47 protein-coding genes and 2 tRNA genes are annotated in these 57,671 nt (G+C 71.7%); 40 read left to right on the top strand and 9 right to left on the bottom strand.

Translation table 11 applies throughout. The features are described from left to right. Positions 1-90 precede the first annotated feature (90 nt). The 19 genes from ACIPSE_RS01645 (at position 91) to ACIPSE_RS01555 (ending at position 26,910) form a co-directional block, all read left to right on the top strand. Positions 91-549 (top strand): MarR family winged helix-turn-helix transcriptional regulator, encoded by a 459-nt coding sequence (locus ACIPSE_RS01645; RefSeq protein ID WP_401656232.1) that lies wholly within the window; start codon positions 91-93, stop codon positions 547-549. Continuing rightward, on the top strand, positions 546-2,570 hold the full coding sequence (locus ACIPSE_RS01640) for an MFS transporter (RefSeq protein WP_401656230.1): 2,025 nt from the start codon (positions 546-548) through the stop codon (positions 2,568-2,570). The genes ACIPSE_RS01645 and ACIPSE_RS01640 overlap by 4 nt, the downstream gene beginning before the upstream one ends. Before the next feature lie 53 nt (positions 2,571-2,623). Next, positions 2,624-3,649, top strand: a complete 1,026-nt coding sequence (locus ACIPSE_RS01635) for a hypothetical protein (RefSeq protein ID WP_401656228.1) — start codon at positions 2,624-2,626, stop codon at positions 3,647-3,649. A gap of 48 nt (positions 3,650-3,697) precedes the next feature. Beyond that, positions 3,698-4,465 (top strand): TIGR03936 family radical SAM-associated protein, encoded by a 768-nt coding sequence (locus tag ACIPSE_RS01630; protein WP_401656226.1) that lies wholly within the window; start codon positions 3,698-3,700, stop codon positions 4,463-4,465. Positions 4,466-4,723: 258 nt separating this feature from the next. Further along, the gene (locus tag ACIPSE_RS01625; protein ID WP_401656225.1) at positions 4,724-8,500 is read left to right on the top strand and encodes an Rne/Rng family ribonuclease; all 3,777 of its coding nucleotides are present in this window, start codon (positions 4,724-4,726) and stop codon (positions 8,498-8,500) included. Positions 8,501-8,724: 224 nt separating this feature from the next. Next, complete coding sequence (locus ACIPSE_RS01620; RefSeq protein WP_401656224.1) at positions 8,725-9,792, top strand: glucose-1-phosphate thymidylyltransferase; 1,068 nt, start codon at positions 8,725-8,727, stop codon at positions 9,790-9,792. Continuing rightward, positions 9,789-10,775 carry a dTDP-glucose 4,6-dehydratase gene (rfbB, locus tag ACIPSE_RS01615; protein WP_401656222.1) on the top strand — a complete coding sequence of 329 codons (987 nt, stop codon included), beginning with the start codon at positions 9,789-9,791 and terminating at the stop codon, positions 10,773-10,775. The genes ACIPSE_RS01620 and rfbB overlap by 4 nt, the downstream gene beginning before the upstream one ends. Positions 10,776-10,846: 71 nt before the next feature. Beyond that, positions 10,847-11,788, top strand: coding sequence for a dTDP-4-dehydrorhamnose reductase (gene rfbD, locus ACIPSE_RS01610; RefSeq protein WP_401656220.1), 942 nt, complete (start codon positions 10,847-10,849; stop codon positions 11,786-11,788). Then, entirely contained in the window at positions 11,785-13,818 is a 2,034-nt protein-coding gene (locus tag ACIPSE_RS01605; RefSeq protein ID WP_401656218.1) for a glycosyltransferase family 2 protein, read from the top strand. The genes rfbD and ACIPSE_RS01605 overlap by 4 nt, the downstream gene beginning before the upstream one ends. A gap of 10 nt (positions 13,819-13,828) precedes the next feature. Continuing rightward, entirely contained in the window at positions 13,829-14,422 is a 594-nt protein-coding gene (gene rfbC / locus ACIPSE_RS01600) for a dTDP-4-dehydrorhamnose 3,5-epimerase (protein WP_401656216.1), read from the top strand. A 211-nt stretch (positions 14,423-14,633) separates the two neighbouring features. Next, positions 14,634-14,954, top strand: a complete 321-nt coding sequence (gene rplU / locus ACIPSE_RS01595; protein ID WP_401656214.1) for a 50S ribosomal protein L21 — start codon at positions 14,634-14,636, stop codon at positions 14,952-14,954. Between the two features lie 14 nt (positions 14,955-14,968). Further along, entirely contained in the window at positions 14,969-15,223 is a 255-nt protein-coding gene (gene rpmA, locus ACIPSE_RS01590) for a 50S ribosomal protein L27 (RefSeq protein WP_004950923.1), read from the top strand. A gap of 130 nt (positions 15,224-15,353) precedes the next feature. Next, positions 15,354-16,793, top strand: a complete 1,440-nt coding sequence (gene obgE / locus ACIPSE_RS01585; RefSeq protein ID WP_401656211.1) for a GTPase ObgE — start codon at positions 15,354-15,356, stop codon at positions 16,791-16,793. A gap of 346 nt (positions 16,794-17,139) precedes the next feature. Continuing rightward, a complete protein-coding gene (locus ACIPSE_RS01580) occupies positions 17,140-18,576 on the top strand; it encodes an FG-GAP and VCBS repeat-containing protein (protein ID WP_401656209.1) in 1,437 nt (478 codons plus the stop codon). A gap of 182 nt (positions 18,577-18,758) precedes the next feature. Next, positions 18,759-20,309, top strand: coding sequence for an alkaline phosphatase D family protein (locus ACIPSE_RS01575; RefSeq protein WP_401656207.1), 1,551 nt, complete (start codon positions 18,759-18,761; stop codon positions 20,307-20,309). An 85-nt stretch (positions 20,310-20,394) separates the two neighbouring features. Further along, entirely contained in the window at positions 20,395-21,585 is a 1,191-nt protein-coding gene (locus ACIPSE_RS01570) for a hypothetical protein (protein WP_401656205.1), read from the top strand. 187 nt (positions 21,586-21,772) lie between these two features. Then, complete coding sequence (locus tag ACIPSE_RS01565) at positions 21,773-23,272, top strand: SDR family NAD(P)-dependent oxidoreductase (protein WP_401656203.1); 1,500 nt, start codon at positions 21,773-21,775, stop codon at positions 23,270-23,272. Between the two features lie 155 nt (positions 23,273-23,427). Beyond that, on the top strand, positions 23,428-25,467 hold the full coding sequence (locus ACIPSE_RS01560; RefSeq protein ID WP_401656201.1) for a hypothetical protein: 2,040 nt from the start codon (positions 23,428-23,430) through the stop codon (positions 25,465-25,467). Positions 25,468-25,698: 231 nt separating this feature from the next. Then, positions 25,699-26,910, top strand: coding sequence for a glycosyltransferase family 2 protein (locus ACIPSE_RS01555; protein WP_401656198.1), 1,212 nt, complete (start codon positions 25,699-25,701; stop codon positions 26,908-26,910). On the opposite strand, the gene ACIPSE_RS01550 is transcribed toward ACIPSE_RS01555, so the two are convergent. Both ACIPSE_RS01550 and ACIPSE_RS01545 read right to left on the bottom strand, forming a co-directional pair. Then, positions 26,891-28,954, bottom strand: a complete 2,064-nt coding sequence (locus ACIPSE_RS01550; protein WP_401656196.1) for a hypothetical protein — start codon at positions 28,952-28,954, stop codon at positions 26,891-26,893. The genes ACIPSE_RS01555 and ACIPSE_RS01550 overlap by 20 nt on opposite strands. Positions 28,955-29,080: 126 nt before the next feature. Next, positions 29,081-30,481, bottom strand: coding sequence for a polysaccharide pyruvyl transferase family protein (locus tag ACIPSE_RS01545; protein ID WP_401656194.1), 1,401 nt, complete (start codon positions 30,479-30,481; stop codon positions 29,081-29,083). A gap of 244 nt (positions 30,482-30,725) precedes the next feature. On the opposite strand from ACIPSE_RS01545, the gene proB reads away from it, so the two are divergent. The 5 genes from proB (at position 30,726) to ACIPSE_RS01520 (ending at position 35,796) form a co-directional block, all read left to right on the top strand. Further along, a complete protein-coding gene (gene proB / locus ACIPSE_RS01540) occupies positions 30,726-31,832 on the top strand; it encodes a glutamate 5-kinase (RefSeq protein ID WP_401657626.1) in 1,107 nt (368 codons plus the stop codon). A gap of 320 nt (positions 31,833-32,152) precedes the next feature. Beyond that, on the top strand, positions 32,153-32,608 hold the full coding sequence (locus tag ACIPSE_RS01535) for a hypothetical protein (protein ID WP_401657624.1): 456 nt from the start codon (positions 32,153-32,155) through the stop codon (positions 32,606-32,608). Positions 32,609-32,670: 62 nt separating this feature from the next. Further along, on the top strand, positions 32,671-33,957 hold the full coding sequence (locus tag ACIPSE_RS01530; protein ID WP_401656192.1) for a glutamate-5-semialdehyde dehydrogenase: 1,287 nt from the start codon (positions 32,671-32,673) through the stop codon (positions 33,955-33,957). Between the two features lie 54 nt (positions 33,958-34,011). After that, entirely contained in the window at positions 34,012-34,587 is a 576-nt protein-coding gene (locus tag ACIPSE_RS01525; protein ID WP_401656190.1) for a hypothetical protein, read from the top strand. Positions 34,588-34,719: 132 nt separating this feature from the next. Continuing rightward, on the top strand, positions 34,720-35,796 hold the full coding sequence (locus ACIPSE_RS01520) for a hypothetical protein (protein ID WP_401656187.1): 1,077 nt from the start codon (positions 34,720-34,722) through the stop codon (positions 35,794-35,796). A 181-nt stretch (positions 35,797-35,977) separates the two neighbouring features. On the opposite strand, the gene ACIPSE_RS01515 is transcribed toward ACIPSE_RS01520, so the two are convergent. Beyond that, the gene (locus ACIPSE_RS01515; protein ID WP_401657622.1) at positions 35,978-37,045 is read right to left on the bottom strand and encodes a M48 family metallopeptidase; all 1,068 of its coding nucleotides are present in this window, start codon (positions 37,043-37,045) and stop codon (positions 35,978-35,980) included. 124 nt (positions 37,046-37,169) lie between these two features. Between ACIPSE_RS01515 and ACIPSE_RS01510 the strand changes: the two genes are divergently transcribed. The 7 genes from ACIPSE_RS01510 to ACIPSE_RS01480 all read left to right on the top strand — a co-directional run bounded on the left by ACIPSE_RS01510 (position 37,170) and on the right by ACIPSE_RS01480 (position 41,366). Continuing rightward, on the top strand, positions 37,170-37,331 hold the full coding sequence (locus ACIPSE_RS01510; RefSeq protein WP_401656185.1) for a hypothetical protein: 162 nt from the start codon (positions 37,170-37,172) through the stop codon (positions 37,329-37,331). Positions 37,332-37,460: 129 nt separating this feature from the next. Beyond that, the gene (locus ACIPSE_RS01505) at positions 37,461-37,625 is read left to right on the top strand and encodes a hypothetical protein (RefSeq protein ID WP_329339321.1); all 165 of its coding nucleotides are present in this window, start codon (positions 37,461-37,463) and stop codon (positions 37,623-37,625) included. A gap of 57 nt (positions 37,626-37,682) precedes the next feature. Beyond that, a complete protein-coding gene (nadD, locus tag ACIPSE_RS01500; protein ID WP_401656182.1) occupies positions 37,683-38,321 on the top strand; it encodes a nicotinate-nucleotide adenylyltransferase in 639 nt (212 codons plus the stop codon). Between the two features lie 17 nt (positions 38,322-38,338). After that, the gene (locus tag ACIPSE_RS01495) at positions 38,339-40,003 is read left to right on the top strand and encodes an LCP family protein (RefSeq protein ID WP_401656180.1); all 1,665 of its coding nucleotides are present in this window, start codon (positions 38,339-38,341) and stop codon (positions 40,001-40,003) included. Between the two features lie 81 nt (positions 40,004-40,084). Continuing rightward, positions 40,085-40,528: a ribosome silencing factor gene (rsfS, locus tag ACIPSE_RS01490; RefSeq protein ID WP_401656178.1), complete on the top strand. Its 444-nt coding sequence runs from the start codon at positions 40,085-40,087 to the stop codon at positions 40,526-40,528. Beyond that, the gene (locus ACIPSE_RS01485; protein WP_401657620.1) at positions 40,525-41,196 is read left to right on the top strand and encodes a histidine phosphatase family protein; all 672 of its coding nucleotides are present in this window, start codon (positions 40,525-40,527) and stop codon (positions 41,194-41,196) included. Before rsfS ends, ACIPSE_RS01485 begins: the two co-directional genes overlap by 4 nt. Positions 41,197-41,293: 97 nt before the next feature. After that, positions 41,294-41,366 (top strand) — tRNA-Ala (locus tag ACIPSE_RS01480). Positions 41,367-41,443: 77 nt separating this feature from the next. Here ACIPSE_RS01480 and ACIPSE_RS01475 read toward each other — a convergent pair. Further along, on the bottom strand, positions 41,444-42,817 hold the full coding sequence (locus ACIPSE_RS01475; protein ID WP_401656176.1) for a cytochrome P450: 1,374 nt from the start codon (positions 42,815-42,817) through the stop codon (positions 41,444-41,446). Positions 42,818-43,305: 488 nt separating this feature from the next. On the opposite strand from ACIPSE_RS01475, the gene ACIPSE_RS01470 reads away from it, so the two are divergent. Together ACIPSE_RS01470 and ACIPSE_RS01465 are read left to right on the top strand one after the other, a co-directional pair. Beyond that, positions 43,306-43,539, top strand: a complete 234-nt coding sequence (locus tag ACIPSE_RS01470) for a hypothetical protein (protein ID WP_003976229.1) — start codon at positions 43,306-43,308, stop codon at positions 43,537-43,539. 90 nt (positions 43,540-43,629) lie between these two features. Beyond that, positions 43,630-43,702: transfer RNA gene (locus ACIPSE_RS01465), tRNA-Ala, on the top strand. Between the two features lie 123 nt (positions 43,703-43,825). On the opposite strand, the gene ACIPSE_RS01460 is transcribed toward ACIPSE_RS01465, so the two are convergent. Next, on the bottom strand, positions 43,826-45,442 hold the full coding sequence (locus ACIPSE_RS01460) for an NADH-ubiquinone oxidoreductase-F iron-sulfur binding region domain-containing protein (protein ID WP_401656174.1): 1,617 nt from the start codon (positions 45,440-45,442) through the stop codon (positions 43,826-43,828). Next, positions 45,439-46,704: a cytochrome b/b6 domain-containing protein gene (locus ACIPSE_RS01455; protein WP_401656172.1), complete on the bottom strand. Its 1,266-nt coding sequence runs from the start codon at positions 46,702-46,704 to the stop codon at positions 45,439-45,441. The genes ACIPSE_RS01460 and ACIPSE_RS01455 overlap by 4 nt, the downstream gene beginning before the upstream one ends. Before the next feature lie 511 nt (positions 46,705-47,215). Here ACIPSE_RS01455 and leuS point away from each other — a divergent pair. The 7 genes from leuS (at position 47,216) to ACIPSE_RS01420 (ending at position 56,649) form a co-directional block, all read left to right on the top strand. After that, the gene (leuS, locus tag ACIPSE_RS01450; protein WP_401656170.1) at positions 47,216-50,095 is read left to right on the top strand and encodes a leucine--tRNA ligase; all 2,880 of its coding nucleotides are present in this window, start codon (positions 47,216-47,218) and stop codon (positions 50,093-50,095) included. 148 nt (positions 50,096-50,243) lie between these two features. Further along, positions 50,244-50,990 carry a hypothetical protein gene (locus ACIPSE_RS01445; RefSeq protein ID WP_401656167.1) on the top strand — a complete coding sequence of 249 codons (747 nt, stop codon included), beginning with the start codon at positions 50,244-50,246 and terminating at the stop codon, positions 50,988-50,990. Between the two features lie 72 nt (positions 50,991-51,062). Beyond that, on the top strand, positions 51,063-51,908 hold the full coding sequence (locus ACIPSE_RS01440) for a DegV family protein (protein ID WP_401656165.1): 846 nt from the start codon (positions 51,063-51,065) through the stop codon (positions 51,906-51,908). 191 nt (positions 51,909-52,099) lie between these two features. After that, positions 52,100-53,083 (top strand): helix-hairpin-helix domain-containing protein, encoded by a 984-nt coding sequence (locus ACIPSE_RS01435; RefSeq protein ID WP_401656163.1) that lies wholly within the window; start codon positions 52,100-52,102, stop codon positions 53,081-53,083. A gap of 5 nt (positions 53,084-53,088) precedes the next feature. Next, entirely contained in the window at positions 53,089-55,494 is a 2,406-nt protein-coding gene (locus ACIPSE_RS01430; RefSeq protein ID WP_401657618.1) for a ComEC/Rec2 family competence protein, read from the top strand. Beyond that, positions 55,391-56,014 (top strand): hypothetical protein, encoded by a 624-nt coding sequence (locus ACIPSE_RS01425; RefSeq protein WP_401656161.1) that lies wholly within the window; start codon positions 55,391-55,393, stop codon positions 56,012-56,014. The genes ACIPSE_RS01430 and ACIPSE_RS01425 overlap by 104 nt, the downstream gene beginning before the upstream one ends. A 182-nt stretch (positions 56,015-56,196) precedes the next feature. After that, positions 56,197-56,649, top strand: coding sequence for a hypothetical protein (locus ACIPSE_RS01420; protein ID WP_401656159.1), 453 nt, complete (start codon positions 56,197-56,199; stop codon positions 56,647-56,649). 66 nt (positions 56,650-56,715) lie between these two features. Here the strand turns inward: ACIPSE_RS01420 and ACIPSE_RS01415 are convergent, their stop codons facing one another. The 3 genes from ACIPSE_RS01415 to ACIPSE_RS01405 are packed head-to-tail and all read right to left on the bottom strand — an operon-like array spanning position 56,716 to position 57,613. Then, entirely contained in the window at positions 56,716-56,982 is a 267-nt protein-coding gene (locus tag ACIPSE_RS01415) for a hypothetical protein (RefSeq protein ID WP_401656157.1), read from the bottom strand. Continuing rightward, complete coding sequence (locus ACIPSE_RS01410) at positions 56,979-57,194, bottom strand: hypothetical protein (RefSeq protein WP_401656155.1); 216 nt, start codon at positions 57,192-57,194, stop codon at positions 56,979-56,981. The genes ACIPSE_RS01415 and ACIPSE_RS01410 overlap by 4 nt, the downstream gene beginning before the upstream one ends. Beyond that, positions 57,191-57,613, bottom strand: a complete 423-nt coding sequence (locus ACIPSE_RS01405) for an ATP-binding protein (protein WP_401656153.1) — start codon at positions 57,611-57,613, stop codon at positions 57,191-57,193. The genes ACIPSE_RS01410 and ACIPSE_RS01405 overlap by 4 nt, the downstream gene beginning before the upstream one ends. Between the last annotated feature and the right edge of the window lie 58 nt (positions 57,614-57,671).

Genomic DNA, 57,671 nt, shown 5'->3' with positions numbered 1-57,671 from the left:
CCGGAGTCGGGAAGGGGGCTCGGTGCTGTCCCCGGTCAAAATTCGACAAGTAACTTGGTTAAGTTGCTTGTCGGGTTTTAGCGTGGGGGCATGACCTCGGACGAGTCCATCGAGAGTGCTCAGCGGCTCAATGACGCGATGAAGCGGCTGCGGGCGCGTTTGCGGGTGGAGTCGGGGCAGCATGCGACCGGGCTGACCGTCACACAGATCACCGTGCTGGCGAGCGTGGTGCGGGAGGGGCCCGTGACCGCCGCGCGGCTCGCCTCGCTGGAGCACGTCAGCCCGCAGTCCATCGCGCAGAGCCTGGCCGTGCTGAAGGCGGCCGGGCTGGTGCACAGCGAGCCCGACCCGCGGGACGGGCGGCGGAAGCTGGTGAGCGCCGATCCCGCCGCGACCGCGATGGTCGAGAAGCTCCTCGCCGGGCGGGCCGCGTTCCTCGCGCGGGCCATCGACAAGGCCGTCGCCCCGGGGGAGCGGGAGGACGTGGACCGGGCCGTCGAGCTGCTGGAGCGGCTCGCCGCCGTCGATCTGGGTGACGGCGGCATATGAGCCGTTCCACCACCACCGGGTCCGTGCCCCCGCCCTTTTCGCCGGCCTTCACCGCGCCCCTCTATCTCGCGGCCGGGCTCAACCCCGTCAACAGTGCCGTCATCGCCACCGCGCTCGTGCCCATCGCCGCCGGTCTGGGCGTCTCCGTGGGCGACACCGCCGTGCTGGTGTCGTCGCTCTATCTGGCCAGCGCCGTCGCGCAGCCCACCGCGGGCAAGCTGGCCGAGGTCCTCGGCGCGCGCCGGGTCCTCGTCGGCGGCATCGTGCTGGTGCTGATCGGCGGGCTGGTCGGCGGGCTCGGGCAGGACCTCGCCACCCTGACCGTCGCCCGGGTGCTCATCGGGATCGGCACCTCCGCCGGGTTCCCGTGCGCGATGGTGCTGATCCGGCGCCGGGCCGAGGAGGCCGGGCTCGACGCCCCGCCCGGCGGAGTGCTCGGCGGCATCGCGCTCGCCGGGATGGCCACCGCCGCCGTGGGACCGCCGCTCGGCGGGCTGCTCGTGGGCGCCGCGGGCTGGCGGGCGGCCTTCCTCGTCAACCTCCCCGTCACCGCCGTCGCCCTGTTCCTCGCGCTGAGCCGGCTCCCCGCCGATCCGCCGCGCGAGCGGAGCGGGTTCCGGCGGCTCGCCGACCGGATCGACCTGCCCGGCATCCTCGGCTTCGCCGTCTTTCTGACCGCGCTCGTCGTCTTCCTGACGGGCCTTCCGGGACTCCGGTGGACCGCGCTCGCCGTGTTCGCCGTCGCCGTCGTCCCGACCGTGCGGTGGGAACTGAGCCGGGCCGCGCCCTTCTTCGACTTCCGAGAACTCGCCGCCAACGGCGCCCTCGCCCGCACCTATCTGCGCCAGTCGCTCACCCTGCTCGGCGTCTACTCCGTGATGTACGGCATGACCCAGTGGGCGGAGGCCGCCCACGGTCTGTCCACCGTCGAGGCCGGACTGCTCCTGCTGCCCATGGGCGCCGTCTCCGCGCTGCTCTCCCGGCCGCTCGCCGTGCGCAACCTCGTGCGCGGACCGCTGATCGCCGCGGCGCTGAGCATGCTGCTCGGCTCGGCCGGGATCATGCTGCTCACCTCGCACAGCCCCGTGACCCTGATCGTGCTCGTGTCGCTGGTCTTCGGCGTCACCTCCGCCACCACCACCGTCGGCAACCAGACCGCCCTGTACCTCGCGGCCCCGCCCGACCGGATCGGCACCGCCGCCGGACTGTTCCGGACCTTCGGCTACCTCGGCACCATCACCTCCGCCGTGATCGGCGGCCTCGTCTTCCGCGACGGGGCGAGCGACCACGGCCTGCACACCCTCGGCCTCGTCCTGGTCGGCGCGGGCCTCGCGGTCCTGCTGCTGACCGTCCTCGACCGGCATCTGACCAGCGGTCGGACCACCCCCCACCAAGGAGAACCACCCGTGAGCACCCCCGCCACCACCCCCGCGAACCCCACCCCCACCCTCACCCCCTCCCGCACCGCCCTGCTGGCCATGGACTTCCAGAACGGGATCGTCCCCCTCGCCCCCGACGCCGACGCGCTCGTCGAGCGGGTCAAGGGCGCCATCGCCGACGTCCGCGCCGCCGGCGGCACCATCGGATACGTCCGTGTCGCCTTCACCGAGGACGACTGGGCGGCGGTCCCCGCGACCAACAAGAACTTCAGCGCCGTCGCCGCGGCGAGGAGGCTCCACCACGAGGACCCGGCCACCACCATCGACGCGCGCATAGCGCCCGAGGACGACGACATCGTCGTACGCAAGATCCGGTACGGCTCGGTGTCCACCACCGATCTGCACGAGCGGCTCAGCGAGCGCGGCATCGACACGCTCGTGCTCGCCGGGATCAGCACCAGCGGGGTCGTCCTGTCCACCCTCATGGACGCCGCCGACCGCGACTACCGGGTCTTCGTCCTCACCGACGGCGTCGCCGACCCCGACCCGGAGACCCAGCGGGTGCTGGTGGAGAAGGTCTTCCCGTCCCGGGCGCACCTCATCGACACCGACGGGCTGCGCGCGCTGCTCAAGGCGGCCTGAGCGACACCGCGTCCGTCCGGAACGGCAACCGCCCGCACGGCGTCTACGTCGGTATGGACCTGGAGAAAAGGCCACCTCAGCAGCAGAACCCCGAGGGGTGTCTGGTCGTCGCGATCCGTATCCCGGTGCGGATCTTCGTGCTCGTCCTGGTCGTGCCCGTGCGGGTGGCCTGGGACGCGCTCGTCGTCGCCGGGAAGTTCCTCGGCGACACCGTCCTGCGCCCCCTCGGACGGGCGCTGGCCTGGCTCGGACGGGCTCTGTTCGTCTGGCCCCTCGTGGGCCTGTGGCGTTACGTCCTGGTCCCGCTCGGCAAGGGGCTGGCCTGGCTCGGCCACGTCCTGCTCGTGCTGCCCGCGGTCTGGCTGTACACCTACGTCCTCGCCCCCTTCGGCCGGGGCGTCGCCTGGCTCGGGCGCGGCATCGGTGCGGGCCTCGCGTGGCTGTACGCGCGCGTGCTCACCCCGTTCGGCCACGGCGCCACCTGGCTGCTGCGCTGCCTGTTCGTGCTGCCGGCCGTGTGGGTGTACCAGTGGATCCTCACGCCGGTCGGGCACGCCGTGGTGTGGCTGCTGCGCGGGATCGGCTTCTGCCTGTACTGGATCGCGCGCGTGCTGCTCGTGCTGCCCGCGGTCGCCCTGTGGCGCTGGGTGCTCACCCCCGTCGGACGGTTCCTCGCCGTCGTCGGACGGGAGGTCGGGGACGCCCTCGGACACGCCTGGCGGATCGCCGGGCACATCTCGCTCGCCGTGGGGCGCCTCCTCGGCACCTTCCTGCGCTGGACCCTGGTCGAACCGGCCCGCTGGACCTACCGCACGGTCCTCACCCCGGTCGGCCACGCGGTCCGCGACACCGTCCTCAGGCCCGCCGCCGAGGCCGCCCGCGGCGTGGGACGCGTCACCCGTCAGGCCTTGGCCGCCGCGCGCGACACCGCACGCCAGGCCCGTGCCGACATGCGGCGGATGCTGTTCGGGGACCTGCCGGGGGAGCGGAAGGAGAGGGTCGCGGTGGCCCGAAGGGAACCGTCGGGCCGCGAGACACGTACTCTTGGTAGCAGTACGACCGCACTCACGAAGGACTGAGCGACACTGGGCAAGCGACAGCCCGAAGGCCCGCCGCCCGCACCCGCGGTGCAGCGCATCCGACTGCGCTACACCAAGCGCGGCCGCCTCCGGTTCACCAGCCACCGTGACTTCCAGCGCGCCTTCGAGCGTGCGCTGCGCCGTGCCGAGGTGCCGATGGCGTACTCGGCGGGGTTCACGCCGCATCCGAAGGTGTCGTACGCCAATGCCGCACCCACCGGCACGGGCAGTGAGGCGGAGTATCTGGAGATCGCGCTCACCGCGGCGCGTGACCCGGAGCAGCTGAGGATCCTCCTCGACGAGTCGCTGCCCGACGGGCTCGACATCGTCGACGCGGTCGAGGCCCGTACCTCGGGGCTCGCCGACCGGCTGACCGCCTCCGTGTGGGAGCTGCGGCTGGACGGCGTGGAGCAGGCGGAGGCCGACCGGGCCGTCGCCGCCTTCACCGCCGCCGAGTCCGTGGAGGTCCAGCGGATGACCAAGAACGGCGTCCGTACCTTCGACGCCCGCCCGGCCGTGGTGGATCTTGCGACGCACAGTTCCGCCGCTGATAGGCCGACCGGCCGGCCCTGTGCGATACTGCGGCTGGTTGTTCGGCACGTGACGCCTGCCGTTCGACCCGACGACGTCCTGTCCGGTCTCCGCGCCGTGGCCGACCTGGCGCCGCCGGTCCCCGCTGCGGTGACCAGGCTGGCGCAGGGGCTGTTCGATGAAGAGACCGGCTCGGTGACCGACCCGCTCGCGCCCGACCGCGAGGCAGCAGCAGAGGCCCTCTCGAAGGCCCGGCAGCCTGCCGCCGCGACGGCGTCGGCGTAAGGAAGTCCCGCGAAGGACGGTCGTCGTAGCGCCGCCCTCGTACTCGGGAGCCACCTGGGTCGGGCAGCGCACCCACCAGAAGACTTTCGCCAGGCCGTATCCAACAGGGAGTACGGAACCGGCGAGACAAGACACAGAGAGCTCCCGTGCGGCGCCCGCGCCCCGGACGGCGGCACCGCGCATCGCGCGAGCCGCGGACGTCACCGGCATCGCCGGACCAGGCGCGGCGCCCGGGAGCCTGACGGGAGAAACGCCCGCATGCTCGAACCGACCGAGCCCACCGAGGGTTCCGAACAGACCACCCCCAGCGACACCCTGCCGCCGCGCCGTCGGCGCCGTGCCGCGTCCCGTCCGGCGGGTCCGCCGGTCGCCGCCGCGCAGGCCCCGGACGAGGCTGCTTCGGCCATACCGGCCGAGGAGACGGAAGAGACCGAAGAGGTCACCGGGACCACGGCGGCGGTCGAGACCGCCGAGGTCGTCGAGGAGGCCGCGCCGGCGCCGCGCACGCGCCGTCGGGCCACCCGCCGAGCCTCCGCGCCCGCCGGCGCACCCACGACTGCCGAGACCGTCGTCGCCGAGCCGGTGGCCGCGCCCGCGGAGCAGCCCGCCGAGGAGCCCGCTGCCGCCGCCCCGGCCGAGGAGGCCGCACCGGCCCCGCGCACCCGCCGCCGTGCCACCCGCAAGGTGTCCGCGCCTGTCGACGCGCCCGCCGAGGCCGAGACCGTCGTCGTGAGCGAGACCCCGGCCGCCGCCGAGCCGGAGGCCGTCGCCGAGGCCGCGCCCGCCGAGGAGGCCGCACCGGCCCCGCGCACCCGTCGTCGCGCCACCCGCCGGGTGACCGCGCCCGCCGGGGACACCGCCGCCGCGGAGGAGATCACGCCCGCCGCCCCGGCCGAGCCCGTCGCCGAGGAGCCGCAGGCCCCCGCCGTCGAGGCCCCGGCCGAGCCCGAGCCCGCCGACGACGCGCCGCGCCGTGGCCGCCGCCGGGTCTCGCGCCGTGCCGCGGCCGGGTTCTCCGCGCCCCCCGCCGACGCACCCGCCGAGGACGAGGCTCCGCGCCGTCCCACCCGGCCCGCCGTGGCCGTGTTCCAGGCGCCCGTGTTCACCGAGCCGCAGTTCCAGACGCCGGAGCGGGCCGCCGCCGCGGCTGCCGCCGCCGAGGTGGAGGCCGAGGAGCCGGAGGAGGAGTTCCAGGAGGAGCCCGTCGCGCCGCGCCGTCGCCGCCGCCGTCGCGGTGAGCCCGCCGAGGCCGAGGCGCCGGTCGTGGAGAGCGCTCCGGCCGTCGAGGACGAGCCGGAGGACGAGGACGCCGACGCGTCGGCCGAGGACGACGCCGTCGAGGAGGAGTCGGAGGAGTCCGAGGAGCCCGGCTCGCGCCGTCGCCGCCGTCGTGGCGGACGTCGCCGTCGCCGCGGCGAGTCCGCGGACGCCGACGCCGAGGACGGCGAGGACCTCCCCGCCGAGCAGGACGAGCGCGCCGGCCAGGACGCCGCGGACGGCGCCGAGCAGGACGAGGAGGACGACGAGGAGGCTCACGACGAGCACTCCGGCTCCTCCTCCAGCAGCCGTCGCCGCCGTCGCCGTCGCCGTCGCGCCGGTGACAGCTCCGCCGACAGCGAGCCCACCGACGGCGACCCCGAGCGGACCGTCGTCAAGGTGCGCGAGCCGCGCAAGGCGTCCGAGCCGTCCGACGAGGTGCAGTCCATCAAGGGCTCCACGCGTCTGGAGGCCAAGAAGCAGCGCCGCCGCGAGGGCCGCGAGCAGGGCCGCCGCCGGGTCCCGATCATCACCGAGGCCGAGTTCCTGGCCCGCCGCGAGGCCGTCGAGCGCGTGATGGTCGTCCGGCAGAACGGCGACCGTACGCAGATCGGCGTCCTGGAGGACGGGGTGCTCGTCGAGCACTACGTCAACAAGGAGCAGGCGACCTCGTACGTCGGCAACGTCTACCTGGGCAAGGTCCAGAACGTGCTGCCGTCCATGGAGGCCGCGTTCATCGACATCGGCAAGGGGCGCAACGCCGTCCTGTACGCCGGTGAGGTCAACTTCGAGGCGCTCGGCATGGCCAACGGGCCGCGCCGCATCGAGTCCGCCCTGAAGTCCGGCCAGTCGGTGCTCGTCCAGGTGACGAAGGACCCGATCGGTCACAAGGGTGCCCGTCTGACCAGCCAGGTCTCCCTGCCCGGCCGGTACCTGGTCTACGTCCCCGAGGGGTCGATGACCGGCATCAGCCGCAAGCTGCCCGACACCGAGCGGGCCCGGCTGAAGACGATCCTCAAGAAGATCGTCCCCGAGGACGCGGGCGTCATCGTGCGCACCGCCGCCGAGGGCGCGAGCGAGGACGAGCTGCGCCGTGACGTGGAGCGCCTCCAGTCGCAGTGGGAGGACATCCAGAAGAAGGCCAAGAACGGCAACGCGCCCACGCTGCTGTACGGCGAGCCGGACATGACCGTCCGGGTCGTCCGGGACATCTTCAACGAGGACTTCTCCAAGGTCATCGTCAGCGGTGAGGACGCCTGGGAGACGGTCTACGGCTATGTCTCCAACGTGGCGCCCGACCTGGCCGAGCGGCTCCAGAAGTGGACCAGCGAGGTCGACGTCTTCGCCAGCTACCGGATCGACGAGCAGCTCTCCAAGGCGCTGGACCGCAAGGTCTGGCTGCCCAGCGGCGGCTCGCTGGTGATCGACCGGACCGAGGCGATGGTCGTCGTCGACGTCAACACCGGCAAGTTCACCGGCCAGGGCGGCAACCTGGAGGAGACGGTCACCAGGAACAACCTGGAGGCGGCCGAGGAGATCGTGCGCCAGCTGCGGCTGCGCGACCTCGGAGGCATCATCGTCATCGACTTCATCGACATGGTCCTGGAGTCCAACCGGGACCTGGTGCTGCGCCGTCTGCTGGAGTGCCTGGGCCGGGACCGGACCAAGCACCAGGTCGCCGAGGTGACCTCGCTGGGCCTGGTCCAGATGACCCGCAAGCGGGTGGGCCAGGGTCTGCTGGAGTCCTTCTCCGAGACCTGCGTCCACTGCAACGGCCGCGGTGTCATCGTCCACATGGAGCAGCCGACCTCCGTCGGTGGCGGCGGCAAGCGCAAGAAGCGCGGACGCGGCGGCATCGAGCACGTGCACGAGGCGTCGGTGGCCACCGAGGCTCCCGAGCAGGACACCGAGCAGGACGGGGAGACCGAGGCGGAGGTCGTCGCCGAGGTCGCCGCGCCGGTCGCGCTGCCCGCGCCCGAGTTCCAGCCCGACGAGGAGCTGTACAGCAGCGTCGCCGAGGCGGAGGCGGCCGTCGGCCGCGGTCGTCAGCGGCGCCGGGCCGGGCGCCGGGCGTCCGCTCCGGCGGGTGCCCCGCGGCGTGAGCGGGGTGAGCGGTCCGCCGAGGCCGAGCAGCCCGCCGAGGCCGAGGAGGCGCCCACCGCGCAGGACGTCACCGTCGAGCAGGAGGCCGCGCTCCCGGTCGAGCCCCAGGCCGCGGCCGAGGCGCAGGCCGCGCCGGCCGCCGTCGAGGACCCGGTCGTCGAGGACGCCGCTCCCCAGGGCCGTACGCGCCGTCGCGCCACCCGCAAGGTGTCCGCGCCGGCCGGATCGCCCGCGGGCGCCGAGGCGACGACCGTCGTGACGGTCACCGCCGAGGCCGAGCCCGAGGCACCTGAGCCGGTCGTCGCGGAGCAGGCCCCGGCCGAGGAGCCCGCCGAGGCCGCCGCCCCGGCGCGTCCGCGGCGTCGTGCGGTGCGCAAGGCCACCGCGTCGACCTCCTCCGAGGAGGGCGCCGTCGTGGTCGTCCCGGCCGAGGCGCCCGTCGAGGACGCTCCCGCCGAGGACGGCGAGGCGGCCCCGGTGAAGAAGGCGGCGGCCCGCAAGACGGCCAAGAAGGCGACCGCGAAGAAGGCCGCCACCAAGAAGACGGCCGCCAAGAAGACCGTCGCGAAGAAGGCGACGGCCAAGAAGGCGGCCACGAAGAAGACGGCGGCGAAGAAGACCGTGGCGGCGCAGCAGTCGCTGTCCTCGGTCTCGGCCCCCGCCGAGGAGAGCTGACACTCCGGCGCACGTCACCGAGCCGCCCCCGGTCGTACACGACCGGGGGCGGCTCTGCTTTTTACGTCTCTTTTGGCCGCGCCCGTACAACCTCTCCGGCTTATACATCGTCATACAGGTGTCGAATGCGCGAACTAACGGCGAATCGGCCTGACAGCTGCCCGGCTATGATGTTTGAGCAGGATTGACGACAAATCCCGACAGTTATCCATTGGGGTCAGTACGTGAAGGCACTTGTGCTCTCCGGGGGAGCGGGCACTCGCCTGCGCCCGATCACCCACACCTCGGCCAAGCAGCTCGTACCGGTCGCCAACAAGCCCGTGCTGTTCTACGGCCTGGAGGCGATCGCCGAGGCCGGTATCAGCGAGGTCGGGATCGTCGTGGGCGACACGGCCGACGAGATCCGCGAAGCGGTGGGTGACGGCTCGAAGTTCGGCATCGAGGTCACCTACATCCCGCAGGAGGCGCCGCTCGGGCTCGCCCACGCGGTGCTGATCGCCCAGGAGTTCCTCGGTGACGACGACTTCGTCATGTACCTCGGGGACAACTTCATCGTCGGCGGCATCACCGGCCTGGTCGACGAGTTCCGCGGCGACCGCCCGGCCGCGCAGATCCTGCTGACCCGGGTTCCCGACCCGACCTCCTTCGGTGTCGCCGAACTCGACGCCCAGGGACGGGTGATCGGCCTGGAGGAGAAGCCGAAGGAGCCCAAGAGCGACCTCGCGCTCGTCGGTGTCTACCTGTTCACGCCCGCCATACACGAGGCGGTCCGCTCCATCGAGCCCTCCTGGCGCGGCGAGTTGGAGATCACGCACGCCATCCAGTGGCTCATCGACCAGCAGCGGGACGTCCGTTCCACCACCATCTCGGGCTACTGGAAGGACACCGGCAACGTCACCGACATGCTGGAGGTCAACCGGTCCGTCCTGGAGGGCATGGAGCCGCGCAGCGCCGGCACGGTCGACGAGTCCAGCGAGATCATCGGCCGGGTCGTCATCGAGGAGGGCGCCCGCGTCAGCGGTTCCCGGATCGTGGGCCCCGTCATCGTCGGGGCCGGTACGGTGGTGGAGAACGCGTACATCGGTCCCTTCACCTCCGTCTCGGAGGACTGCCGGATCGTGGACAGTGAAATCGAGTACTCCATCGTGCTGCGCGGCTCGTCCGTGACGGGCGTGCGCCGCGTGGAGGCCTCACTGATCGGGCGCGACGTCGAGGTCACGCCCGCTCCCCGCAACCCTTCGGCCCACCGGCTCGTGCTCGGTGATCACAGCAAGGTGCAGATCTCCTCATGACTACGCGCATCCTGGTGACCGGCGGCGCCGGCTTCATCGGCTCGCACTACGTCCGTACCGTGCTCGGCCCCGAGGGTCCCGGGGACGTGTCGGTCACCGTCCTCGACAAGCTGACCTACGCGGGCAACCCCGCCAACCTCGACGAGGTGCGCGAGCACCCCGGGTTCGCCTTCGTGCAGGGCGACATCTGCGACCCCGAGCTGGTCGGCAAGCTGATGGCCGAGCACGACCAGGTCGTCCACTTCGCCGCCGAGTCGCACGTCGACCGGTCCATCGACGGGGGCGCCGAGTTCGTGCGCACCAACGTCGTCGGCACGCACACCCTCATCGACGCGGCCCACCGCGCGGGCGTCGACACCTTCGTGCACATCTCCACCGACGAGGTCTACGGCTCGATCGACGAGGGCTCCTGGCCCGAGACGCACCCGCTGGAGCCCAACTCGCCCTATTCCTCGGCGAAGGCGTCCAGCGACCTGATCGCGCTGTCGTACCACCGCACCCACGGCCTGGACGTGCGCGTGACCCGTTGCTCCAACAACTACGGACACCACCACTTCCCCGAGAAGGTCATCCCGCTGTTCGTGACCAACCTGCTCGACGGCAGGAAGGTCCCGCTGTACGGCGACGGCGGCAACGTCCGCGACTGGCTGCACATCGACGACCACGTCCAGGGCATCGAACTGGTCCGCACCAAGGGCCGCGCGGGCGAGGTCTACAACATCGGCGGCGGCACCGAGCTCTCCAACAAGGAGCTCACCGGGCTGCTGCTGAAGGCCTGCGGCGCCGACTGGGACACCAGCGTCACCTACGTCGAGGACCGCAAGGGCCACGACCGCCGCTACTCGGTGGACTGCACGAAGATCCGCGAGGAACTCGGCTACGAGCCCCGCAAGAGCTTCGAGCAGGGCCTCGCCGAGACGGTCCAGTGGTACCGCGACAACCGCGCCTGGTGGGAACCGCTGAAGGAGCGCGCGGCGCTCTGACACGAAGCCGGCCGAACGGGCCCGGGGCGGACCCGGGCCCGTCCGTGTTTTCCCGACACAAAAGAAGAGACATGAATTCCACACAGGAACAGGCCACTTGGCTGATCGCCGGGGCCGGAGGCATGCTCGGACAGGACGTCCGGGCCGCTCTCGCCCGGGCCGGACAGCGCCATGTCGCGCTGGACCGCGCCGCCCTCGACCTCACCGAACCGGCCGCCGTGCTGCGGGCGTTGGAGGAGCACCGGCCCGCCGTCGTCGTCAACTGCGCGGCCTGGACGGCCGTCGACGACGCCGAGACCCACGAGGCCGAGGCCCTGCGCGTCAACGGCGACGCCCCGGCGCACCTCGCCGCCGCCTGCGCCGCGACCGGCGCCGTCCTGCTGCACGTCTCCACCGACTACGTCTTCGCCGGTGACGCCGACAAGCCGTACGCCGAGGACGCCCCGACCGCGCCGCGCAGCGCGTACGGCCGGACCAAGCTGGCGGGGGAGACGGCGGTCCTCGGGATCGACCGCGGCTATGTCGTGCGCACCGCCTGGCTGTACGGCGCGGGCGGCCCCAACTTCGTCCGCACGATGATCAGGCTGGCCGGTGTCAAGGACACCCTGGACGTCGTCGACGACCAGCGCGGCCAGCCCACCTGGAGCGCGGATCTGGCGGGCCTGCTCGTCGAGCTGGGCCGCGGCGCCCTGGCCGGGACCGCCCCCGCGGGCGTCTACCACGGCACCAGCGCCGGTGAGACGACCTGGTTCGGCTTCACCCGGGAGATCTTCCGGCTGCTCGGCACCGACCCCGACCGGGTCCGTCCCACCACCAGCGAGGCCTTCGTACGCCCCGCGCCCCGCCCCGCCTACAGCGTCCTGGGCCACGAGCGCTTCGCCGACGCGGGCATCGAGCCGCTGCGCGACTGGCGGACGGCCCTGACCGAGGCGTTCCCGGCGATCCTCCGGGCGCACGAGGCGCAGGAGCTCCAGGGACTTCAGGGGCTTCAGGACAAGGAGAACCCGGCGTGACAGTCAAGGTCAGCGTCGTCATCGCGGTCTACAACCCCGGCAAGTACTTCGAGGACTGCGTCGGGGGCCTGCTGCGGCAGAGCATGGCGCCGGACGAGTTCGAGGTCTTCTTCGTCGACGACGGGTCCACCGACGAGACCCCGGCCCGGCTGGACGAGCTCGCCGCCGAGCACCCTCACTTCCACGTCGTCCACCAGGAGTCCTCCGGCTGGTCGGGCCGCCCCCGCAACACCGGCATCGACGCCGCCCGGGGCGAGTACGTCATGTTCGTCGACCACGACGACTGGCTCGGCGACGAGGCCCTGGAGCGGATGTACGCGTACGGCACGGCGAACGACGCCGACGTCGTCATCGGCAAGATGGCGGGCATCGGACGGCCGGTCCCGCAGGAGCTGTTCCGGGTCAACCGGCCGCGGGTCACGGTGGACACCGCGCCGCTGATGGACAGCCTCACCCCGCACAAGATGTTCCGGCGGGCGTTCCTCGCCGAGCACGGCATGCGGTTCAAGGAGGGGCGCCGGCGCCTGGAGGACCATGTCTTCGTCGTCGAGGCGTATCTGCGGGCCAAGAGCGTCGCCGTCCTCGGCGACTACCTGTGCTACTACCACATCACCCGGGACGACGGCTCCAACGCGGGCTTCCAGCGCTTCGACCCGGTCGGCTACTACGCCAACCTGCGCGAGGCCGTCGACGTCGTCGACGAGCTGACCGAGCCGGGCCCGCTGCGCGACCGGATCTGCTCCCGCTGGCTGCGCAGCGAGATGGTCGAGCGGCTGCGCGGCAAGCGGCTCCTGAATCTCCCCGAGGACTACGCGGGCGACCTGTACCGCGAGATCCGGGGCGTGGCCACCGAGCGCTTCGGACCGGGCGTCGTCGCCGAGCTCGCCCCGCTCCAGCAGATCGTCGCCGGACTCGTCCGGGCCGACCTCTACGACGACGTCCGCGCCCTCGCCGAGTGGGAGGCCGCGATCCGGCCCACCGGTGAGCTGACCTCGCTGGAGTGGACCGACGGCACCCTCTCCGTCGGCTTCGGCGCCGAGTACGAGATCGCCGCGGACGAGGCCGACGGCGAGCGCGGCGGCGCCCCGCTGACCTTCCGCACCGAGGGCGGGCGGGACCTGCTCGGGGTGCCGCTCTCCGACGCCGCCCTGAAGGCTCTGGAGGAGCAGGGCGTGTCCCTGGACGCGCCGGTCGAGGAGAGCGACGTCGACCTGGTGGTGCGCCACCGCGAGGACGCCCGTCAGTACTTCCTCCCGGTGGAGTACGCGCTGCACCGGATCGACGCCGGGGACGGCACGTTCCGCCAGCGGATCACCGCGACCTCCGTCGTCGACCCGGAGAGCGCCGCCGCGGGCGGGCCGCTCACCCGGGGCCTGTGGGACCTGCACCTGCGGATCAAGTCCTGCGGCTGGAGCAAGGAGACCCGCATCGGCTCGGTGCGCGGCGAGGAGGTGGAGGCCGGACGGCTGGCCGCGCTCACCGGCGAGCCCCGGCGGATGGTCCTGCCGTACTTCACCGACGGGTTCGGCAACCTCTCCCTCGACGTCGACCAGCACACCAACAAGCTGGAGCGCGAGGCCGTGGCGCTGATGGACCCGGCGGCCGGCACCGTCGAGGGCACGACCGTGCGGCTGCCGCTGGCCCTCGCGGTCACCGGCGAGGAGACGGTGCGGCTGCGCTTCGAGCGCAAGAACGTGGGCAAGTTCCCCGTCGACGCGGCGGCGGACGGCCGTACCGTGACGGCCGCACTGCCCGTCGGGCAGCTCACCGGCGCGCGCTGGGCGGTCCGCGTCGGCGTGCCGTCCGCCGACCGGGGCGAGGACAAGTGGACGCGGCTCCCGGTGGACGTGGTCGTCGACGCGGCGGGCGCCGCCCGGGTGATCGACCGGCACACCCCACCGGCCGCCAAGCCGAAGCCGACCCCGAAGCCGGCGCCGAAGAAGAAGGCCCCGCCGCGTCCGCTGTGGCGCCGGGCCGCCGGGCGCATCAAGCGCGCCCTGACCCATCAGAACCAGCAGAAGAAGGGCTGAGGACCCCGCGATGCGACCCCTCTCCATTTCCGGCTCCTGGGTGTTCGAGCCGAAGGTCTTCCCCGACGGCCGGGGCAGCTTCCACGAGTGGTTCAAGGCCCCCGTCTTCGCGGAGGCGGCCGGGCACCCCCTCCGGCTGGCCCAGGCCAACATGTCGGTCTCCAGCCGGGGCACCCTGCGCGGCATCCACTTCGCGGACGTGCCGCCCGGACAGGCCAAGTACGTCAAGTGCGTGCGCGGCGCCGTCCTCGACGTGATCGTGGACATCCGGGTCGGCTCGCCCACCTTCGGCCGGTGGGAGATGGTCCGCCTCGACGACCGGGACCATCACGCGGTCTACCTCTCCGAGGGCCTCGGGCACGGCTTCATGGCGCTCACCGACGACGCGACCGTCGTCTATCTGTGCTCCGAGGGGTACGCCCCCGAGCGCGAGCACGGCATCCACCCGCTCGACCCGGAGCTCGGCATCGAGTGGCCCGCCGACGTGGCGCCGCTGCTCTCCCCGAAGGACGAGGCCGCGCCGAGCCTGGCCGAGGCCCGTGAACAGGGGCTGCTGCCGTCGTACGAGACGTGCGTCGCGTACCGGGAGGGGCTCGGTTCCTAGCGGTCGGGCGGGGCCGGGTCCGGGGCCGGGCGGGCCCGGTTTGACCCGTTCGGCCGTGGCCCCGTAACCTTGACCGTCGGCGTGTCCACAGGTGACACGCCACATCCCCGTAAACCTCTTCCTCTCGGGCTTTCAGCCGGGAGAGGCCCTCGGCTTCGCCGGGTGGCTGGACTGCGGGGGTGCCGTTCTCAAGCGAGAGAGTGAGATCCGCGTGTACGCCATCGTGCGCAGCGGTGGTCGCCAGCACAAGGTTGCTGTCGGCGACATCGTTGAGGTTGACAAGATTTCCACCGCCAATGTTGGCGACACGGTCGAGCTCTCGACCCTGCTCGTTGTCGACGGCGAGGCCGTGACCAGCGACCCGTGGGTGCTGGCCGGCATCAAGGTCCAGGCCGAGGTCGTGGACCACCACAAGGGTGTGAAGATCGACATCCTTCGCTACAAGAACAAGACCGGCTACCGCCGTCGCCAGGGTCACCGTCAGCAGTACACGGCGATCAAGGTCACGTCCATCCCGACCGCCGCGAAGTAAAGAGGGACTGAGCAATGGCACACAAGAAGGGCGCATCGTCCACCCGGAACGGCCGCGACTCCAACGCTCAGCGCCTCGGCGTGAAGCGCTTCGGTGGTCAGGTCGTCAGCGCGGGTGAGATCCTGGTCCGCCAGCGTGGCACCCACTTCCACCCCGGCGCCGGTGTCGGCCGCGGTGGCGACGACACGCTGTTCGCGCTGAACGCCGGTGCGGTGCAGTTCGGTACGCACCGTGGCCGCAAGGTCGTGAACATCGTTCCGGTCGCCTGAAACAGGCTTTAGACCGAACGCTTCGCGAGGCGGACCTCACTTCCCGGTCGGGAAGGCGGGTCCGCCTTCGCGCGTTTCTCATGACAGACACACGCAGCACTTTCCCCGTACGTTTCTGGAGGCACTGACCATGACCACCTTCGTGGACCGCGTCGAACTGCATGTCGCCGCGGGTAACGGAGGCCACGGCTGTGCCTCCGTCCACCGTGAGAAGTTCAAGCCGCTCGGTGGACCCGACGGCGGCAACGGCGGACGTGGCGGCGACGTGATCCTCACCGTCGACCAGTCGGTCACCACCCTGCTGGACTACCACCACTCCCCGCACCGCAAGGCGACCAACGGCAAGCCCGGCGAGGGCGGCAACCGTTCCGGCAAGGACGGCACCGACCTGGTCCTGCCCGTGCCGGACGGCACCGTCGTGCTCGACAAGGCGGGCAACGTCCTCGCCGACCTCGTCGGCCACGGCACCTCGTACGTCGCCGCGCAGGGCGGCCGGGGCGGCCTCGGCAACGCGGCACTGGCCAGCGCCCGCCGCAAGGCGCCCGGTTTCGCGCTGCTGGGTGTGCCCGGTGACCTCCAGGACATCGTCCTGGAGCTGAAGACCGTCGCCGACGTGGCGCTGGTGGGGTACCCGAGCGCGGGCAAGTCCTCGCTGATCTCGGTGCTCAGCGCGGCCAAGCCGAAGATCGCCGACTACCCCTTCACGACCCTGGTCCCGAACCTGGGCGTGGTGACCGCCGGTTCGACCGTGTACACGATCGCCGACGTGCCGGGGCTGATCCCCGGCGCCAGCCAGGGCAAGGGCCTGGGCCTGGAGTTCCTGCGCCACGTCGAGCGGTGCAGCGTGCTCGTGCACGTGCTGGACACGGCCACGCTGGAGTCCGAGCGCGACCCGGTCTCCGACCTCGACGTCATCGAGGAGGAGCTGCGCCAGTACAAGACCTCCCTCGCGGACCGGCCGCGGATCGTCGTCCTCAACAAGATCGACGTCCCGGACGGCAAGGACCTCGCCGAGATGGTGCGGCCCGAGCTGGAGGCACGCGGCTACCGCGTCTTCGAGGTGTCGGCCGTCGCCCACGCCGGTCTGCGGGAGCTGTCGTTCGCGCTGGCCGAGCTGGTCGCCGGGGCGCGCGCCGCGAAGCCGAAGGAGGAGGCGACCCGGATCGTCATCCGGCCCAAGGCGGTCGACGACGCGGGCTTCACCGTCACCCAGGAGGAGGACGGCCTGTTCCGGGTGCGCGGCGAGAAGCCCGAGCGCTGGGTGCGGCAGACCGACTTCACCAACGACGAGGCCGTCGGCTACCTCGCCGACCGGCTCAACCGGCTCGGCGTGGAGGACCGTCTCCTCAAGGCGGGCGCCCGCTCCGGCGACGGCGTCGCGATCGGCCCCGAGGAGAACGCGGTCGTCTTCGACTGGGAGCCGTCGATGTCCGCGGGCGCCGAGATGCTCGGCCGCCGTGGCGAGGACCACCGTTTCGAGGCTCCCCGTCCGGCCGCCCAGCGCCGCCGCGACAAGGACGCCGAGCGGGACGAGTCGCAGCGCGAGTACGACGACTTCGAGCCGTTCTAGGACCTGCGGGCCCCCTCCGGCACCGGAGGGGGCCGCACGGGCGTCCGGCGGGGCCGGGCGGACGACCTCCGGGGACGTCCCCCGGGTCCTGCGGCTGCCTTCCGGGGCCGAGCACCCGACCTGAAGGGCCGGGCGCATGTCGTCGAGGGCCGGCCGCAAGGAGAATCCGGGGCGCGCGCACGCCTTCCGCGACCGTGTGCCTGACCCGCGGGCCACGCGAACGCGTTCCGGGGCGTGCGGGCGGGCCCCGTCCGGACGGTCTCCGGGTCCGAGGGGGGTGAACGCCCGGAGAAATCCGGGCGGACGGCAGGGCAACCAGTCGGTGTCGCGGAGGGTCACACGTGGTGTGACCCGACCCCACAGAACCCGCAGCGTCGTTCTGGTCGCCCTGGCCCTGCTGGCCGCGACCACGACGGGCGCCCTCGCCGCCCCCCGCCCCTCCGGTGTCAAGCAGGACTTCAACGGCGACGGCTGGGCCGATCTCGCCGTCGCCGCCCCCTCCGCCACCGTCGCCGGCAAGAAGGAGGCCGGTTACGTCGCCGTGCTGTACGGCTCGGCGAACGGGATCACCGGCACCGGCCGGAAGGTGTTCACGCAGAACACCGCCGGGGTCCCCGGCAGCGCCGAGACCGGCGACCGCTTCGGCAGCGCGCTGACCTCCGCCGACCTGGACCGTGACGGCTACGCCGACCTCGTGGTGGGTGTGGCCGGCGAGGACACCGTCGACGGGCCCGAGGCCGGGCTGGTGGAGGTGCTGTGGGGCGGCCCGAAGGGGCTCGCGGGCGGTGCCGCACTGGCCGGCGGCCTGGCGTACGACCGGCTGGGCGCCCCGGGGCACCTGGCCGTGGGGGACATCGGCGACGACGGCGCCCCGGACGTGGTGACCGTGGAGAACCAGCACGATCTCAGGATCCTCGGCGGCCCCTTCACGCGCGGCGGCACGCCCACCGTCGAGCGGGCCGTCCGGGACGACTTCGACAGCCGGATCCTCGACCTCGCCACCGGTGACGTCGACGGCGACGGCCGCACCGACGTCGTCGGCGTCGAGAACGACGGCGACGAGTACGACGCCCGCCGGGTCGTGTACTGGCGGGGCGACGGCACCTCCCTCGCCCCCCTCACCACCGTCCGCGGCGCCGACGGCTACCGGCTCCAGGGCGGCGAGAACCTCGACGTGGGCGACGTGGACCGGGACGGTTTCGACGACATCGTCGTCGGCCGGGCCGTCGACGGCTACGACAGCGACCTCGACACCCCCCGCGCCAAGGGCGGCCGGATCACCCTGATCCCGGGCACCCCGGACGGTCCCGACGGCGCCGCCGCCCAGCACGTCAACCAGGACAGCCCCGCCGTGCCCGGCGCCGCCGAGGCCGGGGACGGGTTCGGCACCGACGTACAGCTCGGCGACGTCGACGACGACGGCTTCCTCGACGTGCTGACCGGTGTCCCCGGCGAGGACCTGGGCTCCCGCACCGACGCGGGCGCGGTCGTCGTCCTCAAGGGCACCGAGCACGGGCTCACCGGCGTCGGCTCACGGGTGATCACCCAGAACAGCACCGGGGTGCCGGGGACCGCCGAGAAGGGCGACCGCTTCGGCGGGGCCGTCCACCTCGGGGACACCGACGGCGACGGAGCACCCGAGCCCGCGGTCGGCGCGCCGGGCGAGAACGCGGGCGCCGGGTCCGTCTGGTCCTTCTCCGGTCCGCGTGTGCTCACCTTCGGGCACGGTCTCCTCGGCACGAACGGGACGAACGCCAAGCTCGGCTCGGGGTTCGTGGACTGACCCGCCGAGCCACCTGACCACTGATCAGACCCGTTGTGGCGCAAAGACGCCGGTGTGCCGCAACGGGTCTTCTGTTGTCTCCCCACTCGTCATGTCCGGGCCCGTCGCCGTTCAGTGGACGGACCTCCCCGGCGCGTGAGCTTCCCGTGTCCATGAGGCCAGCGAGGCAGGGGAGTTCGCCGATGACCGGATCAACAGCGCCCGACCGACGCCGCTTTCTGACCGCGGGGGCCGCCGTTCTCGGCGCCGCCGCCTCCGCCCAGCTGTGGCTGCCCCAGGCGGCCCGGGCGGCCGAGACCCCGCTGCCCGACGGCGTGTTCAGCCTGGGCGTGGCCTCCGGCGACCCGCTGCCCGAGGCGGTCGTGCTGTGGACGCGCCTGGCCCCGGACCCGCTGAACGGGGGCGGGATGCCCGACCGCGCGGTCCCGGTGGAGTGGGAGATCGCCGAGGACGAGCGGTTCGGGAAACCCGTGCGCCGGGGCGTCGCCCAGGCACGGCCCGAGTACGGGCACAGCGTCCACGTCGACGCACGCGGTCTGCGCCCGGGCCGCGCGTACTGGTACCGGTTCCGCGCCGGCGGCCAGCTCTCACCCACCGGCCGCACCCGGACCGCGCCCCACCCGCACAGCAAGGGCGGCGCACTGCGGATCGCGCTCGCGTCCTGCCAGAACTGGCAGCACGGCTGGTTCACGCCGTACGCGGACATGCTGGCCCAGGACCCGGACGTGGTGCTGTTCGTCGGCGACTACGTCTACGAGTCCACGCCGTCCTCCTCCGGCCCGCGCCGCCACGAGGGCACGGGGGAGCCGTACACCCTGGTCCAGTACCGCAACCGCTACGCCCAGTACCGCACCGACCCGGACCTCGCGGCGATGCACGCGAACGCGCCCTGGGTGGTCACCTTCGACGACCACGAGGTCGACAACGACTTCGCCGGGGAGATCCCGCAGGACCCCGACAAGCAGACCCCCGACGCGTTCAGGGCCCGGCTGACCGCCGCCTACCAGGCGTACTACGAGCACATGCCGGTGAGAGCCGCGCAGATCCCCGACGGACCGCACATCCGGATGTACCGCCGCTTCGAGTACGGCAGGCTCGCCCGGCTCAACGTCCTGGACACCCGCCAGTACCGCAGCGACCAGGTCACCGGCCAGGAGGCCGCGAAGGACCCCGCGCTGACCATGCTCGGCGCCGCGCAGCGGAAGTGGCTGCTGGACTCCCTGCACGGCTCGCCGGCCCGCTGGAACCTCGTCGCCTCGCAGATCATGATGGCCGAGACCGACATCCTGCCCGGCGAGGGCAAGCAGTGGTACTACGACGCCTGGGACGGCTACCAGGCCGAACGCAACCGGTTCCTGACGGAGTTCCGGCAGGTGCGCAACCCGGTCGTGCTCTCCGGCGACCGCCACCTGACGATGATCAGCGACCTCAAGGAGGACTTCGCGGACCCGGCCTCACGGGTGGTCGGCGCGGAGTTCGTGGGGACGTCGATCTCCAGCAACGGCGACCAGGACCAGGCCGCCTTCCACGCCCAGTGGGACCCGCTGAAGGCGGACAACCCGCACTGGAGGTTCATCGACGCCCACCGCGGCTACCACCTCTTCGACATCGACCGCCACGGCATCGACGCCCAGGTGCGCGTGGTGGACACGGTCCGCGCGCCGGCCGCGACGGCGAGCACCCAGGCCGCGCTGCGCGTGGAGGCGGGACGTCCGGGGGTCGAACTGGCCTGAACCCGGCGGGTGTGGCCTGGGACTAAGAGCGGTTCCAGGCCACTCTCAGTGCACTCTCAGGAAAACCTCTTACCGTGCTTTAACTATGGAGACGGACTGTACGAGACATGAACCCCCGGCCGACGGAGTGATCGCGCCACTCCCCGCCGGAACCCGCCTGCTGCACATCGGCCCGCACAAAACGGGCACCACCTCCATCCAGGGGGCCCTGTTCGCCGCGAAGGACCGTTTCGCCGAGCACGGCGTCGCCTGGCCCGCGACCTCCCGGCACCCGATGGACGCCGTCCTCGCCGCCACCGCCCGGCCCGGGATGATGGGCGACCGCGGCCCCAGCGAGCGCCAGTGGGAGCTCCTGGGCAGGCAGGTGGCCGCCGCGGGCGCGCACACCTCCGTCGTCAGCAGCGAGTTCTTCGCCGACGCCCCCGACGACGAGGCCATCGAGCGGATCGTCGAGCATCTGGGCGGCGACCGGGTGCATGTCCTCGTCACCCTCCGCCCGCTCGCGAAGATCATGCCGTCGCAGTGGCAGCAGTACGTGCAGAACGGCCTGCGCATGGGCTACGAGAACTGGCTCACGCACATGCTGAGGAAGGCGCCCTACGAATTCCCCAACCCCAGCTTCTGGCGCCGCCACCGGCACGACCGGCTGGTCGAGCGCTGGGTGCGGGTGGTCGGCCCCGACCGGGTCACCGTCGTCGTGGTCGACGACCGCGACCGGGGCGGGCTGATGCGGGTCTTCGAGCGGCTGCTGGGGCTTCCGGCCGATCTCCTCCAGGAGATCCCGGACACCGCGAACCGGTCCCTCACGCTCGCCGAGACCGAAATGCTGCGGAATCTTAATAAGGAATTCCGTGGCAATGGACTCCCGGAGGAGCTGTATTCCAAGCTGATCCGGCACGGCGCGGTGATGCATATGAAGAACGCGTGCAGCCCGACCGCCGAGGACGTGAAGATCAGCACCCCGCAGTGGGCCGTCGAGGCCGCCGCCGAGATCGGCGCGGAGATGGCCGGGCGCATCGCGGCGATGGGCGTCCGGGTCATCGGCGACCCGGCCCTGCTCTCCGCCGTGCCGAAGCCCAAAACCGACACGGGCACGGCGCCGCGGATGTCTCCCGAGGCCGCGGCGCAGGCGCTCTACGGCGCGCTCGCCGCCGCTGCCTCGGCACCGGTGCAGAACACCACGCCCGCCAAGAGCCGTACGGTTCACCAGACCTCGTCCAAGGAACTCGTCAAGGTGCTCGGTCACCGCTGCCTCAAGAGGCTCAGGCGGCACTGAGCGGGGCCTGTGGACTTACTCACAGCAATTCCGGAGGGTACCCGTACAACCGTCGGGCCCATCACCAGGTGTGCAAGGTGAATGACAGGTTGCGCGCACATATGCAGTTGCTGGCGCTCACCTTGCACTGCGGTAACCGAAAGTGGGACCATTTCCGAGTTCCCTGACGCCCTGAGGTAGGTCATTCGTGTCCCAGCACATCGCCAAGCCCCGAACCACCGCAGTGATCCTGGCCGGTGGCACCGGCCAGCGCGTGGGTCTGTCGATCCCCAAGCAGCTGCTGAAGATCGCCGGCAAGGCAGTCATCGAGCACACCCTGACCACCTTCGAGAACGCCGACTCGATCGACGACATCATCGTGCTGATGGCGCCCGGGTACGTGCCCGACATCGAGAAGATCGTCGCCAAGGCCGGGTTCACGAAGGTCAAGAAGATCATCGAGGGCGGCTCCACGCGGAACGAGACCACCGAGCGCGCCATCTCGGCGCTCGGCGAGGGCCTGGCCGAGGGCGAGGACGTCAACGTCCTGTTCCACGACGCCGTGCGCCCCCTGCTCTCCCGGCGCGTCATCGACGACTGCGTGACCGCGCTGGAGCGCTTCCAGGCCGTCGACGTCGCCATCCCCTCCGCCGACACCATCATCGTCACGCGCACGCACGGCGAGGACGGCGAGTTCATCACCGAGATCCCGGACCGCTCCCGCCTGCGCCGCGGCCAGACCCCGCAGGCCTTCAAGCTGTCCACCATCAGGCGCGCCTACGAGGTCGCCGCCGGTGACCCCAACTTCCAGGCCACGGACGACTGCTCGGTCGTGCTCAAGTACCTGCCGGACGTGCCGATCCACGTCGTCGCGGGCGACGAGTACAACATGAAGGTCACCCAGCCCGTCGACGTCTTCATCGCCGACAAGCTCTTCCAGCTCGCCTCCACCGCCGCGCCCGAGCAGGTCTCCGAGGAGGCCTACCGCGAACTGCTCACCGGCAAGACCGTGGTCGTCTTCGGCGGTTCGTACGGCATCGGCAAGGACATCGCCGAACTCGCCGAGTCCTACGGCGCGAAGGTCTACGCGCTCGGCCGCTCCACCACCGGCACGCACGTCGAGAACCCCGAGGAGGTCGACGACGCGCTGTCCAAGGCGTACGCGGAGACCGGGCGCATCGACCACGTCGTGAACACCGCGGGCGTGCTGCGCATCGGCAAGCTCGCCGAGACCGACAACGCGACCATCGAGGAAGCCCTCAAGGTCAACTACCTCGCGCCGGTGCAGATCGCGCGCTCCAGCTACAAGTACCTCGCCGAGACCAAGGGCCAGTTGCTGCTCTACACCTCCAGCAGCTACACCCGGGGCCGCGCCGAGTACAGCCTCTACTCCTCGACCAAGGCCGCCATGGTGAACCTCACCCAGGCCCTGTCCGACGAGTGGGCCGGCGACGGGGTGCGCGTCAACTGCATCAACCCCGAGCGCACCGCGACCCCCATGCGCACCAAGGCCTTCGGCCAGGAGCCGTCGGGTTCGCTGCTCTCCTCCGAGGCCGTGGCCCGCACCTCGCTGGACGTACTGCTGTCCGAACTGACCGGTCATGTGATCGATGTCCGGCAGCAGGACCCGACGGCCGCCGCGGGCAAGGCCTCCGGGTTCGAGCAGGCGCTGGCCTCCGTTCTGGACCGTCAGGACGGCGTGGCATAATCGCCCACAAATAGACTTCTGTTATTCAGGCCTTTGTGACTGCCCGTTCCACGAGCTTTCGCAGGGGCCTGAATCCGTACCTCTCGCGAATTTCTCACATTTTCGCCGTACGTCAGAACAAAACCGGCACTCCCCCTCCAAGAGCAGGTTCCTCCGTGATAACCAGAGTCATTCGCGTCGCCCGGGTGGGCAGCGCGGCCGAACTGGCCGCGGCGGCCCTCATGATGCTGGGCTACCCCATGCTCATGCTGGCCGCGCTCGTCCCGAGCGTTCCCGCCTTCACAGCCGCCGCGGCCGTGACCTACCTGGCGGACCACTATCTGCACCGCCAGGGCAGCTACCTGATCAACCGCCTCAGCAAGGTGCGCGCGGGTCTGTCGATCCGCTTCCTGATCAGACAGCTGCTGCTGGTGCTGCTGCTGGCGCGACTCGACCTCGCGGACGGACTCGTCTTCTACGGCGCGGTCGCCTGCTTCATCGCGTTCTACGGCCTCCAGGCCCCGCACGGCGCGCTGGTCACCCTGATCCGCAACCGCCGCCGGATGCCCGTCGCCACCCGCAACGTGGACCTGGCCTCCCGCATCCGCATCCCGGACGCGCCGCCGCAGGGCCTGCTCAACCGCTCCGCCGAGAAGATGCTGCACCTCGACCTGTTCGCCGTGATCGGCGTGCTCGTCTCGGCGTCCACGGACTCGGTGCTGGCCGCGTTCGTCGGCATCGGCGCGACGATAGCGCTGGGCATCCTCTACGTCCTCGCGCTGATGCCGTACGTTCGCGGCGCCAAGGTCCCGCCGAACGCCGACACGGTCCTGGCCGCCGTCGACGACTGGCTGGCCGGGTACCGGCCCGAGACGGTGCTGTACTTCTCCGGCTCCAAGGACTCCGTCTACCAGGTCAACATGTGGCTGGAGACGATGGAGCAGCTCGACTCCAAGCCGCTGATCCTGCTGCGCGAGCGCGTCATCCTGCAGAACCTGGCGCCCACCACGGTCCCCGTCGTCTGCGTGCCCGGAGGGGTGCACCTGATGAACATGGACCTGTCCCACGTGCGCGTGGCGCTGTACGCGGCCAACGTCGGCAAGAACATCCACCTGCTGCGCGTCCCGACCATGAAGCACGTCTTCATCGGCCACGGCGACAGCGACAAGCTGGCCAGCGTCAACCCGTTCAGCAAGGTCTACGACGAGGTCTGGACCGCCGGCCGGGCCGGCCGCGACCGGTACGCCATCGCCGACGTCGGCGTCCTGGACGCGGACATCGTCGAGGTGGGCCGCCCGCAGCTCGCGCCCATCGAGACCGGGCAGGCCGGGTCCGGGGCAGGTGTCCCGACGGTGCTGTACGCGCCGACCTGGGAGGGCTGGGACGGCAACCCGGGCAACACCTCGCTGGTGCTGGCCGGCGAGAACATCGTCAAGAAGCTGATCAAGGCCGATCCGCCGGTCCGCGTCCTGTACAAGCCGCACCCCTTCACCGGCACCGTCAGCGCCGAGGCGGGGGCCGCGCACCGCCGCGTCACCGCCCTGGTGGAGAAGGCCGCCGCGGAGCGCGCCGCGGCCGGTGACACGGCCGCCCAGACGGCCGCCAAGGCCGACCTGGCCCGTATCGAGGCACGCCTCGCGGTGCTGTCCGGCAACGGCGGCGAGAAGGGCGACGAGGCCGAGGCCACCCGGGACGGCGTGACCGACCTCGTCAAGCACGAGGAGATCGCCCGGCTGCGCACCGAGTGGAACGACGCCTACTGGCGTTCCTTCGGCGCGGCGGAGCACCGCGTCATCTCCGGCTCCGAGCCGCGGCTGTACGACTGCTTCAACGTCTCCGACGCGATGGTCTCCGACATCTCCAGCGTGGTCTCCGACTTCATCGCGAGCGGCAAGCCGTACGCGGTGACGGACTCCGCGCAGCTCGGCGAGGAGGAGTTCAAGCGCCAGAACACGGCCGTACGGGCCGCGGTGATCCTCTCCAACAGCGCCGCCGAGCTGGGCGGACTGCTGGACGCGGTCCGTGACGCGGCGGCCGACCCGCTGGCCGAGGACCGCAAGGAGCTCAAGGAGTACCTGCTGGGTCCGGACGAGCCGACCTCCATCGAGCAGTTCAACACCGCGGTGGCGAACCTCTCGATCAAGGCCGACGCGCGCAACGTGGGCCAGGAGTCCCGGGCGGCGACCGCCACCGCGGAGGCCACCACCAAGGCCTGACCGGACGGGTTCCACAGGCCCGATCGGGCGCAAGGGCCCGGTTTTCGAGGAGTGATCCTCGAAAACCGGGCCTTTTTTGCGTACGTCAGGGGGGAGGCGTCGTTGGAGTCCGTGCCTGCGTGACCTGGGACACATCGCCCGGGCACGGAGACAACCGCCTCCCGGTCCCGTCCGTCTATCGAGTTGCCAGTGAGGGGACACCGGTGGAATGTCAGATGAAGCGGGGGAAGAGTGGTCGTGGCGCAGCCTGATGTGACCGTCGTGATCGGCGCGTACGAAGCGATGCCGTACCTGGTCGACTGTCTGGCCTCCGTCGAGGCCCAGACGCTCGACCACGCGCGTCTTGAGGTCATCGCCGTCGACGACGGCTCGACGGACGGCACCGGCGAGCACCTGGAGGAGTTCGCGGACCGTGCGGACTTCCCGGTCACGGTGGTCCGGCAGGACAACTCCGGCGGCCCCAGCGGCCCGCGCAACGTCGGCCTCGGCAAGGCGTCGGGACGGTACGTGTTCTTCCTCGACGCCGACGACCGGCTCGGCCCCGAGGCGCTGGAGCGGATGGTCGCGATGGCCGACCGCAACGGCACGGACGTCGTCCTCGGCCGCGTCGAGGGCGTCAACCGCAAGCCGCCCCAGTCGATGTGGGGCCGGACCCTGGAGCGCACCGACGTCCACTCCTCCAACATCCGGTTCACGCTGAGCGCGCAGAAGCTGTTCCGCCGCGCCCTGCTGACCCGGCACAGCATGTGCTTCGACGAGTCGCTGTGGACCGGCGAGGACGCCCTGTTCACCATGGAGGCCTACCTCCGCGCCGACGGCGTCTCCCTCATCGACGACTACACCTGCTACTACCTGGTGGGCCGCGAGGACGGCAAGCACGTCACCAAACGCGGCAGTTACACCCTCCGCTTCGACTCCGCGCGCGCCCTCGCGGGCCTGATCGCCGACATGGTCCCGCCGGGCGCGCGCCGCGACCAGCTGATGACCCGGCCCTTCGTGGTGACCCTGCTGCCGCAGTTCGGCCCCAAGTACCTCAGGGACAGCGAGGAGGTCAGGCGGCACAAGTTCGAGCTGGCGAAGCCGCTGATGGACGCCTATCTGACCGACGACGTCGTCCGCCGCCTCCGCGTGGAGGAACGGCTGCGGGCCCACGCCGTGGCCCAGGGACGCCCCGAACTCCTCCTCGACCTGCTGGAGTTCCGCCGGGAGCGGCGCGAGCCCACCCCGGTCGTGGAGCGCCGCGGGCGCCGCGTCTACCTCGCCTACCCGCACTTCCGGGACGCCGCGGCCGGCGTCCCCGAGTCGCTCTACCTCGCCGAGCCCCGCGAGGCCCGCGCCGTCCCGGGCTACCGGGAGGGTGGGCTCGACGCGTTCGTCCGCCGGGCCGCGCGCAAGGCCAGGCGGGTCCTGCCGGCCCGGGACGTCAGGCCTGCGGCGGTGTGACCGACGGCTGCTCCTCGGTGCGCCGCTGACCGGGGATCTCCGACGCCAGCCGGTCCGTCATCCGCGTACGGTGCTCCCGGGCCGCCGTGCACAGGGCCTGGACGGCGAGGCCGAAGCGGGCCTGCGAGGAGGGCTCCGCGGGGCCCAGCAGATGCCGCTTCAGCTCCGCGCGGGCCTCCACCAGCAGATCCTTGTCCGGGTTCCGCACGGCGTCGAGCAGCGCCGGCATCTCCCGGGCGTCCGGCGTCAGCACCGTCGCCGCCCGCACCGTCGGGAAGGCCTCCCGGAACGCGTCCTCGGGCAGGCCGCTGGTGTTGGCGACCGCGTACGGCTTGCCGCTCACCAGGAAGTCGCTGATCACGCTCGACACATCGCTGATCAGCAGATCGGCCCGGTTGAAGCAGCCGTACAGGGCGGGCCGGGCGTCGGTGACGACCTGGTGCTCCCACACGGGCAGCGACGCCCAGTACGCCTCCTCCCAGTCGGCCATGGCCTGCGCCACGGCCCGGGCCCGGCCGCGCGGCGGCGTCGACTGCACCAGCATCCGCTCGACCTGGTCGGCGCCGGGCCGGAAGTCGGCGCTGGTGAGCCGGTCGAGCCGCTGGGTGCGCAGGGCCAGCTCGCCGCCGTCCGCGGGGCGCGGCCCGCCGCGCTCCCGGTTCGCGGCCCGCACCAGGTCCCGGATCCGCCGGTCGGCCGCCCCGGCCCGCGCGTCCACCGAACCCGTCAGCGGATGCGGCTTGTACAGCAGCCGCACCCCCGGATCGGCGAGCAGCGCCCGGACGAGGTTCTCGCCCGCCGCGATCACCGAGGTGTTGCCGGGGTTGCCGTCCCAGCCCTCCCAGGTCGGCGCGTACAGCACCGTCGTGAACGCGCCGGCCGGCGGGCCGTCGTAGGCCCGCACCGTGTCGAGCTGGGGGCGGCCGATCTCGCGGACCTCGCGGTCGTCCACGCCGACCTCGGCCTGCGCGTACCGCTCGCGGGCGGCGGGGCCCGCCACCCACACCTCGTCGTACGCCTTCGCGTACGGGTTGCACGAGGACAGCTTGTCGCTCTCGCCGTGGTTGACGAAGGTGTGCTTGAGCGTGGGGATGCGCAGCACCTGGGAGGTCTTGCCGGAGTTCGAGGGGTGGATGAGGACCTGGAGGCTGGAGTGCTCCAGGCGCATCAGCGTGGTGACCTTCGGCAGGCAGACGATCGGGAGGTCGGTCGCGGCGAGCTTCTGCACCATGAAACGTTCACGCACGATGACGACGGGCCGGGCGTCGAGCTTCGCGAGGGGCTCCAGCCACATGTTCGCCTGGTAGGCGGAGGAGACACCGCCGGAGAAGTACAGGCCGACCGTGGGCCGGTACTCGGCGAGCCAGGCGTCGAACCAGTCGAGCACCTCCTGCTCGCCCGCCGGACGCCGGCCGGGCAGCAGCCGCAGCAGCAGCTCGCCGAGGCCCAGCAGCCCCAGCAGCAGCGACAGGGCGATCCCGCTGGCCGCCGCGGCCGGTACGTCGGTGGCGGTCGCCGCCGCGAGCCCCACGGTGGCGGGCAGCCCGAACAGCAGCAGCCGCTGCCCGGGCTGGCGCAGCAGCGCCGGCGGGGCGGGGGACAGGCGCAGCGCGAGGGCGTCGACGTTGCGGGTCACCACCGGCAGCGTGCGGGTGCGGCGGACCAGGACGGAGACCGCCTGGATCGCGCAGTGCAGCCCGTAGAAGACCAGCACCCCGGCGACGAGCGGGGCGTACACCGACTCCCGGTCCTGCTCGCCGACCCGCAGCAGTCCCACCACGAGCAGCAGGTCCCGCAGCACATGACGCAGCGTGATGTCCAGATGGGACTTGGCGAACACCGTGGCCATGCCGCGCTGCCAGCGGTGCAGCACCCCCTCCAGGGCGAGGGAGACCGCGGTGGAGGCGAGCAGCAGCGGCACGTCCGGCAGGAGCGCGGCGACGGCCTGTGCGGCGAAGGCGGCCCCCACGAGGAGCGTGAGCAGGATCTTCAGCGCGACGCGGCGCAGGGCTGATGATCGGAGGCGGAGTCTCTTCCAGAACACGCGGTCACTCCAAGGTCGTCGCAGACGTGCGTACGGGTTAACGCGCGGCGACCACCGGACGACACGCGCGTGTCCCCCGGCCTTGGAGTGACCGTGAGTGATACGAGCAGCTGCTCGGGGGAGCGACTAGCCGCGGCCCGGCTTCAGGGCCCGGCGCAGGGGGCCGCCGACGGCCCGGCGGGCCCGGCGGTAGACCGAGGCCGGGGCGGGGGCCACGGTGGCGACGGACTTCTTCTTGGCGCGGGCCAGGTCGTGCCTCAGCCGGTCGTTGTCCTGGGCGAGTTCGGTGATGTGCCGCTGCATCCAGGCCAGCCGCGGGGCCAGCGAGGCGACGTCGTTGTCGAGCCAGGGCCGCACGCCCGCCGGGAAGGACAGCTTGCGCAGCCGCTCCTCGAAGGCGGCGCCGCCGTCACCGTGGGTGAAGGTGTTCTGGAGGCCGTTGCGCTCCAGGAACCCGGTGAACCGCTCGAAGCGCTCCTGGTGGCCGCTCATCAGCTTGCCGAAGTCCGCGTCCTCGTACAGCTTCGCCGGGTCCAGGTCGGCGGGCAGCTTGTCGATCCTGAGGTGCGGGATGTCGAAGTAGCGGCACAGCTCCAGGGTGCGCGAGTCGCCGGACAGGACCGTCGCGGGCGTGCCGGCGAGCAGGGCGGCGATGTTGCCGTGGATGCGGGAGCCGAAGGAGAAGTCGAAGGCGCGCAGGTCGTCGATCCAGGTGACCGGGTCGATGTAGACGCGGACCTTGTCCTCCCGGTACATCGGGTGGTCCGGGTGGGACGGCATCGCCGTCACGCCGGCGTTCGGGTCGGACAGGTCCCGCCAGTGCAGCTGCCGGGCGTCGCTGATGTTCTGGCCGATGAACCGCAGGTTCGGGTACTGGGCGTGCGCGCGGTCGATGACCTTGCCCAGACCCTGCTTCTGGACGGCGTTGTGCGAGCCGTTGATGGCTATGCGGGAGTCGGCGGTCAGCTCCGGCGCGCGCTTGTGCACCGCCAGTTCCTTGCCGTGCATGAACAGCGAGGGGCAGCCGATGACCTCGACGTCCTTGAACCCCATGTCCTTGAGGTACTGCTCGGTGAACTCGCCGCGCACACCGATCGAGGCGCTGCGGTCCAGCACCGCCGAGACGAAGTCGCGCACGGCCGGCTCGATGGGCTTCAGCCGCGCCGGGTCGTAGTTCAGCCCCGTCTGCGCGCCGACCCCGACCACCACGACCGGGATCTTCAGCCTGCCGATGAGCCGGGTCAGCCGCTTCAGCTGCGACTCGAAGCTCGGCCGGAAGGCGTTCGCCAGCGGGACGACGAAGGCGTCGTACTCCGCGTTGATCCGGGCCGCCGCGGCGATGTCCGACCGGATGCCGTTGGAGACCACCTCGGTCCCCGGCGTCTGGAGGATCTTGTGGGTGGCGTCGCTGAAGATCAGGTTGCCTGAGTTGGTGGCGATGACGTCGCGCTGGAGGGCCTCCTCCAGGGGGACGGCGTCGAACGGGCTCTTACCGGACCTGAGGAGGACGCGCTTCGCGGGGGTCACGCGGCGAACAGTAGATGACACAAGGTTCAATTTAAGTTTGAGTGTTCTTTGATTTCTATATGGAACTCCTACAACCTTTTTGCCATGCGCGACGCGTGAGCAAGCGGTTACGTGCTGATGCCACGCTTCGGTGTCCGGGGGCTGGACCGCCGCCCCGCGGGACAGCCCCCTTCGCGTAGATTGCTGCCACGCGCGAGAAGTGGGGACAGAGCAGGTGGCAAGCGTCGCAAGCGCCCGGCAGGCCGTGACCGAGGCCCGCAGGATCGTCGTCAAAGTGGGTTCCTCGTCGCTGACCACCGCCTCCGGCGGACTCGACGCCGACCGGGTCGACGCGCTCGTCGACGTCCTCGCCAAGAGCCGCGGCGGGGGAGAGCGCGAGGTGATCCTCGTCTCCTCCGGCGCCATCGCCGCCGGTCTCGCCCCGCTCGGACTGCGCCGCCGCCCCAAGGACCTGGCCCGCCAGCAGGCCGCCGCCAGCGTCGGCCAGGGCCTGCTGGTCGCCCGCTACACCGCCTCCTTCGCCCGCTACGGCATCCGCGTCGGCCAGGTCCTGCTGACCAGCGACGACATGAGCCGCCGGGCCCACCACCGCAACGCCTCCACCACCCTCGACAAGCTCCTCGCGATGGGCGCCTTCCCGGTCGTCAACGAGAACGACACGGTGGCCACGGACGAGATCCGCTTCGGGGACAACGACCGGCTCGCCGCCCTCGTCGCCCACCTGGTCAGGGCCGACCTGCTGGTCCTGCTCTCCGACATCGACGGCGTCTACGACGGCGACCCCGGCAAGCCCGGCACCGCGCGGATCGCGCAGGTGCGCGGACCCGCCGACCTCGCCGGCGTCGAGATCGGCAGCGCGGGCAAGGCCGGGGTCGGCACCGGCGGCATGGTCACCAAGGTCGAGGCCGCCCGCATCGCCGCCGCCGCGGGCATCCCGGTCGTGCTGACCAGCGCCGTGCACGCCGCCGAGGCGCTGTCCGGCGGTGACACCGGCACCTACTTCCACCCCACCGGCAAGCGCTCCGCCGACCGGCTGCTCTGGCTCCAGCACGCGTCCACCCCGCGCGGCTCGCTCACCCTGGACGACGGCGCCGTCCGGGCGGTCGTCCAGCGCCGCAAGTCGCTGCTGCCCGCCGGGATCGCCGCCGTCGACGGCGAGTTCAACGCCGGTGACCCCGTCGAACTGAGGGACACCGCGGGGCGCGCGGTGGCCCGCGGGCTCGTCAGCTTCGACGCCAAGGAGATCCCCCAGCTGCTCGGCCGCTCCACGCGGGAGCTCGCGCGGGAGCTGGGAGCGGCGTACGAGCGGGAGGTCGTCCACCGGGACGACCTGGTGATCCTCCAGCCGTAGCCGTAGCCGTAGCCGTAGCCGTAGCCGTAGCCGGCCCGCCGGACCGACCTCGCCGGACTCCGGCCCCGGCCGAAAACAGGGTGAACGTCCGGTCCGGCCTGTCGCCCTCAGGTGGACGTTCCGCGCTGTGCCTTCCCGGGGGGCGACCCCCGGACCCCCGGCCGAAAACAGGGTGAACGTCCGGTCCGGCGTGTCGCCCTCAGGTGGACGTTCCGCAAAAGTGCCACGCGAACCCTTGCGGCCTGCTCAACTTTGACCCAGGGACACATTCCGCACGACCACCCGGTCGGTCACGCGTAAAGGAGGCCGTCGTGAGACGAGTGCGCCCTGGGGCCGCGCCCCGCGATGGGGCCGAGGTCTCGTCCCGCGCGCCGGGTGAGGAGCGCGTGCTGACGAGCGTCGCCGCCGGGGACCGGTACGAGAAGCCCGAGGACCTGCCCCGGCTGTGGCACGTCACGCTCAGCGTCTCCGGCGAGGAGGCCCCCCTCAAGGAGGTCCGGCGCGGACTCGAACAGCTCGCCCACGACCACCCCTTCCTGCTGACCAGCCGCTACGCCCACGACCACGCGGAGATCCGCTACTGGGAGGAGGCGCGCGACCTGCACGACGCCGCCGCCGTCGCGCTGCGCCTGTGGGGCGAGCACCGCCAGTCCGCCCGGCTGCCGCCCTGGGAGATCGTCGGCCTGGAGGTCATCGACCGCGAGACCTACCACCAGCGCGTCGCCGAGGGGTACGGGCCGCCGCCCGCGACACCGGTCGGGGTTCATCCGTTTTGACCCCGTCTCGCGGTGTAAGACGACCGGGGTCCGGCGCCCTCCCGGCGCACTACCCTTCCCCCATGACCACGCTCTCGCCGTACGACAACCTGTCCCCGGTCACCCAGGCCGCGTACCGCGCCAAGGCCGCCGCCGCCGACCTCGCCCCGCTGCCGCGGGCCGTGAAGGACGACGCGCTGCTCGCCATCGCGGACGCCCTGGAGGTGCGGACGAGCGAGATCGTCGAGGCCAACGCCAAGGACATCGCCAAGGCCCGCGAGGCCGGCACGAGCGAGTCGATCGTCGACCGGCTCACCCTGACCCCGGAGCGGGTGCGCGCCATCGCCTCCGACGTCCGGGACGTCGTCGCGCTGCCCGACCCGGTCGGCGAGGTCGTCCGCGGCTCCACCCTGCCCAACGGCATCGACCTGCGCCAGGTCCGTGTCCCGCTCGGCGTGGTCGGCATCATCTACGAGGCCCGGCCCAACGTCACCGTGGACGCCGCCGCCCTGTGCCTGAAGTCCGGCAACGCCGTCCTGCTGCGCGGCTCGGCCTCCGCGTACGAGTCGAACACCGCCCTCGTGCGGGTGCTGCGCGACGCCGTGGGCGGGGCGGGGCTGCCCGCCGACGCCGTCCAGCTGGTGCCCGGGGAGAGCCGCGAGAGCGTGCGCGAGCTGATGCGGGCCCGCGGTCTGGTCGACGTGCTCATCCCGCGCGGCGGTGCCTCCCTGATCCAGACCGTCGTCAGCGAGTCGATCGTCCCGGTCATCGAGACCGGCACCGGCAACTGCCATGTCTACGTCGACGCCCACGCCGACATCGACATGGCCGTCGAGATCCTCATCAACTCCAAGGCCCAGCGCCCCAGCGTCTGCAACGCCGCCGAGACCCTCCTCGTCCACCAGGACATCGCCGCCGAGTTCCTGCCCCGCGCCCTGGACGCCCTCGCGAAGGCCGGCGTGACCGTGCACGCCGACGAACGCGTGCTGGCGTACGCCAAGGACACCGCGGCGACCGTCGTGGAGGCCACACCGGAGGACTGGGAGACCGAGTACCTGTCGTACGACATCGCCGCGGCGGTCGTCGACTCCCTCGACAAGGCCGTCGAGCACATCCGGCTGTGGACCTCCGGGCACACCGAGGCCATCGTCACCACCTCGCAGCAGGCCGCCCGCCGCTTCACCCAACTCGTCGACTCCACGACGGTCGCGGTCAACGCCTCCACCCGCTTCACCGACGGCGGCCAGTTCGGCTTCGGCGCCGAGATCGGCATCTCCACGCAGAAGCTGCACGCCCGCGGCCCCATGGGACTGCCGGAACTGACCAGCACCAAGTACATCGTCACCGGCGACGGGCACGTGCGGCGCTGAGCCGAATTTCCATACCGTCTGCCCAAATTGACCCCCCAGGTCTACTCTGGACCCGTGCCGGAGGACGTGGGGGGCACGCCGTTCGCGGACGGCTGGGACCCCGACGACGACCAGGACCGCGGGGTGTCGGACGAAGAGTTCGCCTCCGTGGTGTTCGACGAGGCCTTCGTCCGCGCGGCCGTGCTCCATGAACCGACCGCCGTCGAACGCCTCCTGGCCGCCGCCCAGGCGAGAGCCGAGGCCTCCGAGGCGGAGGCCCGCCGGGCCCGCGGACGCGGCGAGCGCTGCGACGACCCCGACGGCTACGCCGGCCTCGTCCCCACCGGCGGTGATCCCGAACTCGACGACCTGGACGACACCGACGTCCTGGAGGGCCGCTACGCCGCCTCCGGGACCTACGGCAAGCACGTCCGCTGGCATCGCCCCGTCGCCTGGATGCTGGCCCTCGTGATGGGCGTCGGCATGGTCGCGCTGGCCTTCGCCGCGGTCTACCGGGGCGCCTCCTCCGGCAGCCGCGACAGGGTCCCGCCCCCGGCCTCCACCGGCCTGGAACAGGGCAGCGCCGCGGCCCCCTCCGTCTCCGCCAGCTACTCCCAGCCGGCGGTCTCGGCGGTCCCGCGCACCCCCTGAACGGCCGCGCGAGGTCACGCGCCGGCCGCTGCCGGTTCCCGTCCGGTTCCGGGTCCGTCCTGGTGAGAACCTGTCAGAAGTTGTCGCACAGCGGGGCGTTTACCCGAGCCTCCCGCGACCTACTCTGAAGATATGGGAGGGCCTGGAGAACCACCTGAGGGTGCACCCGAGGGCAGCCCCGGAGGTGGTGAGGACGAATACCGATCCGTCGTCTTCGACGAGTCGTTCGTCCGCGCTGCCCGGCTCCAGGAGTACTCCGCGCAGGAACGCATGGCCGACCAGCACGGACCCGCCGTGCGCCGCCGCCCGCCGATACGCCGGGGGCTCACCCGGCAGGCCCTCGTCCTCGTCGTGCTGATCGCCCTGGCCTTCGGCACCGCCGTCTACATGGGCGTACGCCACCCCTACGAGAGCCCCGCCGCCGTACGCGACCCCCAACTGGCCCTGCGCACCACGGTCGTTCCGCTCGCCCCCGCCGGGACGGTGCCCGGCTCGGCCGACGCCGAGTACCTGTACGCGCACTCGCCCGCCGCCCAGTTCCGGATCGGCGCCGCCGGGATCACCCTGCCCGCCGCCCGGGACACCGCGCACTTCACCGAGACCCAGGTCATGAGCGCCCTGGACACGGTCAAGGAGTACCTGGTCCGCTCCTCCCTCCACCCGGAGGTCCTCACCGGCGGCGAGACCCGGCCCGTGCGGGTGCTGCTCCCCGCGGACCAGTACCTCCAGTTCGACGAGAGCCTCAGACACCCCGCCGCCGACGGCCGCCACGCCGTCACCGGCTGGCTCGTCCGCTTCGACCCCCGGGCCGCCGAGCTGGCCGACCCGCGCATCCGGGTCAGCGGCACCCTCGCGGTGCGCGAGACCGCCTCCACGCTCCTGGAGATCACCGCCGACCACACCTACGTCTACGCGGTCCGCGCCGCCGGAACCGGCGCCAAGGGCGAGGCGTCTCTGTTCACCGTCCGGCGCGAGCTGCACTTCCGCTTCGACCACGAGGACGTACGGCTGCACCAGGCACAGCTGACCGTGTCGTACGCGCAGGCGGGGCCGATGTCCTGCGGGGACACCGCGTCGGACCGGCTGACCCCGCTGCTCGCCGGGCAGAGCGCCCAGGGCTCCGCCCCCTCCGGGACCGACCCCTACACCTCGGACCGGGTGACCGCGCTGTGCGGCACGCTGGCCACCACCGCCCAGCCCAAGGTGTGACAGGGCCCAGGTCCTGTCTTCACATCCCCCTCGTCGCCCGAAGGGCGGCCCCGCGGCGTCCGGTGCGTGCTCTCGGTGTGCCGGGTGCAGGCCCTCGTACTGGATGTACTTGGGCCTGTGCCCGGTGCAGCGAGAGTGCGTGCCGGGCGCCGCGGGGCAGAGGGGGATGTGAAGACAGGCCCTAGTCCCGCGGAGGGGTGTCTCCGGTGTTCGCGCCGCCGCCGAAGCCCCGGCGGACCCGGCCGCCCAGGTCGCCCGCGCCGCCCGCGATGTCGCTGACCAGCTTCATCAGGGGGTCCTTGGAGCTCTTGACGTTGCCCGCGTAGCTGGCGGCGGACTCCCGGAAGGAGTCGGTGACCGAGGTGTCCTTGTCCTCGCTGCGGCGCGGGTAGTGGCCGTCCATCAGACGCTGGTAGTCACGCGTCTCGGACCACTTCTTCAGCTCGGCCGCGCGGACCGTGGTGAAGGGGTGGGAGCGGGGCAGCACGTTCAGGATCTTCAGCACGGAGTCGCGCAGGTCGCCGCCCGCCTCGTACTCCTCGGCCTGCTTCAGGAACGCGTCCACGTTCATCTGGTGCAGATGGTGGCCGCCGGCCAGCTTCATCAGGCCGCGCATCGAGGCCTGGAGGTCCTGGCCGACCAGCAGGCCCGCGCGGTCGGCGGACAGCTCCGACTTGCGGAACCACTCGCGCAGCGCGGTCACGATCGCCATGATCGCGAGGTTGCCCAGCGGGATCCACGCCACCCGCAGGGCGAGGTTCGTCAGGAAGAGCAGGATCGTGCGGTAGACGGCGTGGCCGGACAGGGCGTGGCCCACCTCGTGGCCGACGACCGCCCGCATCTCCTCCTCGTCGAGCAGGTCCACGAGCCCCGTCGTCACCACGATGATCGGCTCGTCCAGGCCGATGCACATCGCGTTCGGCTTGGGGTCCTGGCTGACGTACATCGGCGGGACCTTCTCCAGGTCCAGGATGTAGCAGGCGTCCCGCAGCATGTCGTGGAGATAGGCGAACTGCTCGTCCGAGACCCGCACCGAGTCGGACAGGAACAGCAGCCGCAGGCTCCGCTCGGGCAGCAGCCCGCTCAGCGCCTTGAACACCGTGTCGAACCCGCTCAGCTTGCGCAGCGCGACCAGGGCGGAGCGGTCGGCCGGGTGCTCGTACGCCCGTGAGGAGATCCCCGGGAAGCGCCTGCGCTGCCTGCTCGGGACGTTCTCGTGACCGTTGGACTCGTGGCCGTCGTCGGACATGTCTTCCCCCATGCGCTGAAGATTGATCCTTTACGGACCCTTGTGCGGTCCTTTGCGCCCCCGAAGCAGAGCCCAGCCTAGGCGGAGATAGCGTGGACGGGCAGTAGAGCGAAGGAGACCCGTCATGGAGCACCACCCCGCGTCCGCCTGGCTCGCCGAGGCGGCGAACGCGGCCGAACAGCAAGGATCGGGCGATCTGCTCCGGGTCGTGCTGGTGGTGATGCTGGTGGGCTGTGCGCTGACCGCCTGGTTCCTGTTGCGGGGCTACAGGCAGAAGGACGACTGAACCGGCCCCGGAGTTCCCCGGCGGCAACGCGCGGCTCCAATGGCGGAGTCGGCGTGATCGGTGCGCGGGCCCCCGCTTACGATGGGCCGACATCTTTATCCCGCCCACACCGGATAGGTCCTGCCGAAGATGAGCTTCCACAGCACCGCTGCCCAGTTGGTCACCCTTGCCGCCGAGGGCGAGGAGCACGGCGGCAACCACGAGAGCCTCAGCCCCCTCCTCACCGGTGGCGGCGCCTTCGTGATCCTTCTCCTGCTGCTGTGGATCACGACCCGTTTCAACCGCGATCGCTGATTTGTCCGCAGGGCTGTGGACCGGGGCTCTCAGACCGGGCCGGTAGGGTCTGCACGCATGGGAGAGCAGGACATGCCTACCGGCCCGGGAAACGGCCCGTCGAACCCCGGCAAGCGCCGCCTCGGCGTCATGGGCGGAACCTTCGACCCGATCCACCACGGGCACCTCGTGGCGGCCAGTGAGGTCGCCGCGCAGTTCCACCTGGACGAGGTCGTGTTCGTACCGACCGGGCAGCCGTGGCAGAAGTCGCACCGCGCGGTGTCACCGGCCGAGGACCGCTATCTGATGACGGTCATCGCCACCGCCGAGAACCCGCAGTTCTCGGTCAGCCGGATCGACATCGACCGCGGCGGCCCCACCTACACCGTGGACACCCTGCGCGATCTGCGCGTGCTCAACCCCGACACGGACCTCTTCTTCATCACCGGCGCCGACGCCCTCGGCCAGATCCTCAGCTGGCGCGACTCCGAGGAGCTGTTCTCCCTGGCGCACTTCATCGGGTGCACCCGTCCGGGCCACCCGCTGACCGACCACGGCCTCCCGGAGGGCGGCGTCTCGCTCGTCGAGGTTCCCGCGCTCGCCATCTCCTCGACGGACTGCCGTGGAAGAGTCGCCAAGGGCGACCCCATCTGGTACATGGTGCCGGACGGAGTCGTGCGCTACATCGACAAGCGCGAGCTGTACCGCGGCGAGTGAGCCGAGAGGGGCTACCGGTGAACGACCGATACGACGCGGGCTACGGCGGCGACCAGGACGACCAGTACGAACTGGTCGGCTACGACGAGTACGGCAGGCCGGTCTACCGGCAGGCCGCCCCGCAGCAGGCCTACGACCCGTACGCCCAGCAGCAGGGCTACGGCTACGACCCCTACGCGACGGGCGGCGCACAGCAGCCCCAGCAGACGGGCCAGTACCCCCAGCAGGCCTACGACCCCTACGGCACCCAGGCCGCCCCGTACGACCCCTACGGGCAGCAGACGGCGACGGGCGCCCAGCAGCACGCGCAGCAGCAGCCGGCGCAGCCGCAGGTCGCCGAGCAGACCGCCTACATCCCGCAGCAGGCCGGCCCCGCGGAGGAGCCGGAGAGCCCCGAACGGGACTACCAGACCGGGCAGTTCGCGTTCGTGGAGGATCCGGACGGCGACTCCGAGGACGTCATCGACTGGCTCAACTTCACCGAGAACCGCACCGAGCGCCGTGAGGAGGCCAAGCGCCGCGCCCGCAGCCGGCTGGTCGCCCTGGTCGTCGTCCTGGCGCTCACCGCGGTCGGCGGCGTCGGCTACCTCTGGTACGCCGGGAAGCTGCCCGGACTGTCCGCGAGCGACGACAAGGCAAGGACGACGACGGCCGCGGGCGCCCAGAACCGTGACGTGATCGTCGTCCATCTGCACAACACCAAGGAGGGCGGCACCTCCACGGCGCTGCTCGTGAACAACACCACCACCAAGCAGGGCACCACCGTCCTGATCCCCAACTCCCTCGCCCTGTCCGACGACGACGGCAGCACCACCACGCTCGCCAAGTCGGTCGAGGACGACGGCTCCTCCGGCACCCGCGACGCCATCGACACCGTGCTCGGCACCGAGATCGAGGGCACCTGGCGGCTGGACACCCCCTACCTCCAGAACCTCGTCGACATCGTCGGCAACATCGAGGTCGACACCGACGCGGACGTGCCCGACCCGGACGCCAAGAAGAAGAAGGACGCCGCGACCCTCGTCCACAAGGGCAAGTCCCAGACCCTCAGCGGCAAGATGGCCGTCGCCTACGCCACCTACCGCGCCTCGGGCGAGGCCCAGAACGCGCAGCTGGAGCGGTTCGGCCAGGTCATGCAGGCGGTGCTGCGCAAGATGTCCTCCGACGCGCAGGGCGCCACGGTCACCGTGCAGACCCTCGCGCAGATCCTGGACCCCTCGCTCACCGACAAGGACCTCGGCACGTTCCTCGCCAAGCTCGCCGACCGCGCCAAGGGCGGCGACTACAAGACGGCCCTGCTGCCCGTCCAGGGCGACGGCACACTGAGCGCCGAGGCCAGCGGCAGCGTGGTCAAGGACGTCCTCGGCGGCACCGCGAAGAGCCCCGACAAGGACGCCGCGGTCCGTGTCTCCGTCCAGAACGCCAGCGGCGTCAAGGACAACACCGAGAAGGTCCGCGTGGTCCTGCTCAACGGCGGCTTCACCTTCATCGAGGCCGGGACGGCGTCCGCCGCCCAGTCCGCGTCGAAGGTCGTCTACACCGACGCCGGAGACAAGGAGAACGCCAGCGAGGTCGCCAAGACGCTCGGCCTGCCCACCAGCGCCGTCACCAAGGGCAAGGTCACGTCCAACGCGAACGTCTCGGTGATCCTCGGCCAGGACTACGAGCCCTCGTCGTCCTAGCCCGCGGCTGCGATCGCGTGGGGCGCCGTCGGCGGCCGTGAGACCCTTGAGGTCAACCGACCGCCGACGGAAAGCCTTGCAGTGACCGCGACCGACCGCTCCATCGAGCTCATCCAGACCGCCGCCCAGGCGGCCGCCGACAAGCTCGCGCACGACATCATCGCCTACGACGTCAGCGACGTACTGTCCATCACGGACGCCTTCCTGCTGGCCTCCGCGCCCAACGACCGCCAGGTCAAGTCGATCGTCGACGAGATCGAGGAGCGGCTGAACAAGGAGCTCGGCGCCAAGCCGGTGCGCCGCGAGGGCGACCGCGACGCCCGCTGGATCCTGCTCGACTACGTCGACATCGTCGTCCACGTCCAGCACAGCGAGGAGCGCGTCTTCTACGCCCTGGAGCGGCTCTGGAAGGACTGCCCCGAGCTGGACCTGCCCGAGGACGCCAAGGCCACCCGCGGCAAGGCCGAGGAGCACGCCAAGCTCCAGGCCGCCGAGGAGACGGAGGAAGCCGGTGAGTGGCGGTGAGCGCCACCGGTGAGGTGAGCGCGGGCAGGTCCGGGCGGGGCCGCCGCGTCATCCTGTGGCGGCACGGGCAGACCGCGTGGAACGTGGAGCGCCGCTTCCAGGGCACCACCGACGTCCCCCTCACCGAGACCGGTGTCGCCCAGGCGCGCCGTGCCGCCCGGCTGCTGGCCTCGCTGAAGCCCGACGCGATCGTCGCCTCGGACCTCCGGCGCGCCGCGCTCACGGCCGCCGAGCTCGCCGTCCTCACCGAGCTCCAGATCACCCACGACGAGGGCCTGCGGGAGACCTACGCGGGCGTCTGGCAGGGGCTGACGCACGACGAGATCATCGCCGCGCACGGCGACGAGTACGCCGCGTGGAAGCGCGGTGAGCCGGTCCGCCGGGGCGGTGGCGAGCTGGAGACCGAGGTGGCCGACCGGGCCGCCCCCGTCGTCCTGGGGCACGCCGACAAGCTGCCCGACGGGGGCACCCTCGTCGTCGTCAGCCACGGCGGCACGATCCGCACCACCATCGGCCGTCTCCTGGGTCTCGAGGCCCGTCACTGGGAGAGCCTCGGCGGTCTGTCCAACTGCTGCTGGTCCGTCCTCGGGGAGGGCGCGCGCGGCTGGCGGCTGCTGGAGCACAACGCCGGCACGCTGCCGGAACCGGTGCTCGGCGACGACGACTGAGCGACGACCGGGCGACGACCGGGCGGATTTCACTTTCCGGCAGGTCGCAGGCTAAAGTTCTTCTTGTTCGCCCCGCTGAGCGGGAAGAACGCGGCAAGGGGCTATAGCTCAGTTGGTAGAGCGCCTGCATGGCATGCAGGAGGTCAGGAGTTCAATTCTCCTTAGCTCCACAGCGAGATCCCGCCGGATCGATCAGATCCGGCGGGATTTCTGTTTTCCCGCGGCGGTTTCGGTGAACGCCCCGCGGTCAGGACGTCCCGAAGACCATGGTCAGCCGGTCCGGTTTGACGGTGATGGCCGTCTGCGGGCGCGGCGGCCGGGAGACGAGCCGCAGCCGCGGCCACGTCTGCAGGACGGTCGCCAGGATGATCTGGAGCTCGACCCAGGCGAAGTTCTCCCCGATGCACTTGCGGCGGCCGTCCCCGAAGGCGAAGAACGCGTCCCGGGTCGTGGGGGTGCGGTCCAGGGTCCAGCGGTCGGGGTCGAAGGCGTCCGGCTCGGGGAAGCGGCTGGGGTCGTTCTGGTGGAGATAGGGGCTCCACACGATGTCGGCGCCCGCGGGGATGCGGTGGCCGCCGAGGTCGACGTCCCGGGTGGTGGTGCGGGTCACGATCCAGGCCGGCCCGTACTTGCGCAGCGCCTCCTTCAGGACCCGCCGGGCGTAGGGGAGATGGTCGAGGTCCTCGGGGCGCAGGGGCCGGTCGCCGCAGACGGCGGTGAGTTCGGCGCGCAGCCGCTCCTCCGTCCCGGGGTGCCGGGTGATCTCGTACAGGGCCCAGGCGAGGGTGGTGCCGGAGGTCTCGATCGCCGCGTTCAGCAGGGTGATGGCCTCGTCCTGGAGCTGCCGGCGGGTGAGCGGCTCCTCGCCCGTCATCAGGGTCCGGAACAGCCCGGTGTGTCCGTCGGCTGCGGGCGGCCCGGGGTGGTGGGGGCAGCCGGTCGCGGCGGTGGGGGCGTGGTGGTCGACGGCCTCGTCGACGAGGGCGCGCAGGCGCTCGACCCGGCGCGCGTAGGCGCGGTGGGCGGGCAGCGGGAGCCTGGCCGCCCAAGGGGGCAGAAGCGTCTGACGAATCGTTTCTCTCATGATGTCGGGCATGAGCGCGGTGAACTCCCCCCGGAGGTTCTCGGGGAGGTCCGTGCCGAAGACGGCGACCAGGAAGCCGGCCAGGGTGACGTCGTTCATGTCCGCGAAGACGTCGCGGGGACGGCCGTCCTCCCATGCCCCGGTCATCGACCTGACCTGTTCGATCATGGCCGTGCAGCGGGTGGCGATGTGGGCCCTGTTGAACATGGGCTGCATCAGACGCCGGTTGCGCAGATGGGTGTCGCCGTCGGCGATGGTGGCCAGACCGTCGCCGAACACGAACCGCAGGGTGTCGAAGATCTTCCCGCCCTTGGCGAAGCTCGCCGCCTCGGTGACCAGCACGGTACGGGTCAGCGCCGGGTCGGTGACCACGTACGCGGGGGTCGGGCCCAGGCGGACGCGGACGACGCCGCCGTACTCGCGCAGGGAGGTGAGGAACGGCAGCGGGGTCCGCGCCAGGCGCAGGGCGTGCCCGATCAGCGGCAGCCCGCCGGGGGCGGTGGGGACGGGGGCGGGGACGGCGGGTGAGGTGCTCACGGCCTCGGCGCTCCTCGTGTCGGGATGGACGCGGCCGTGTTCCTGCCCACCCGCGCCGGACCCGATGCCCGCCGAACGGTGATCTTCACGTCACTTCCCCGAGACTGTTCTGCGACCTGCTTGAGTCACTCGGGGTCTTCGGGGCGTATACCTCTTCGGAGGCGCTGCGGGCGGGCACGTTCGCGCTGTCCTGGGCGGCCGCGGCGGGTGCCGTGTCCGGACTGGTACTGAGGCGTCGCTGACCGTATTGGTCCGGCCGTGGCAGAATCAAACGGCCGGAAGGGGGCGCGGCCCGACGGGAGGGAGTGGCGATGCCTGCGAGCATCCTCGGGGAGGTCGACGTACCCCCCGGGGCGGTGTTGACCCGGGACACGGTGACCCGTCTCGTCTGCCCCTCCTGCGGTTCCCTTCATGTCGCACAGGTCCTCGGTGACAACGGTGGCATTTCCTACGTGTGCACGGCCTGCGGCCATAGCTGGAGCTGATCGATGGGTGCACACAGGCGAAAGTGCGACTGGTGTGGCAGCGGGACGCCGATCGTCCGTGACATGGAGCCGGTCAACCCCGACTACCAGTACTGGTGCGAGGAATGCGCGCGGGCGCTGATCATAAAAGGCGACCCGATCGAGACGTACCGCGAACTCGAGGGCGAGCCGATCTACGGCCGGCTTCTCGAAGAGCACTGCACGCTCAAGCGGTTCTACTCGTTCGTCACGGCGTGAGCGGGGCGGGACGGAAACGATTTGGTGTTCCACCCCGCCGACCGTGTAATGTTGGCGTCGCCGCCGGGGAAACCGGGCGGAGCGAAGCAAGGGGCTATAGCTCAGTTGGTAGAGCGCCTGCATGGCATGCAGGAGGTCAGGAGTTCAATTCTCCTTAGCTCCACAGCGAGATCCCGCCAGATCTGATCGATCTGGCGGGATTTTTTGTGTGCCGCACCTCATGACGAACGACGAACTCCCCGCCGAGGGCGGGGAGTTCGTCGTTCGTCATTCGCCGTTCGTCGTCTCAGCGGCCCAACGCGCGCCGGCCGCGGCCCTGGGAGAGGACCGGGAGGTTGCGCGGCGGGGTCTTGTCGCGGGCGGACTCCTCCTCCAGACGCAGGGCCAGAGCGGGGCAGCGGCGCACCGCGCGGAGCGCCTTGGCCTCGGCGTAGCGGGGCACCTGGGCCTGCGCGACGGTGGGGAACCCGTCGGCGCCGAGCTCGAAGACCTCGGGGAGGATGTCGGCGCACAGGCCGTGGCCCCGGCACAGCGTCCAGTCGACGTAGATCTTCTGCCGGCTCGGTCCGTTCTCCTCCTCGGCCTCGCCGCCGCCCGGGATGCCCGAGGGGCCCCTGCCGCCCTCGAAGAGCGGCAGAACGCCCTCCACGGGCCGTCCGCAGCCGTTTCCGAGGACATGGGCGGCCAGGTCGTCGGTGAACGCCTTGATGGTCGACTCCAGGAACATCGCGGAGCCGTCCGGGTGCGAGCACGCGCCGCGCCGTTTCACGGCCTTGGCGACCTGCTTGAGGGCCTCCAGGGCGGCGGGGCCACCGCCGTTGAGGATGTCCTCCATGCCGCGCGCGGCGGCCGGCAGCCCGAGGTAGCAGGGGCCGCACTGGCCCGCGCTCTCCTCGGCCAGCCACTTCGCCACCATCAGGGACTCCCCCAGCGGGCAGGTCTCCTGGGTGATCGGCAGGATGGCGCCGGCGCCGAGCGCACCGCCCACCGCGGCCAGGGAGTCGCGGGAGACGACCGCCTCGTTGACGGTCGCCGCGTCGATCCACTTGCCGTGGTAGCCGCCGGTCAGCACGCCCTGCGGCACCGGCGGGGCGCCGGCCAGCTGAAGGATGTACCGCAGCGGCACACCGGTCGGGGCCTCGATCACCATCGGGCGGGCGACCGCGCCGGAGACCGTCAGCATCACGGTGCCGGGCTCGTCGTACAGGCCGGTGTTGCCGTAGCGCTCCGGGCCGATGCGGGCGGCGATGGCGAGCTGGGCGAACGTCTCGGCGTTCGAGAGGAGGGTGGGGGCGCCGCCCACGCCGTTCTGCGAGGCGCTGGTCTTGCGGCCGGGCGGGATCGCCGGGCCGCCGTCGATGGAGCGGACCAGGGACGCCGCCGCGCCGGTCACCATGCGGACGGGGTTGCGCTGCACCCGCGCGCGCAGCGCCGAGCGGCGGCCGTTGCTCAGGCCGCGCTCGGCGAGGGCGGCCTCCATGGAGCGCTGGGTCGACTCCCGGGTCACGCCGATGACGAGCGTGCGGGCGCCCAGGGCCTCGGCGCACAGCAGGGCGCCGTCCAGGATGAGGTGCGGGGCGCGGTTGATGAGCACCGTGTCCTTGCGGCAGGCCGGTTCGTCCTCACTGCCGTTGACGACGACGACCGGCCGCACCCCGCGCTTGATCGCGGCCTCGGCGACCGAGCGCAGCTTCTTGTGGAACGGGAAGCCCGCGCCGCCGCGGCCCTTCAGGTTGATGTTCTCGGAGAGTTTCGCGAGCGCCTCTCCGCCCATGGGTTCGAGCGGCCCGTGCACCTTGAGGTGCATGGGCAGATCGAGTCTTTCGACAAGGTCGAAGCCCGACGTGAGCTGGGGAAGTCCGACCACGCGGACTTCGGGGACGTCGGGCAGGGCCTCGTTCACCTATAGCCTCCGGAAGGCATGTTCCAAGGTTCGCCCGACCCCGGTGCGCCGAAGTCGTACGACTCACCGGATGTCTGATCAGTGGCGGGACCGCTGTTGTACGTGTCGTTCGGGTAGTACGCGCCGGACGCGGTGTTCGACTCACCCGTGTCGCGCACATCACTCCTGAGATAGCCCGCGGTGCCCGAACTGCCATAGGTGGGGATGTTGTATCCCGTGTCCTGGAGCGGGTCGTAGGCCGACGGGGGCGCCTCGCCGACCGGCGGCGGGGACGGGATCGGCCAACTGCCCGAGGTGCTGCCGCCGTTGTCGTAGCGCGGCATCGCCTGGGTGGGCTGCATGTCCGTCCGCGCGGTCTGGTCGGCGCCGTACGACGGCTGCTGCGGGACGCCCTGGTTCGGGGTGACCGTGCGGTAGGCGGCGGCGAAGCCGTTGCGGGGCTCGGCGGCCGGGGGCTCGTAGGAGGGCGACGGGGCGCTGCGCGCGCGGGGGTTCTCGTAGCCCGGCAGGGCGGAGCCGGAGCCGGACTCGGAGTTGCGGGCGCGGCTCGCGTCGAGGTCGTCGAGGACGGACCGGTCGGGGCTGCCGAGGATCGCCTGGATGCGGTCGGCGACCCGGCGCTTGACCGGGCGGGGCGAGGCGCGCAGGGCGAGGGCGGCGATCACGCCGGCCAGCGAGAGGCTGTACAGGATGGTGAAGATCGGCTTCGCCTCGCGGCCCGAGTACAGGCCGTGGACCAGGGCGAAGCACCAGGCCGGGTACGCCAGCATGTGCATCGCGCGCCAGCGGGCGGCGACCTCGGCGGGGGAGGCGAACTGGCTGCGCAGGGCGCCGGTGATGCCCACGAAGATCATCAGCAGTCCGGCGAGCGAGCCGAGGCCGATCAGGCCCGCGCTGCCGGTGACGCCGAGGGAGAAGGGGACGAGCGCGCCGATCAGCTGGGTGTGGTCGAGCGCGACCTTGGTGGTGATGTGCAGCAGCAGGAACGCGATCGAGGCGACGGCGGTCGTGCGGTGCACGGCCTGGCCGACGATCCGCTGCTGCGGCGTGAGGAAGATCCGGTCCTGGGCGACCAGGCCCCAGATCACCGAGCAGCTCAGCGAGACGAGCGAGAGCACGCCCGCGCCGAAGTTCAGGAAGTCAAGGACCGTGTCACCTCCGACCAGAACGACCACGGGTATGAGAACCAGGACGGCAGCCGTCGCGAAGCCGTAGGCCGACCGGCCCGGCTTGGGGAGCGTGCTGTTACTACGAGGGTTCATGGGGGCAACTCCGAGCAGTTCGGGAAGGCGGTCCCGCTGCCGCACTCTAAGTGGAGCCATACCGATCGGTACGGGGTTTGAGTTATTGCGTTGTTACCAAAGGGCTGTGGGCCTGTTGTGATGCCCCTTCTCGGGTGGTACGCGAAGTAACTTTTGACTGATGTTCAGTGCGGCTCCTCTTTCGGTGGCGTCCGACGCCGTTCGACGCCGTCCGTCATCTGGGCACAGAGTGCTCGGCACCCTGTGCCTAGAGGGCATACGTATCTGCGTCGCAGCTTGCTCAACGGCTGCGGTACCCTGACGCCATGCGTGCCGTACGCCTTCTGCTTAGCGAGCCGCGCTGATCAGTCCCGACCGCCGGACGAACCGGCAGGTCGGAGTCAGCGCGGCGTCCCCTCCTGTGTGAGGGGATTTTTCGTTTCCCGAGGAGCTCCGGACGTTCCGGACGGTGGTTCGGAAGTTCCCGGGAGGCACAGTCGCCGGCAGAGACGATCGATGGAGCTTGAGGATCATGAGCGAGACGAACCCCGCTGCCGCCGTGGAAGCGGCCGCGCCGAACCGCTACACGGCTGCCATGGCTGCCGAGATCGAGGCACGCTGGCAGGACTTCTGGGACGCCGAGGGCACCTACGCCGCACCCAACCCCACGGGTGACCTGGCGGGCGACCCGGAGCTGGTGGCCAGGCCCAAGAAGTTCATCATGGACATGTTCCCGTACCCCTCCGGCGCGGGTCTGCACGTCGGCCACCCCCTGGGCTACATCGCCACCGACGTCTTCGCCCGCTTCCAGCGGATGACCGGCCACAACGTCCTGCACACCCTGGGCTTCGACGCCTTCGGCCTGCCCGCCGAGCAGCACGCGGTCGCCACCGGCACCCACCCCCGGGTGTCCACGGAAGCCGCCATGGACAACATGAAGAGCCAGCTGCGCCGGCTGGGCCTGGGCCACGACAAGCGCCGCTCGATCGCCACGATCGACCCGGAGTACTACAAGTGGACCCAGTGGATCTTCCTGCAGATCTTCAACTCCTGGTACGACGAGGAGGCGGGCAAGGCCCGTCCGATCGCCCGGCTGGTCGCCCAGTTCGAGTCCGGTGAGCGGGCCGTCCCCGGTGGCCGGGGCTCCTGGGACACCCTGAGCGCCGCCGACCGCGCCGACGTCCTGAGCGAGTACCGCCTGGCGTACGCCTCCGACGCGCCCGTCAACTGGTGCCCCGGCCTGGGCACCGTGCTGGCCAACGAGGAGGTCACCGCCGACGGCCGGTCCGAGCGCGGCAATTTCCCCGTCTTCAAGTCCAAGCTGCGCCAGTGGAACATGCGCATCACCGCCTACGCGGACCGGCTGCTGGACGACCTGGACGCGCTGGACTGGCCCGAGGCCATCAAGCTGCAGCAGCGCAACTGGATCGGCCGCTCCGAGGGCGCCCGCGTCGACTTCCCCATCGACGGCGAGAACATCACCGTCTTCACCACCCGGCCCGACACCCTGTTCGGCGCGACCTACATGGTGCTGGCCCCCGAGCACCCGCTGGTCGAGAAGTTCACCCCGGCCGCCTGGCCCGAGGGCACCCACGACGTGTGGACCGGCGGGCACGCCACTCCGGCCGAGGCCGTCGCCGCCTACCGCGCGCAGGCCGCCTCGAAGTCCGACGTCGAGCGGCAGGCCGAGGCCAAGGACAAGACCGGCGTCTTCATCGGCTCGTACGCCACCAACCCGGTCAACGGCGAGCGGGTCCCCGTCTTCATCGCCGACTACGTCCTGATGGGCTACGGCACCGGCGCGATCATGGCCGTCCCGGCCGGTGACCAGCGCGACTTCGAGTTCGCGCGCGCCTTCGAGCTGCCGATCACCTGCATCGTCGAGCCGACCGACGGCCGCGGCACGGACACCGCCACCTGGGAGGACGCCTTCTCCTCCTACGAGGCGAAGATCATCAACTCCTCCGGCGAAGGCGTCTCCCTGGACGGCCTGCCCGTCGCCGAGGCCAAGGCCCGCATCACCGAGTGGCTGGAGCGCACCGGCACCGGCGAGGGCACCGTCAACTTCCGGCTGCGCGACTGGCTGTTCAGCCGCCAGCGCTACTGGGGCGAGCCCTTCCCGATCGTCTACGACGAAGACGGCATCGCCCACGCCCTGCCCGAGTCGATGCTGCCGCTGGAGCTGCCCGAGGTCGAGGACTACTCGCCCCGCACCTTCGACCCGGACGACGCCGACACCCGGCCCGAGACGCCCCTGTCCCGCAACGAGGACTGGGTTCACGTCACCCTGGACCTGGGCGACGGCCGCGGCCCGCGCGCGTACCGCCGCGAGACCAACACCATGCCCAACTGGGCCGGTTCCTGCTGGTACGAGCTGCGCTACCTGGACCCGCACAACTCCGAGAAGCTGGTCGACCCCGAGATCGAGCAGTACTGGATGGGCCCGCGCGCGGGGCAGCCGCACGGCGGTGTCGACCTGTACGTCGGCGGCGCCGAGCACGCCGTGCTGCACCTGCTGTACGCCCGCTTCTGGTCCAAGGTCCTGTTCGACCTGGGCCACGTCTCGTCGGCCGAGCCGTTCCACAAGCTGTTCAACCAGGGCATGATCCAGGCCTACGTCTACCGGGACGCGCGCGGCATCGCCGTACCGGCCGCCGAGGTGGAGGAGCGCGACGGCGCCTACTACTACCAGGGCGAGAAGGTCTCCCGGCTGCTGGGCAAGATGGGCAAGTCCCTGAAGAACGCGGTCACCCCGGACGAGATCTGTGCCGAGTACGGCGCCGACACCCTGCGCCTGTACGAGATGGCGATGGGCCCGCTGGACGTCTCCCGCCCGTGGGACACCCGCGCGGTCGTCGGCCAGTTCCGGCTGCTGCAGCGGCTGTGGCGCAACGTCGTCGACGAGGCCACCGGTGAGGTCGCCGTCTCCGACGCCGAGGCCGACGAGGACACGCTGCGCGCCCTGCACAAGGCCATCGACGGGGTGCGCGGCGACCTGGAGGGCATGCGCTTCAACACCGCCATCGCCAAGGTCACCGAGCTGAACAACCACCTGACCAAGGCGGACGGCGCGGTGCCGCGGTCCGTGGCCGAGTCGCTGGTGCTGCTGATCGCGCCGCTGGCCCCGCACATCGGCGAGGAGCTGTGGCGCAAGCTGGGCCACACCGACTCGGTCGTCCACCGGGACTTCCCCGTCGCCGACCCGGCGTACGTCGTCGACGAGTCCGTGACCTGCGTCGTGCAGATCAAGGGCAAGGTCAAGGCCCGCCTGGAGGTCTCGCCCGCCATCTCCGACGAGGAGCTGGAGAAGGTCGCGCTGGCCGACGAGAAGGTCGTCGCGGCACTGGACGGGGCGGGCATCCGCAAGGTGATCGTGCGGGCGCCGAAGCTGGTGAACATCGTTCCGGCCTGACGGGGCCGCCCGGCGTCCCGGGCCTGGGATCCCCTAGGGGTGCGGTGCGGGCAGGGTCGGGGTTCTTCCGGAACTCCGGGCCTGCCCGTTGCGTTTACCGTGGAAGGGCGGCACGGATCAGCTCGTGCCCGGTCGGAGGAGGAGTCTCGTGGAGGCGGTGATCGCGGTGGTGGCTCTGCTCTTCGTGCTCTTCCTGGTGCTCGGCGCGTACGCGACGGTCAAGGTGGTCGGCGCCGCCAAGCGGGGCGTGGACCGCACCATCACCCAGGCCCGCCGCACCGTCGAGGACCACACGCTTCGGGCCAAGTCCATGGTCCAGCCCGGCGCGGCCGGCGAACTCGCCGAACTGAGGCTGCGGCTGCGCACCTCGATGCGCGCCACCCAGGACGCCCTGCACGCGGGCGTGGCCGAGGACGAGTCCCTCAAGGAGTCCCTCGGCCTGTTCCAGCGGCTCAGCGCCCACGGACACGAACTCGACGGCGAACTGCGGCGCCTGGAGTCCGAGCCCGACCGCCCCACGCTCGCCCAGCGGCTGCCCGCGCTGCGCGAGCGCACCGAACGCGTCGTCCAGTCCGCCGACGCCCTGCGCTGGGCCGCCCGCGACCGCGCCCGCCGGTTCGCGGACGACGACCTGGACAGCCTCAGCGCCCAGATCGACGTCGAGGCCGGAGCCCTGCGGCACTGGACCACGGCCACCGACGAGACCCCGGCCGCCGCCCCGCCCCCGTGGCCCGACGCGCCGGAGGCCGACTCCGCGGCCACCCGGCAGCAGACGTGGCCCGACACCCCGGGCGCCCGCACCGCCGAGGAACCGACGCCGCCCGCGATCACCCCGCCCGGTCAGCGGGTGGCCCGCCCCTGGCAGAAGAAGCCCCGTCCCGAGAGCACGACTTGATCCGGTCAAGGCCTCTCCAGGTGAGCGGGGTCGGGCTGCCGCCCGGGCGCTACGCCAGGTAACCTCCAGCTCATGTCCCGCCATGTCGCGATCGTCACCGATTCAACGGCCTACCTGCCGCCGCGGACGATGGAGCGCCACGGCATCACCGCGGTACCCCTGACCGTGGTGCTCGGTGACCAGGCCCTCGAAGAGGGCACCGAGATCTCGACCCGGTCCCTGGCCCAGGCGCTCCAGAAACGCCGCCCGGTCACCACCTCCCGGCCCAGCCCCCAGCGGTTCGCCGAGACCTACCGCGAGGTCGCCGACTCCGGAGCGGGAGGCATCGTCTCCCTCCATCTCTCCGCCGAGCTCTCCGGCACCTACGACGCGGCGGTCCTCGCCGCCCGTGAGGCACCGGTGCCGGTAAGGGTCGTCGACACCGGGATGATCGCGATGGCGCTGGGTTTCTGCGCGCTCGCGGCGGCCGAGTCCGCGGAGTCCGGCGGCACCATCGACGACGCGGTCACCGCCGCCGAGAAGCGGGCCGCAGGCACCTCCGCCTACTTCTACGTCGACACCCTCGACTATCTGCGCCGCGGCGGCCGGATCGGCGCCGCCCAGGCGCTGCTGGGCTCCGCGCTCGCGGTCAAGCCGCTGCTCCAGCTGGAGGGCGGGCGGATCGAGCCCCTGGAGAAGGTGCGCACGGCGTCCAAGGCGATCGCCCGCCTGGAGGAGATCGTCGCCGACCGGGCGGGCGGCGCCCAGGTCGACATCGCGGTCCATCACCTCGCCGCACCCGACCGCGCGACGGCCCTGGCGGAACGGCTCCGGGTGCGGGTGCCCGGCCTGGCGGACCTGCATGTGAGCGAGGTCGGGGCGGTCATCGGGGCGCACACCGGGCCGGGGCTGCTGGGGGCGGTCGTCTCTCCTCGGTGAGCGGGCCCGAGGGGGTCGGGCCGGGGCGCCCGATCCGATCCGGTGCGATCCGGTGCGGGTGCGGCGGGTGCGGGTGCTGGGTGCCGGTGTCGCTCACTCGTGCGGGTGGCCGGGTTTTCCACAACCGGGCGGTGATCCACGGAAATCGAGCAAGATCATCGCGGCTGGGCGGGGTGCCCGATCCTCCTCGCATGGCACTTCGATCACGTACACGCACAGCGCTCCCGGCCAGCGGGCCGGGCCGGGGGCCCGCTTCCGACGTCCGCGCCCGGCAGCGCCGCCGGGCCGCCGCACGGCACGGCCGCGGGCAGCGGTACGCGTCGGCGGACGAACTGCGGCGCCGGGCGGAGACCATGTTCGCCGAGCGGGGGAGCGAGCCCGCCGACGAGGAGCGTGAGGTGCGGGCGGCTCCCGTCGTCCCCGGCGTCGTCCCTGTCCCAGTCTCCGGCGCCGAGGAGTGGCGGGGCCGGGCCGGGCTCGCCCTGCGGGAGCGGCTGCCGGTGTGGCTCCAGGCCAGATGCGGGCTGGAGCGGCGCAACGCGGTCGCGCTCACGGTGGTGCTGGTCGTCGCCGCGGGGTTCGCCGTGCAGCACTTCTGGGGCGGACGCACCCAGGCGGTACGGGCGCCCGAAGTGGTGCGCGCCGGGGCGCCGTTCGGCGAGCCGAGCGGGCCGAGCGCGACGGCGGCGGGTTCCGGACCGGCCGGTGGGGCGAGCGGCGCGGGCCCTTCCGCGGCGGCCGAGATCGTGGTGGACGTCAGCGGCAAGGTCCGTGAACCGGGCATCCACCGGCTTCCGGCCGGATCGCGGGTCGCCGACGCGCTGCGCGCCGCCGGCGGGGCCAAGCCGGGCACGGACATGGCGGGGCTCAACCGGGCGCGTTTCCTGGTGGACGGGGAGCAGGTCGTCGTGGGCGGCGGCCCACAGGCTCCCGCACCGGCCGCCCCCGCACCGGCCGCCGGTGCGGCGGCGGGCGGGCCCGCCGCGCCCGTCTCCCTCAACACCGCCACCGTGGACCAGCTCGACACCCTGCCCGGCGTGGGGCCCGTCCTGGCCCAGCACATCGTCGACTACCGCACCCGGCAGGGCGGTTTCCGCTCGGTCGACGAGCTGCGCGAGGTCAACGGCATCGGCGAACGCCGCTTCGCCGATCTCCGCAACCTCGTACGGCCATGACGCCCATGTCCCGGGACCAGGCCGCCCCCGGGCGGCTCGGCGCGGCCCATCCACGCCAGGAGGGGCCGGCCGACCTCCGGCTCGTGGCACCCGCGCTGGCCGCCTGGGCGACGGCCGCGCTGACGCTGGACGTCCCGGGGGAGTGGGTCGCCGGGATCGTCGCGGTCTGCGTGATCGTGGCGGCACCGGTACTGGTGAGGGGCCGGCGGTCGGGGGGCCGGGTCGCCGTCGGCGCGGTGCTGCTGTGCGTGGCCGCTGCCGCCGCCTCGGCCGGGCTGCACGGGGCCGATCTTCGCCGGGGGCCGGTGCCCGCGCTGGCGAGCGCGTACGCGACCGTCACGGCCGAGGTCGAGATCACCTCCGACCCCCGGCTCACCCGGCCCCGCGTCCACGGGGACCGGATGGCGCCGGTCTCCGTGATGGCCGACGCGGAGGTGCGGCGGGTACGGACGCGCGACGGCACGGTGGTGACGCGGACGCCGGTGCTGCTGCTCATCGACGGTGGCGACAAGGGGCGGGAAGGTGAAGGGACCTCTCCCTGGCTCCGGTTGCTGCCCTCCACCCGGGTCCGGATCACCGCGCGGCTGGCGCCCGCGCTCGCCGGCGGGGACCGGGTCGCGGCGGTCGCGCGGGTCCGGGGGCGCGGGGCGCCGGAGGTCGTGGCGGGCCCGTCGGGGGCGCAGCGGCTGGCCGGGCGGCTCAGGGCCGGGCTGCGGGAGGCCACCGACGGGCTGCCGGGGGACGCGCGGGCGCTGCTGCCGGGCCTGGTCGTCGGCGACACCTCGCGCATCACACCGGAGCTGGACGAGGCGTTCAAGGAGACCGACCTCGCGCACACCCTCGCCGTCTCCGGGAGCAACCTGACGATCATCCTCGCCCTGCTGATCGGCCCGGCCGGGCTCGCCCAACGCGTGGAGCGCAGAGGACTGGCCCCCCGGCTCGGCATCCCGCTGCGCGCGACGGCGCTGCTCGGCGGAGCGCTGACGCTGGCCTTCGTCGTCGTGTGCCGGCCCGACCCGAGCGTGCTGCGGGCCGCGGCCTGCGGGGCGGTCGTCCTGCTGGCCCTGGCGACCGGGCGCCGCCGATCACTGATCCCGGCGCTCGCGACGGCCGTCCTGCTGCTGGTGCTCTACGACCCCTGGCTGGCACGGAGTTACGGCTTCCTGCTGTCCGTCCTCGCCACCGGGGCACTGCTCACCCTCGCGCCCCGCTGGAGCGCCGCCCTGTGCCGGCGCGGGGTGCCACCCCGGTTGGCGGAGGCGCTGGCCGCCGCCGGGGCCGCGCAGGCGCTGTGCGCACCGGTCGTCGCGGTGCTGTCGGCGCGGGTGAGTCTGGTGGCGGTGCCCTGCAACCTCCTCGTCGAGTTCGCGGTGGCACCCGCCACGGTCCTGGGATTCGCCGCGCTGGCGACCGCGCCGACGGCCCTGCCGGTCGCCAAGGCGCTGGCGTGGTGCGCGAGTTGGCCCGCCGGATGGATCGCGGACGTGGCCCGTACCGGGGCGGCGCTGCCCGGCGCCGGGGTGGACTGGCCCGGCAGCTGGGCCGGGGCGGGGCTGCTCGCGCTGGTCACCGGCGCGGTCGTCCTGGCCGGCCGGGGACTGCTGCGGCACCCCTGGTGGTGCGGGGTCTGCGGGCTGCTGCTCACGCTGGTGGTGGCGCAGCCGCCGGGGGTGACCCGGGTGATCACCGGGTGGCCGCCGCCGGGCTGGCGGCTCGTGATGTGCGACGTCGGACAGGGCGACGCGACCGTCCTCGCGGCGGGTGAGGGAACGGGCGTGGTCGTGGACGCCGGACCCGACCCGGAGCTCGTCGACCGGTGCCTGCGCACGCTGGGGATCACCAGGGTGCCGCTCGTCGTGCTCACCCACTTCCACGCGGACCACGTCGCCGGACTGCCCGGGGTGCTGCGGGGCCGGGCGGTGGGGGCGATCGAGACGACCGGCCTCGAAGAGCCCGCGGACCAGGTGGAGTTCGTGCGCAGGGAGGCGGCGCGGCGGGGCGTTCCCCTCACCCGGGCCGCCGTCGGGGAGGAGCGGCGCACGGGGGCCCTGGCCTGGCAGGTGGTGTGGCCCCCGCCGCCCGGCGCGTGGCCGGTCGTCGCGCCGGAGAGCCCGAACGACGCGAGCGTCAGCCTGCTCGTGCGCTCCGGCGGCCTGCGGTTTCTGCTCCTCGGGGACCTCGAACCCCCGGCCCAGCGGGCGCTGTTGAGGTCACCGGCGGGTGCGCTGCTGGGCGGGGTGGATGTCCTCAAGGTCGCCCACCATACGTTCATTCGCACTCATCTACTTGAGACTTTCGGAGCGTCTGGTGGCCTACTTCATCGAGCCCAAGTACAAGATCTGGCCGGGGGACCGCTTCGATCGCCTCACGGTCACCGAAGTCGTGCCGTACAAGATCCACTGCATCTGTGAGTGCGGGAAGCCTTGGACGCTCGCTCGGGGGAGTTGGGGCAAGACCCGCTCCTGTGGGTGCGTGCGCCAGGAGATGGCTCCTCCTCACCTGACCCACGGGATGACCGGGACCCCGACGTACAAGACCTGGCAGGGCATGATCACGCGGTGCACCAACCCGAAGGCTACGGGCTGGGAGAGCTACGGCGGCCGGGGGATCACGGTGTGCGAGCGGTGGAGGTCCTTCGAGAACTTCCTCCAGGACATGGGGGTCCGGCCGGAAGGGCTGACGCTGGACCGCATCGACACGAACGGCTCGTACGAGCCCGGGAACTGCCGCTGGGCCACGAAGTCGGAGCAGTCGGCCAACCGTCGGCTCAAGGAGGTCTGCAAGTGGGGCCACGAGCTGACCGAGGAGAACGTGTACCGGAACCCGAAGGGGAAGCGGCTCTGCCGACCCTGCGCTAACAGGCGGAGTCGGGAGAGGAACGAGCGCAACGCCCAGCGCCTCCGGGAGTGGCGCGAGCTGACGGCGCGATAGCGCAGGATATCGGCCAGTGCGGTGCAGTATCTGAATTCTGCTGGAAATCCCTCAGGAATGTGCGGTGGATGAGGTTCAGAGGGGTCGTACCGCTTAGTGTCGGATCCATGAATTTAAATAGCCCAAGAGGTATCCCGCCGCTCCCGTCAGGACCTCCGGAGAAGCCAGGATTCTGGCGCTCTATGTCGACGCGGAAGAAGGTGGCCGTCGTCGCTCTGGCCGCTGTCCTCGTCGGTGCTGCCGTGTGGATCGGTGCAGCTCAGTCGGTTGATGTGGAGGTGCAGAACTCCGCTTCTGCGGAGCCGGAGGTCACCGTCGACGATGGCCTCCAGGCGTGCGCGGATAGCTGGAACGACAACAACTCGAATAAGACGAGTGTGGCCTCAATTACTACGGCAGCGCAGGCGGAAAACCCGACGGCCTATGTCCACGTCGGGTTCAGTTCTGCATTTCCGGACAGGTGCATGATTACGGTCGGCAACCCGTCCACGCTGTATGCCCAGCAATACCTTCAGGGCGGTGGATCCGAGTGGCCCGTGGCACCTGCCTGGACCGGATCGGTCAACGCTCTCGACTCCTCGAACCTCCCGTGGAACGCGAGGATGGCAACGGACGGAACGATCATCGTGCTGTGACGAGAGGCTCCGGCTGCCGTTCTGTGGCGACCGGAGCCTCTCTCCTCGCGGGTAGGGGGGAGCCGGTCAGTCGGCCTCTACTCCGCGAGGGGTTCGGGGGAACTGGATGACCCGGGGCCGGGTGTCCATCCGCTCCATGGAGCGCTCGTGCATGACGAGCAGCTCCTGTACGCACTCCCGGCACGCGTGCAGAGGAGTTTCGCCCTCCTCGCTCCGGATCTCACCGATGCGGGTCACCTGTGTGCCCTTGCGGGGGCATCGGAAGCAGGAACCCAACTCGTACTCGTACGCCGAGAGGAGCACGCTCATGCGGTCTTCCGGTATGCGGGTCACAGCTCCTCCTCGCGGCGCCTGAGCCGCTCCTCGCGCGAGACGGTGATCTCCAGGCACCCGACGTCAGGAGCCGTCCACAGGTCTGTCCAGGAGTGCAGGGGGCGCAGGACGTACGTACCGGCCCTGATGTCGGTGACGATCCCCTCCCGGCCCGCGTTGGAGTCGTGCACCTGATCCCCGACCCACGCCGTCGTCCGCGTCTGCTCACTCATGCGGCCGGCCTACAGAACAGCTCGGCCCAGACCTGCTTGCCCCAGCGGTACATGTCGGTGCCCCAGCGCTCGGCCAGGGCGTCGATCAGGAGGAGTCCCCGGCCGCAGGTCATCAGGTCGTCGCCCGGCTTGGTCATCTCCGGCATGACGCGGGCCCTGTCGACCACGCCGATCCGCACGAACCTCTCGCTCGGTCTGGAGACGACGACCCGGATGTGTCGGGCGTTGGTGTGCTTCACCGCGTTGGCCACCAACTCGGTTACTACGAGAGTCCCGGCATCCGTCAGCTCGTCCAGGTGCCAGGTGGCGAGCGCCGTCCTCACGAGCTTGCGGGCGGCCTCGGCGCTCTCCTCCAGGCCGGGGAGGGTCTCGGAGTATCCGGGGTGCCCTGTCGGGCGGGATGAGGTGGTCAATGGCATCGGGACCTCGTCGGCTGTCGAACGTCCAGGGACGCCGCCTGACTGTGCGTCATAGACC

The sequence above is a fragment of the Streptomyces sp. NPDC090106 genome (assembly GCF_044747265.1).
Classification (GTDB): Bacteria; Actinomycetota; Actinomycetes; order Streptomycetales; family Streptomycetaceae; genus Streptomyces.
This window is presented reverse-complemented; position numbering and strand designations above follow the sequence as displayed.

Bases quoted from the DNA above. Each gene is read 5' to 3' on its own strand.
- ACIPSE_RS01405 (WP_401656153.1), bottom strand. From the start codon at position 57,613: ATGCCATTGACCACCTCATCCCGCCCGACAGGGCACCCCGGATACTCC.
- ACIPSE_RS01625 (WP_401656225.1), top strand. From the start codon at position 4,724: ATGCTCGAACCGACCGAGCCCACCGAGGGTTCCGAACAGACCACCCCC.
- ACIPSE_RS01410 (WP_401656155.1), bottom strand. From the start codon at position 57,194: ATGAGTGAGCAGACGCGGACGACGGCGTGGGTCGGGGATCAGGTGCAC.
- ACIPSE_RS01640 (WP_401656230.1), top strand. From the start codon at position 546: ATGAGCCGTTCCACCACCACCGGGTCCGTGCCCCCGCCCTTTTCGCCG.
- obgE (WP_401656211.1), top strand. From the start codon at position 15,354: ATGACCACCTTCGTGGACCGCGTCGAACTGCATGTCGCCGCGGGTAAC.
- ACIPSE_RS01575 (WP_401656207.1), top strand. From the start codon at position 18,759: ATGACCGGATCAACAGCGCCCGACCGACGCCGCTTTCTGACCGCGGGG.
- ACIPSE_RS01430 (WP_401657618.1), top strand. From the start codon at position 53,089: ATGTCCCGGGACCAGGCCGCCCCCGGGCGGCTCGGCGCGGCCCATCCA.
- ACIPSE_RS01435 (WP_401656163.1), top strand. From the start codon at position 52,100: ATGGCACTTCGATCACGTACACGCACAGCGCTCCCGGCCAGCGGGCCG.
- rpmA (WP_004950923.1), top strand. From the start codon at position 14,969: ATGGCACACAAGAAGGGCGCATCGTCCACCCGGAACGGCCGCGACTCC.
- ACIPSE_RS01420 (WP_401656159.1), top strand. From the start codon at position 56,197: ATGTCGACGCGGAAGAAGGTGGCCGTCGTCGCTCTGGCCGCTGTCCTC.
- ACIPSE_RS01520 (WP_401656187.1), top strand. From the start codon at position 34,720: ATGGGAGGGCCTGGAGAACCACCTGAGGGTGCACCCGAGGGCAGCCCC.
- nadD (WP_401656182.1), top strand. From the start codon at position 37,683: ATGGGAGAGCAGGACATGCCTACCGGCCCGGGAAACGGCCCGTCGAAC.
- leuS (WP_401656170.1), top strand. From the start codon at position 47,216: ATGAGCGAGACGAACCCCGCTGCCGCCGTGGAAGCGGCCGCGCCGAAC.
- ACIPSE_RS01455 (WP_401656172.1), bottom strand. From the start codon at position 46,704: ATGAACCCTCGTAGTAACAGCACGCTCCCCAAGCCGGGCCGGTCGGCC.
- rfbB (WP_401656222.1), top strand. From the start codon at position 9,789: ATGACTACGCGCATCCTGGTGACCGGCGGCGCCGGCTTCATCGGCTCG.
- ACIPSE_RS01645 (WP_401656232.1), top strand. From the start codon at position 91: ATGACCTCGGACGAGTCCATCGAGAGTGCTCAGCGGCTCAATGACGCG.
- ACIPSE_RS01505 (WP_329339321.1), top strand. From the start codon at position 37,461: ATGAGCTTCCACAGCACCGCTGCCCAGTTGGTCACCCTTGCCGCCGAG.
- rfbC (WP_401656216.1), top strand. From the start codon at position 13,829: ATGCGACCCCTCTCCATTTCCGGCTCCTGGGTGTTCGAGCCGAAGGTC.
- rfbD (WP_401656220.1), top strand. From the start codon at position 10,847: ATGAATTCCACACAGGAACAGGCCACTTGGCTGATCGCCGGGGCCGGA.
- ACIPSE_RS01570 (WP_401656205.1), top strand. From the start codon at position 20,395: ATGGAGACGGACTGTACGAGACATGAACCCCCGGCCGACGGAGTGATC.
- ACIPSE_RS01530 (WP_401656192.1), top strand. From the start codon at position 32,671: ATGACCACGCTCTCGCCGTACGACAACCTGTCCCCGGTCACCCAGGCC.
- ACIPSE_RS01470 (WP_003976229.1), top strand. From the start codon at position 43,306: ATGGGTGCACACAGGCGAAAGTGCGACTGGTGTGGCAGCGGGACGCCG.
- ACIPSE_RS01440 (WP_401656165.1), top strand. From the start codon at position 51,063: ATGTCCCGCCATGTCGCGATCGTCACCGATTCAACGGCCTACCTGCCG.
- ACIPSE_RS01510 (WP_401656185.1), top strand. From the start codon at position 37,170: ATGGAGCACCACCCCGCGTCCGCCTGGCTCGCCGAGGCGGCGAACGCG.
- ACIPSE_RS01635 (WP_401656228.1), top strand. From the start codon at position 2,624: ATGGACCTGGAGAAAAGGCCACCTCAGCAGCAGAACCCCGAGGGGTGT.
- ACIPSE_RS01515 (WP_401657622.1), bottom strand. From the start codon at position 37,045: ATGTCCGACGACGGCCACGAGTCCAACGGTCACGAGAACGTCCCGAGC.